Source organism: Planotetraspora sp. GP83, assembly GCF_041262585.1.
Lineage (GTDB): Bacteria > Actinomycetota > Actinomycetes > Streptosporangiales > Streptosporangiaceae > JAOEGB01.
The window spans coordinates 1-55893 of sequence record NZ_JBGCBZ010000011.1; the positions used below are offsets into that span (position 1 = coordinate 1).

The following is a 55893-nucleotide window of genomic DNA, read 5'->3' on the forward strand; positions in this document are numbered from 1 at the left end:
GCCAACCAAAGGAATCCGTCAAAAAGACGGGGTTGTGCATCATGCACTGGCTTTTAACACACTGTTGAGTTCTCAAGAAACGGACGCGAACACCAACACCCGAAACCCAACCAAAGGCCTCGAACATCGGGGCGATTCACCGTACATTTCCCAGCACTTCGATTCGCGTTCCCCGCTTCACTCCGCGCCGTTACGTCTTTATTCTTGCGCCCCGCCAGATTCGTGTCAAACCAGCCCGTTTCCGAACCCTTGACACCAACCCCGCGAACCAGCAGGAATTCCGACCACCCCGTTTCCGGGGCAACCCCTCTAACTTACCCGACCAGACACCACGACGCAAACCACGCCCAGCGACCAACCAGAACAAGAACAAGGAGAACGCCGACAACCACCAGCGCCCACCCACAACACAACCACCACAGTGATCAGAAAGGGATGCGCCGAACCGCGCCGACACCAAAAGATTAGCAGCACGATCGACTGCCTTGACCCGGAAAGTCGTAACACCAGGCTGTCCGGATTGGTGGCGACGGCCCCGGCGACAGCCCCAGCGACGGCTCCGGCAGCGGCTCCTGCAGCGGCCGTGGCGGCGTGGCGGGCCTCGATGAGGCCTCGCCGTACCGCGACCACGGCGAACATAGACTTTGGCGGGTGAGCGACATGCCGCCTGTGGCGAAGAAGGTCCCGGCCGAGCGCACTCACCACGGCGACACCGTGGTCGACGAGTACGCCTGGCTGTTCAAGAAGGACGATCCCGACACCATCTCCCACCTGGAGGCGGAGAACGCCTACACCGAGGAGATGACCGGCCACCTGAAGAAGCTCCAGGAGACCATCTTCCAGGAGATCAAGGGGCGCACGCTGGAGACCGACCTGTCGGTGCCGACCCGCAAGGGCGCCTGGTGGTACTACTCCCGCACCGAGGAAGGCAAGCAGTACGGCATTCAGTGCCGGGTCGCGGCGGACGGCGACAGCCCGCCCGAGCTGACCCCGGGCGAGCCACTTCCCGGCGAGCAGGTCCTCCTTGACGGCAACGAACTGGCCGGCGACAGCCCGTTCTTCTCCATCGGCACGAGCGCGGTCAGCCCGGACGGCACCATGCTCGCGTACTCCACCGACTTCACCGGCGACGAGCGGTTCACGCTCAGGTTCAAAGACCTGCGCACCGGCGAGCTGCTCCCCGACGAGATCCCCGGCATCTTCTACGGCGGCGCCTGGTCGGCCGACGGCTCGACGTTCTTCTACACGACCATCGACGAGGCGTGGCGCCCGTACCGGATCTACCGCCACACGCTGGGGTCCGACGACGACGTTCTCGTCTACCAGGAGGACGACGAGCGGTTCTGGGTCGGCATCGCGCTGACGCGGAGCCAGCGCTACCTCGTCCTGAGCGCGGGCAGCAAGATCACCAGTGAGGTCCGCGTGCTGGACGCGAGCGACCCCACGGGCGAGTTCGCGATCGTCAGGCCGCGGCACACCGGCGTCGAGTACGGCTTGGACCACGCGGGCGACCGCTTCCTCATCCTCCACAACGACGGCATCCTCCACAACGACGGCGCGGTCAACTTCGAGCTGGCGACCGCTCCCCTCGACGATCCGGCGACGTGGACGACGCTCATCGAGCACCGGGACGACACCCGCCTGCTCGACGTCGACGCGTTCAAGGACCATGTCGTCGTCCACTTCCGCCGCGACGGCCTGACCGGCATCCGCATCCTGCCGGGCGACGGGCGGGAGCCGTACGAGATCTCCTTCCCCGAGCCGATCTACGACGTCGCGCCGTCGGGGAACGCGGAGTTCGAGACGAGCAGGCTCAGGCTCGGGTACACCTCCATGATCACCCCTGCCTCCGTCTACGACTACGACCTGCGGACAGACGAGCTGATCCTGCTGAAGCGGAAGGTCGTCCTGGGCGGTTACGACCCGGACGACTACGAGCAGTTCCGCGAGTGGGCCACGGCGGACGACGGGACGAAGGTGCCCATCTCGATCGTCGTCAAGAAGGGCGCCGACCGGCCCGCCCCGACCCTCCTGTACGGCTACGGCAGCTACGAGACCTCCATCGACCCGTACTTCTCGGTGGCCCGTCTCTCGCTGCTCGACCGAGGGTTCGTCTTCGCCGTCGCGCATGTCAGGGGCGGCGGTGAGATGGGCCGCCGGTGGTACGAGGACGGCAAGCTGACCAGGAAGAAGAACACCTTCACCGACTTCGTGGCGTGCGCGCGGCACCTCAAGGCCGAGGGCTGGGCCGGCGAGGTCATCGCGCGGGGCGGCTCCGCGGGCGGCCTGCTCATGGGGGCGGTCGCCAACATCGCGCCGCAGGAGTTCGCCGGGGTCGTGGCCGAGGTGCCCTTCGTGGACGCCCTCAACACGATCCTGGACCCGTCGCTGCCGCTGACCGTCATCGAATGGGACGAGTGGGGCGACCCGCTGCACGACCCCGAGGTCTACGCGTACATGAAGGCGTACTCGCCCTACGAGAACGTGGACGGCCGGCCGTACCCGCCGATTCTGGCGATCACCAGCCTCAACGACACCCGCGTGCTCTACCACGAGCCCGCCAAGTGGATCGCCCGCCTCCGCGACCGGGCCGTGGGCGGGCCGTTCCTGCTGAAGACCGAGATGGGCGCCGGGCACGGCGGCCGCAGTGGCCGGTACGACGCCTGGCGCGAGGAGGCGTTCGCGCTCTCCTGGATTCTGGACCGAGTTGGAGTGACCGAATGAGCTACGTCGCGGCCGACGGCCGGTACGGGCCCATGCCGTACAACCGGACCGGGAGAAGCGGGCTCAAGCTGCCTGCCGTCTCGCTCGGGCTCTGGCACAACTTCGGCGACGACAAGCCGATCGAGACCCAGCGGGCCATCCTGCGCAGGGCGTTCGACCGCGGGGTGACGCACTTCGACCTCGCCAACAACTACGGCCCGCCGTACGGCTCCGCCGAGATCAACTTTGGGCACATCTACCAGCAGGATTTCGCGCGATATCGCGATGAGCTGGTCATCTCGACCAAGGCCGGATACGACATGTGGCCGGGGCCGTACGGCGAGTGGGGGTCGCGGAAGTATCTGCTGTCCAGCCTCGACCAGTCGCTCAAGCGGATGGGCCTCGACTACGTCGACATCTTCTACAGCCACCGGTTCGACCCCGAGACGCCGTTGGAAGAGACCATGGGGGCGCTCGACCACGCGGTGCGGTCCGGAAAGGCCCTTTACGCCGGCATCTCGTCGTACTCGCCGGAACGCACCAGGGAGGCAGCCCGGATCCTGCGGGAGCTCGGCACTCCCCTGCTGATCCACCAGCCGTCCTACTCGATGCTGAACCGGTGGATCGAGGGCGGGCTGCTCGACGTCCTGGAGGAGGAGGGCGCGGGGTGCATCGCGTTCTCGCCGCTGGCCCAGGGCATGCTGACCGACCGCTACCTTGACGGCATCCCCCGCGACTCCCGCGCGGCGCAGGGCAAGTCGCTCGACCCGAGCCTGCTCACGGATGAGGCGCTGCGGCACGTCCGGACGCTGAACGAGATCGCGCGGGAGCGTGGCCAGTCCCTGGCGCAGATGGCGCTGGCCTGGGCGCTCCGCGACAAGCGGGTGACGTCGGTCCTGATCGGCGCGAGCAGCGTGCGGCAACTCGACGACAGCCTCGACTCGGTGAACCGGCTCGACTTCACCTCCCAGGAGCTGGACGCCATCGACAAGGACGCCGTCGATTCCGGCATCAACCTCTGGGCCGCCTCGAGCGCGCACTAAGCGCCCAGCTTCGACCGAGGACAACGCCGCGGGGCGTCGCTAGATGGCTTGGTGGCGTTGGAGGTAGGTGAAGGAGGCCCAGCCGGGGAGGACGGGGAGCCAGAAGGTCAGCAGGCGGAAGAGCAGGACCGCTGACGTGGCGACCGTTCCCGGCAGGCCGGCGACTGTGAGGCCCAGTGACAGCGATGCTTCGACCGCCCCCAGGCCGCCGGGTGTGGGGGCGGCCGAGCCGATCGCGTTGCCGGCGAGGAAGACCACAGCGACGGCGGTGAAGCTCAGGTCGCCGCCGAACGCGCGGACGCAGGCCACCAGGCAGACCACGAACGCGATCGTCAGCAGCAGCGTCCCGCTGACGCCCTCGATGATCTTGCGGGGCGACTGGACCACGTCGAGCAGCCTCGGGATGACGCCGGAGAACATCGCGCGCACGCGGGAGGTCAGCAGCCGCCGCAGGGGCCGTACGGCCAGCACGATCAGGAACAGCACGGCGACGCCCAGCAGCGCGACCAGCAGCCCGCGTGACGGGGTGAGGGACGGCGCCGCCTGGGTGCCGGTGACGTATCCGAAGAAGAGCAGCAGCAGGATGTGCGAGGCGAGGCCCACGAGCTGGGAGGCGCCGACGCTGGCGACGGCCGGGCCGGGTGGCACGCCGCGCTTCTGCAGGTAGCGCGTGTTGATCGCCACGCCGCCGACCGCCGCGGGGGCGACGAGCTTCACGAACGACCCGGCGAGCTGCGCCAGCACGGTCCGGCCCAGGGGCAGCGACTCGGGCACGAAGCCCCTGAGCATGATCGCGGCGGCCACGTAGCTCACGGCGGCGGCGACCAGCGCGATCCCGGTCCACATCCAGTTGGCGGTCGCCACGACGGAGACGACGTTGACCCGGCTGAGCTGGGTGAGCAGGAAGTACGCCGCGGCCGTGCTGGCGATGATCGTCAGGAGGGTCCGGGGGCTGAACCGTTCGAGCCGGACCTCCTCCACCTCGACCTGCGGCTTGAGCGTCACGATCTGCTCCCGGATGGCCGGGAGGAGGTCCTTGTTCTTCCGGGTGGCGGCCCGGGTGTCGCGGCTGAGGGCGATCCGCTGGAGCAGGGGCAGCGCCCCGGCGAGCGTGTCCGCGCCGAGCACCGCCGCCGCCGACCTGACCGAGCGCTCGGCTCCAACCCTGGTGCCGAGGTACGCGAGGAGCTGGGCGATGTCGAGCTTCAACAACAGGTCGCCGGCCGCGATCTCGCCGCTGCGGGCGTCGACCAGGAGCACCCGGCCGGTCGCGTCGACGTGGATGCTCTCGCCGGTCAGGTGCCGGTGGGCGAGCCGGTGGGCGTGGAGAAGACGCACCTGCTCCCACATCTGGCCGAGCAGCTCGTCGTCGACGTCCTCGTCGGGCAGCTCCTGCACCGGCCGGGTGTCGATGTGCTCGTAGGCGAGCAGCGCGGCCTCGGTGCCGATCTCGCTCGTGCCGAGCAGCCGGGGCAGGCTCGCGCCCGCCGCCTGCGCCGCGTAGGCCATCAGGGCCTCGCGCTCAAGCTCCGCGCGCAGTGATCGGATGGCCCGCCGCCGGGTCTCGGTGTTGAGCCGGAGCCGCCGCCACAGGCGGTAGATGATCCCGGCGACCTGCCGGTCCCTGTCGAGCACGGTGACGTCGAGATGGCGCTGGTTGGCCAGCCCGACGAGGTAGCGGCGGCTGCCGGAGCTGTCGTCCTCCACCCGCCGGGCGCTGATGGGCCCGAAGCCGAGCCGCCGCAGGGCGGCCAGCACGGCGCTGCCCGGCGGCCTGGTGTTCGCGCTGCCTATGCCGTACAGCGTGCCAAACCCGACGGCGAGGCCGACGAGGTAGGTGAGGATCACGCCGAGCGCGGTGACCTTGGTGGCGGTGAAGAGCGCGAGGACGTCGAGCGCGAGCGCCATCCACATGAGCGCGCGCCACTGCGTCCGCCGGGACATCCGTACGGCTGTCGCGTACGCGATGGCCGGGGTCAGCACGGTGTTGAGCGGCTCGACGTCCCGGCCCCCGGTGAGGAGCTGCTTGAGCTCGGCCGGGCCGGACATGACGAGCCACTCGTCGAGCGCGTAGGAGATCAGCAGAGCCAGGATGGCCGCGATGAGGCCCTGGGCGATCCGCATGCCGTCGCGGTGGAAGACCCGCTCGACCGCGAACCCCACGGGGACGATGAGGACCGCGACGCCGCCGAGCAGCCCGGAGACGGACGACAGCAGGTCGGGGGCCCGGCCGGTGCCGGCCTGCACGTCGGTCTCCAGGCCGTTGAGGGTGCGCTGGAGCGCCAGGGCCAGGAGCACGACGCAGGCGAGGGCCATGAGTGTGAGGAGGAACCGCAGCGCGTCGGATGGGCGGCGGATCCGCTGCGGCAGGAGCGGCTCGACAACGAGGACGACTCCCTGCTGAGGAGTGTCCAGCGTCAGGTCCTGCTCCTTGATACCTCTCACCACCAGCGATTCTGTGCGATCTTCGCACTTAGTGTCCACAATTGATGGCATGCGAGTTTCTCTTGCCTCGGACAGCCTCGACGGGATCGCGTCTCGGCTCGTGGCCGAGGTCGAGCGGCGCGGCCATTCAGTCACACTCTATGGAGCGTTTGCCCCGGGTGACCGTGCCGATTGGGCTTGGTGTTGTTCGAGTGCCGCGAGGGACGTCTCCGCGGGGCGGTCCGATCAGGCGATCGTGTGCTGCTGGACGGGCACGGGCGCCTCCATCGCGGCCAACAAGGTGGCGGGTGTACGGGCCGCGCTGTGCGCCGACGCCGCGACCGCCGAAGGCGCCCGGACGTGGAACGACGCCAACGTGCTGGCCCTCAGCCTCCGTCTGACCTCCGAGCGCTTGCTGGTGGAGATCCTCGACGCGTGGTTCGCCGGGACTCCCAGCACGGACGCGGAGGACCTTCTCAATATCGCCGAGCTGGAAAACATAGAATCACGGTCATGACTGGGGAATTGCGGGTCCTTGGGGCGTGTCCGCTTGACTGTCCGGATACCTGCTCGTGGGAGGTCACGGTCAGGGACGGCGAGGCCGTCGGCCTCAGGGGCAACAAGGATCATCCGTACACGCGCGGCGCGCTGTGCGTGAAGGTCAACCGCTACCTGGAGCACACACGGGCGGCCGACCGCATCCTCCACCCCATGAAGCGGGTCGGGCCGAAGGGCTCGGGCCGGTTCGAGCGGATCACCTGGGACGAGGCGCTCTCCACGATCTCCGACCGGCTGACCGAGATCGTCGGGGAGCACGGCGGCGAGGCGATCTGGCCGTACCAGGGCACGGGAACGCTCGGGTACATCCAGGGCGAGTCGGGTGAGGCCGGGCGACGGTTCTGGAACGTCCTGGGGGCCTCACGGCACGATCTCAACATCTGCGCGCGGGCGGGCAACGACGGCCTGCGGTACACCAACGGCACGCCCGGCGGCATGGATCCCGAGACGTTCGCGCTGTCCCGGCTGATCCTGCTGTGGGGCACCAACACGCTGACCAGCGGCCATCACCTGTGGAAGTTCATCCAGGACGCCAAGGCCGCCGGCGCGCACGTCGTGGCGATCGACCCGATCCGCACCCGGACGGCCGACCAGGCCGACGAGCATCTCCCCATCCGGCCGGGCACGGACGCCGCGCTCGCGCTCGGCCTGCTCCACGTCGTCCTGGAGGAGGGCGCCGAGGACCGGGACTACCTGGAGAACCACACCCACGGCTGGGACGAGTTCAAAGCCGAGATCCTGAAATATCCCCCGAGCCGGGTGGCGGACATCACCGGCCTGCCCGAGGCCGGCATCCGGGCCCTCGGCGTACGGCTCGCGCACACCCGGCCGACCGGGATCCGCGCCACGATGGGCATCCAGCGCCACGAGGGCGGCGGGTCGGCGATGCGGACGATCGCCTGCATCCCCGGTGTGACGGGCGACTGGCGGCATCCGGGCGGCGGCGTGGCGTACTCGACCTCCGCCCACGTGCGACTCGCGGTGAACCCGCGCTACGACCTGCTGCCCAAGCCGGTTCGCACGCTGACGATGACGCGGCTGGCCGACGGCCTCGACGAATCGGTCAAGTGCCTGTGGGTCTACGCCGCCAACCCACTCGGCTCGACGTCCGACCAGAACCGGATCCGCGAGGCCATGAGCCGGGACGACCTGTTCACGGTCGTGATGGAGCAGTTCCCGACCGACACCGTCGACTACGCCGACATCGTGCTGCCTGCCACCATGCAGACCGAGCACGCCGACCTGCACGCGGGCTACGGGCACATGTACCTCATGTGGAACGAACCGGCCGTCGAGCCCGCCGGGGAGTCCCTGTCGACGACCGAGACGTTCCGCCGCCTCGCCCGCCACATGGGTCTGACGGAGCCGTCCCTCTACGACTCCGATCTGGAGCTGGCCGAGCAGCTTCTCACCGGAACCCCCGGGATCACGCTGGACCGGCTCAGGAAGGAGGGCTGGGCCCGGCTCGACGTGCCGGACCCGTTCGTCCCCTTCACCGACGGCTTCCCCACGCCGTCCGGCAGGCTGGAGTTCGTCTCCGAGCGCGCCGAGGCCGCCGGTCTCCCCCGGGTCGCGGGCTACGTCCCGTCGTACACGGCGCGTACGGCCGGCGCCTCCCGCGAGTATCCGCTCACGATGATCACTCCGGCGTCGCACACGTTCCTCAACACGACCTTCGGCAACAACCCCGAGCTGCAGAGGCGCTCCAAGGGGCCCAAGGTCCTGGTGAACGCGGCGGACGCCGCCCCGCGCGGGCTCGCCGAGGGGCAACTCGCCCGGGTGTTCAACGGCAACGGCGAGTTCAGGGCGTACGTGGAGATCAGCGACCGGGTCCGGCCCGGCGTGGTCGCCGCCCCCAAGGGCCACTGGCCCAAGCTCAGCCCCGGCGGCGCCAACCCGAACGCGGCGGTGGACGAGCGCGACGCCGACATGGGCAGGGGCGCCGTCTACCACGACAACCTGGTGGAGATCGCCGCGATCTGAGCGGCACCGGGCGGAGTGGTGCCGCTGGATGATCGATCAGCTCAGCCGGAGCTTGAACCCCTCGTGAGAGGCGGTGAACCCGAGGCCGGTGTAGAAGCGGTGGGCGTCCGAGCGCGCCTTGTCCGAAGTGAGCTGGACGAGCGCGCAGCCGCGGTCTCCGGCCCGCTCGACCGCCCACTCCATCATCGTCCGGCCGATCCCCCGGTTCCGGTACGGCGCGGCGACCCTGACCGCCTCGATCTGGAGGCGCTCGGCACCGCGGCGCGACAGGCCGGGAATGAAGGTGAGCTGCATCGTCCCGGCGACCTCGCCGTCCACCTCCACGAGGATCAGCTCGTTGCGCGGGTCGGCATCGATCGCCGCGAAGGCCGCTTCGTAGTCCCGGTAGTCCTCACCGCCGAGGCTTTCGCGGGCCGCCGCGATCGGGTCGTCGATCAGCATCGCCACGATCGCCGGGATGTCCGCGCGCCGGGCCGTACGGAATGAAGGTCGGGACGGAAGGGAGTGGGGCGAAAGGGACATCCGGAGAGCCTAACCGGGACGCCTCAGGGGGCGGTCAGGGACTTCCCCGATGCCCCGGAAACGCTACGAAACGCAGCATGTAAGCATGAATGAACTGACCCGAAGCGATGAGATGTCCCTGGCCGGAGCCGCTCTGCGCGGCGCGCCCTGGAAGGCGGCGGCGATCTCCGGCGCCGTGGTGGCGGCCACCAGCCTGTTCATGGGCTGGATCCTCCCCGGTCCGGCCGATCTGACGTGGGCGCTGTGCGTGGGAATCAGCCTGTTCTCGCTGGTCGCGGGGATCGGCGCGATCTCCCGGCCGCAGGAGGGCGACCGGGTGACCCGGCAGGCGAGGCTCTGGTCCCTGCGCCACCCCTGGCGGTTCGCCCTCTATCCGGGCCTGGGGGCGGCCATCCTGATGTACCCGGTGCAACTCGTCGTCGACGGCGAGGGCGTCTTCGGCGCGGCCTGGGACGCGCTGTGGGGAGGCGCGCTCGTCTACCTCATCACGGGCGTCCTCACCCTGTCGATGCGAGGCCGCGCCAAGGGGTGATCGTGCACGACGACGCCCCCGCCGAACGAACAGCGCATGATCATGAAGCATAACGGCGCCGATCAGACTGCGTGCGGCGGAATCCATGCATGATCGCGATTTGCGAAACCCGACGTCCCCGAGCTTCCCGGGAGACCCTGCATGATCACGGCGACACGGGTGGCGAAGGCGGCCTAGGAAGATGACGCGGCTCGCTCGGCCTCGCCGCGGCAGACGCAGAACTCGTTGCCCTCGGGGTCGAGCAGCGTGAACCAGCCGGTCCCCTCGTCGGTCCGGTGGTCCTCGTGGGGCCGGGCCCCGAGAGCGAGCAGGCGGTCCACCTCCTCGTCGCGGGTGAGCCCCTCTGCGGGCCAGACGTCGAGGTGCACCCGGTTCTTGCCGCTCTTGCCCTCGGGGACCCGGATGAAAAGCAGGTGCGGGGGACCGTCGGGACGGTCCAGCATGACCTCGTCGTCCTCCGGCTCGGAGTCGACGAGGGGCCAGCCCAGGGCCGCGCTCCACCACTGGGCCAGCTCGTACGGCTGGGCGCTGTCGATGGTGATCGTGTGGATCTCAATCATGCGCCCAGCCAATCGCGACACCAGCAAAGGTGTCAAGCAGGTTACCGAGCCGCGCTCATCCGGCCGTGCGCCCCCTGCCGACGGACACCTTGACGAGAGCGGCGGCGGACACGCTCGCCCATACCCCTTCCAGAAGCACGAAGCCCCAGTCGCGGCCCGACAGGGCGATCCACGCGAGAACGGCCGAGCCGGCGAGGTTCAGGACCAGATAGAGCGGCGACTCGCCGTCGATGACCTTGAGCTGGGAGAGCAGGAACGCGCTGAGGATAAGGACAGCGCCGATGATCTGAACGAGTTCTTCCATGGCTTTCCGCGCGCCGTCTTAGCAGAGCCGGGTACGGCAGGCACCTCGTCCGGGACGCCCAGGGACGAGGGCGTCTAACATCCCGAACATCGCCATTGTGAGAACTATTTCCCTCCTTGCGGTGACGTGTCCCACCACATCGTCACGAGGCTACGTGGCGGCACCGGCATGGCGGCGCTCTCGTCCACGGCTATCAGCTCGGCCGGGTGGAGCGGCAGGCTCGCCGCGCCCGTGCCCGCGCCGACGTCGAGCACCGAGCCGCCCGGGGGCAGCGCCTCACGGGCGCGTTCGTAGGTGGGCCCTCCCGGCGCCGCCAGGAGCGCCTCGGTCCTGCGGCGGAAGCGCTCGACCTGATGTGTCCAGGGGTTGGCCGGAGCGCTCGCGAGGATCGTTTCGGGGATGGCCCACGACTCCAGGTCAGCCCGCCAGCGTTCCGCCTTCATGGGCCGATCGTACGCGGGCCGCCGTACCCGCGGTGTGGCATAAAACATGCATATAGGGGGTTACTGGCGGGTAGCATTCAGATAGAGTTACTGACCAGTACGTCATCCCCGGGTCTGGTTTCTAGGAGCGCACACCATGGGTCACTACAAGAGCAACCTCCGCGACCTGGAGTTCAATCTCTTTGAGGTCTTCGGGCGGACGGAAGTCCTCGGCAGCGGCCCGTTCGCCGACGTCGACGAGGAGACCGCGCGGAGCATCCTCGACGAGGTGAACCGCCTCGCCACCGGGCCGATCGCCGAGTCCTTCGAGGACTCCGACCGGCATCCGCCCGTGTTCGACCCGGCGGCCCACACCGTGACGATGCCGGAGAGTTTCAAGAAGTCCTACCAGGCCTGGGTGGACGCCGAGTGGTGGCGCCTGGAGCTTCAGCCTGAGCTCGGCGGCACGCCCGCCCCGCGCAGTGTGGTCTGGGCCATGGCCGAGATGGTGCTGGGCGCCAACCCCGCCGTGTGGATGTTCGGCTGCGGCCCCGCCTTCGCCCGTCTGCTCTTCGACCTGGGCACCGACGAGCAGAAGCGGTTCGCCGAGTTGGCCGTCGAGCGGCACTGGGGCGCCACCATGGTCCTCACCGAGCCGGACGCCGGGTCGGACGTCGGCGCGGGCCGGACCAAGGCCGTCGAGCAGCCGGACGGCACCTGGCACATCGAGGGCGTCAAGCGCTTCATCACCAGCGCCGAGCACGACATGGCCGAGAACATCTTCCACCTCGTGCTGGCCCGCCCCGAGGGCGCCGGCCCGGGCACCAAGGGCCTGTCGATGTTCCTCGTCCCCAAATATCTCGTGAACCTGGAGACCGGTGAGCTGGGCGAGCGCAACGGCGCCTACGTCACCAACGTCGAGAAGAAGATGGGCCTGAAGGTCTCCACGACCTGCGAGCTCACGTTCGGCGAGAAGCACCCGGCCATCGGCTACCTGGTCGGCGGCGTGCACGAGGGCATCAAGCAGATGTTCATGGTCATCGAGCACGCCCGCATGATGGTCGGCGCGAAGGCCATCGCCACGCTGTCCACCGGCTACCTCAACGCGCTCGACTACGCCAAGAACCGCGTCCAGGGCGCCGACCTCACCCGCTCGGCCGACAAGACCGCCCCGCGCGTCACCACGACCCACCACCCCGACGTGCGCCGCGAGCTCATGTTGCAGAAGTCGTACGCCGAGGCGATGCGCGCGCTGGTCATCTACACGGCCACGATCCAGGACACCATCCAGATCGCGGAGTTCGAGGGCCGCCGGGACCACGCCGCCGAGGCGCTGAACGACCTGCTGCTCCCGCTCGTCAAGGGCGTCGGCTCCGAGCGGTCCTACGAGCTGCTCGCCCGCTCGCTCCAGACGCTGGGCGGCTCGGGCTTCCTGCAGGACTATCCGATCGAGCAGTACATCCGCGACGCGAAGATCGACTCCCTCTACGAGGGCACCACCGCGATTCAGGGTCTCGACCTGTTCTTCCGCAAGGTCCTCAGGAACCAGGGCGCGGCGCTGGGCTCGCTGCTCGGCGACATCAAGGCGTTCGCCGGCTCCGAGGCGGGCAACGGCCGCCTGAAGGAGGAGCGCAAGCTGCTCGGCGAGGCCGCCGACGAGGTCAAGACCATGGCGGACACGATGGCCGGCTGGGCCATCACGTCCATGGAGACCCCCGAGGAGGTCTACAAGGTGGGCCTCAACACCACCCGCTTCCTGATGTCGCTCGGCGACCTGGTGCTGGGGTGGCTGCTGCTGCGCCAGGCAGAGATCGCCCTCAGGGCCCTCGGCGAGTCCGACACCGACAAGGCGTTCTACACCGGCAAGGTCGGGGCCGCCACCTTCTTCGCCCAGACCGTGCTGCCCCGGATCGCCGCCGAGCGGCGCGTGCTCGCCGCCACCGGCCAGGACCTCATGCAGCTCCCGGAGGAGTCCTTCTAGGAAAGGCCCTTCCCCCGACGCGCCGTACGGCTGCCGCTCGCGTGAGCGGCAGCCGTACGGCTTTCGCGGGAACCTTCGTCTGAACCGCCGGCGTCAGCCGATGGCGTCGAGCTGCTCGACCGCAGGGCGGAGCAGCCAGAGGTCACCGCCGGGCGGCGCCTCCAGGCCGCGGACGGCCTTGCGGGCGGCGTGGTCGCCCTCGTCGGCTGCGGCGTGCACGATGTCGCTCGCCGCGAAGCGGTAGAACTCCAGCTCCGGGTGCGGCCAGGGCGCCGCGGCCGTGGCGGCGGGCAGCAGGTAGTCGATCGCCTTGAACAGGCTGCCGCCCTGCGGAGTGGTGTAGTGCCACAGGTCGACGCCGACGTGCTCCCCGATGGCGGCGAGCCGCGTCAGCGCGACCAGGTTGAAGGTCGAGTAGTGCCAGCTCCGGGTGCGGGTGATCTCCGTCGGCTGGGTGCCGTCGGCCGCGAGCTGCACGTCGAGCCGCTTGGCCCTGGCCTCCTCCACGATCTGCCGGGCCAGGTCGGGCTGGCCGATCGCCAGCGCGATCCCGGCGTTCTGCATGTCGTAGAAGGAGCCGTGGTTGTTCGTCTGGGCGGCCTCCTCGATGCCGTTCTTGCTCGTCCGCAGCCAGGTCAGGAAGTCGGCGTTCCACGACCGCATCGCGTCGTGGTCGGCCTTGGTCCACGATGGCGCGCCGAGATCGAGGATCGCCGTGGCGTCCAGGATGTCGGTGAACTGCTGCGAGAAGTCGATGATGCCGATGCCGCGCCCGGTCACCCGGCACGGGATGAACTGGGTGTAGTTGAGGCTCGGGTTCATCCGGGTCGCCGGGTCGATGAACCAGGTCCGCAGGTCGAGCGCCGCCCGCTCGGCATAGGCCGCCTTGCCCGTGTAGTACCAGGCCAGCGTGAGCGTGTAGACGGCGTTGAACATCTCGCCGCGCTCTTCGTGGTCGGTGATCTCGTCGATCGCCGGGTTGCGGACGCCGTCCTTCTGGATGTACGGGCAGCCCCAGGGGTTGTCGGGTGTCTTGGGCTGGCTGGGCCACCAGTACGGCGCCTCGCTCAGGTAGTCGTGCTTGTCACCGCTCGGAGGGAGCTGCGGCTTGTGCGTGACCGACCACGGCCCCTTGGTGAGCCAGCCGTCCGCCTGCGCGGTCAGCGTCTTGAGCTGACGGCGCAGGTCGGGGATGACACGGACGCCGAGGCGGGTGAGGGCGAGCCGTCGGCCGTCGAGCACCACCGTCTGCGGCCGCCTGGACCAGACGGCCGAATGCTCGGCCGCCGACGACGACGCGTCCGCCGACTCGGCGGACACCGCTGACTCGGCGGATGTCCCGGCGGACGCGTCCGGCTCCGGGTCGGCGAACGCTGGACTGGGCGGGACGGCGAGTGCGGCGGCTGTCGCCACGGCGGCGATCAGCGCTCCGACGCGCGGAAGGAAAGGCATTCCGGCTCTCCATTCATGAGGGGATCCCGGACCTTGCTAACCGCCTGGCCTCGTTACGATGCGCACGGCTCCTCGCCGCCGTCAATGGGCCCGATCGCAGGTCAGCGCCTTAAGAAGGGTGATTAACAAACTCTTCGCAGGTCAGTCGGCGTTCACGTATCTGAACCGCTTTCGCGTATCTGAATCGTTACCTGGCTCGCTCTTGATCCCGCACATGACTGCGAGCGAAAGTGTGCGGCAAGTGAAACACCCGGAAGCGGCACAACCCTGACCCCATCACCGCCTGGCATCGGTGATCGGCCCCGACCGCTTCTAGACATTGGGAGGCGAATGAGCCCAACGGAGATCCGTCGTTCTTTCCAGTAGTGTGATCACGCGCGGCCGGGTATGACCGATTGCGTACGGCCCGTTTACCTCGCCACTACCAGCGTCCCGGAGGTCGCACGATGGGCATCGGGGTCAGCATCTTCTTCATCACTCTCGGTGCGATCCTGAAGTTCGCCATCAAGTCCAACGTCCTGGGCCCCTGGGTACGCATCGACGTGATCGGCGTGATCTTCATGTGCGCCGGGGGCGTCGGCCTGCTGCTGAGCATCCTGTTCGCCGTGCGCCAGGGGCCGGCCACCGACCCGCACAACCTCCTGGAGCACGAGCACAACCCGGACCTGTGACGGGTCAGATGACGTACTGCGCAGCCACCCGGTTCGTCAGGATGGGCGCGATGAACTCCGCGATCACAGCGCGGTGCACCGGATGGTCACGGTAGACGAGGTAGTCCTCGACCGAGTCGAAGTCGGCCACCACGGCGAAGCCGAAGTTGCCCTCGTTGATCCCCGCGTCGGGGCCGACCGCGTAGTTCCGCAGCTCCGGGATCGCGGCGGGCAGCTCGCGCAGCCGCTTGGCCACCTCCGCCTTCTGAGCCTCCGTGGCGTCCTCGGTCCACTGCAACAGGACGATGTGCCGGAACATGGCCTCCCCCTCGTGGTGGTTTATCCCCGACACCTTCTCACAACCAGTGCCACTCGATCGACGCCCGCTTCCGGCGCGCGGCGAGCCACTCGCGGAAGGCCGCCGCTCCGGCCGCCGCGAGCGTCTCCGGGTCGTCCCGCGAGGCCCGGCGCTCCAGGACCATCCCGGTGAGGTAGCCCCCCGCGTGCTCCACCGGCCCCACCATCGACTCGCGGGCCGCGTGGCGCAGCGGCGCGGGCAGCTCCCCGGCCCACCGCTCACCGATCGTGATCTCGGCCTCGCGGCAGCCGAGCAGGCCGCCGAGGCCCCGCAGCAGCTCGCCGTTCACGGGCTGGCAGGCGGTCACCCAGAGCGCCCGGACGCGGTCGAAGTCGGCCTGGTGATCGGCCAGATAGGCGGGGGCGAGCTCCGCCTCCTTGCGCCGCCGGAAGCGCCGCCGCCGCGCGATCCCGGCGATGAACGCCTCGAACTGCTCGCCCGACATGGACATCTCGGCCAGCCACGCGAGGGTGGAGGCCCGGTCGTGGAGCCCCCGCGACCGCCGGAACTCGTCGGCGGCGGCCCGCACATCCTCCTCGTCCAGCGGCTCGTCATCGGTCATGATCTCGTTCAGCAGGAGGCTCTGCTCGACGATCTCGTCATGCACGGCCCGGTCCCCGCGCGGGAGCCGCCGCAGCATCGTCAGCGCCTCGGCCACGTGCACGTGGACCTTGTCCACGCTCACCAGGTAGCCCGCCGCCCAGTGCGTCGAGTGGTCGGCCAGCCACGGCACGCCGTCGTCGGCCGGGGCCGACAGCGCCACCGTGCCGCCCTCGGGGTGGCAGACCAGCAGGTCGTAGTCCACCACCGGGCTGCCCGGCCGTACGTCGACGACGAGCTGCGGCCGCGCGGCCGGGTGCCTCGCGGACCACTCGGCGACCGCGTGCCGGGCCTCGGTGACAGCCGTACGGCGGCGGCGGAACCCGCGCAGCAGCTCGACGCCCTCCGTGAGGACCTGGGCGAAGCCGGGAGCCGTCATGCCCACTCCCCCACGAGCCAGCCGGCGATGGCCTCACTGATCGGGAGACCGGTGCGCTCCTCGATCGGGTCCCAGGAGCCGTTCGGGTCGATCTCCAGGAAGACGTGATCCCCCTCGGGCGTGACGACGAGGTGGATCACGCCGTAGCCCAGCCCCAGCGAGGCGGCCAGCTCGGCGCACCGCCGCTCGACGTCCCGGGGCAGGCGGTGTACGGCACAGCCGGGCGGGTTCGGCCCGACCCGCGCGGCGAAGACCCGGCGCCCGACGACGACGGCGCGGAGCTCGACGGCCTTGGGGAGGAAGGGCTGCAGGATGACGGGCTCGTGCTGGAGCCGATGACGGGACGTGAGATGCCGCCGGCTCACGACGGTCGTGTGGACGCGGTGGTCCTGCCCGTCGATCCGCAGGTCCTCCGGATCGAGCAGCTTGACCACCAGCCTGCCTCTGGCCCGCTCGTACGCCGGGACCAGCTCACCGGGATCGTTGGTGTAGACGGTCTCCGGCACCGTGAACCCCAGCTCGACCGCCCGGGCCATGTGGATCAGCTTGTTGTGGGCCTGCCGGGTCACCGGATGCCGGCACGGCAGCCAGCGGGCCCGCACGAGCTCCCACACCCCGTCGAGATGGAAGCGGGACTGCCACTCGACGTGGGCGCGATGAGTCGGGTCGGACACGTTGGCGGCGGCCACCGACCGGTTGGGCCGCCGGTTCCAGACCGCCGTCACCGTGGCGAGATCGACGACCTGCGACCCGGTGTCCAGCGTCAGCCGGTGGGTCCCACCGGCGAAGGTGGCGGTCACCCGGGACCTGCCGGGAAACTCGCCGCTGTCCCACCAGGTGACCGGGACCCCCCGGCGTTCGACCTTCGGGAGGACCCGGCTCACGGTCATGTCCCGCCGGTCGCTCAGTATGAGGATCACACCGGCAACGGTAGGAATCGGGTCTTGAGGCTCACTGGTAGGTTACTTGCGCAGGTGATCTTCCGGTTCTCAGCTCCAGGCGAGCATCCTAAGCGGGTCCTCCAGCATGGCGCCCACGTCGCGGAGCAGGTAGGAGCCCTCCTCGCCGTCGATCACCCGGTGGTCGAACGACAGCGCCAGCGTGGTCACCTTGCGGACGGCGAGCTGCCCGCCGACCACCCAGGGCATGTCCCTGATCTGGCCGAGGGCGAGGATCGCGGCCTCTCCCGGGTTGAGGATCGGGGTCCCCGCGTCGACCCCGAACACGCCGATGTTCGTGATCGTGATCGTCCCGCCGGTCAGCTCGGCGGGCCCGCACTTCCCGGCACGGGCGCGTTCGGTCAGCTCGGCGAGCGCCCGGGCGAGCTCCGGGAGCGCCATCGCGTCCGCGTCCTTGATGTTCGGCACGATCAGGCCGCGTTCGGTGGCGGCGGCGATGCCGAGGTTGACGTAGCGCCTCACGACGATCGCCTCGTCCGTCCACGTGGCGTTGGCCATCGGATAGCGCTTCACCGCCGTCAGCAGCGCCCTGGCGACCAGCAGCAGCGGGGTGACCTTCACACCGGCGAAGTCGGGCAGCGGGCGCAGCCGCTTGACGGCTTCCATCGTCTCGGTCACGTCCACCTGGAGGAACTCGGTCACGTGCGGCGCCGAGAACGCGCTCGCGACCATCGCCTGGGCCGTCGCCTTCCGGACGCCCCTGACCGGGATCCGCTCCTCCCGCCCCTGTACGGCCGGCGCCGGCCTCTCCCGGGACGGGACGACCTCCTGGTACGCGGCCCCCTGGTACGGGGGGGCCACGGCGGCCTGGACGTCCTCGCGGGTGATCGAGCCCTGAGGGCCGGTGCCCGCCACGGTCGCCAGGTCCACGCCGAGGTCCTTGGCCAGCTTCCGCACCGGCGGCTTGGCCAGGACCTTGGCCAGGACGCCGTTGCCGCCGGAACCGGCCGGGACCGGCTCGCCGACGGCCGCTGGGGCTTCCGGAGCCGCTGGGGCTTCCGGAGCCGCCGGGGTTCCGGGAGTCGTCTTTCGGGGGCGGCGCTTGGTGGAGCTGACCTTGACGCCGTAGCCGACCAGCACGGGCTGCCGCTGATCCTTGCCGGCGGTCCCGTCCGCGCTGTCCTCGGCGCCCTCGCCCCCACTGGCCGGCGTGCTCTCCGCTGTGCTCTCCGCGGTGCTGTCCGCTGGGGGGTTCGGCACGAGGTCGGCCGCGAGAGCCGTACGGTCCTCAATCTCGACCGCGATGATCGGCGAGCCGACGTCGACCGTCTCGCCCTCGGTGGCCATCAGGGCCGACACCGTGCCGTCGAACGGGCACGGCAGCTCGACGACGGCCTTGGCCGTCTCGATCTCGACGATCGTCTGGTTCAGCGTGACCGTGTCACCCGCGGCGACGTGCCACCTGACGATCTCGGCCTCGGTCAGGCCCTCGCCCACGTCAGGGAGTTTGAACTCACGAAGCATGAGGATCCCTCCCTCTCAGTAGGTGAAAGCGCGGTCGACGGCGTCCAGGACCCGGTCGAGGTCCGGCAGGTAGTGGTCCTCCAGCCGGGACGGCGGGTAGGGCGTGGAGAAGCCACCGACCCGCAGCACCGGGGACTCCAGGTGGTAGAAGCAGCGCTCGCTGATCCGGGCGGCCAGCTCCGCGCCCAAGCCCGTGAAGACCGGCGCCTCGTGGACGACCACGCAGCGGCCGGTCCGCTCGACCGATCCGGCGACCACGTCCATGTCGAGCGGGCTGAGCGAGCGCAGGTCGATCACCTCCAGGCTCCGCCCCTCCTGCTCGGCCGCTCCCGCGGCCTCCAGGCAGGTCTTCACCATCGGGCCGTAGGCGAGCAGGGTCACGTCGGAGCCCTGCCGTACGGTCCTGGCCCGGTCGAGCGGAACGCCGGCCGCCATGAGGTCGACCTCGGCCTTGTCCCAGTAGCGCCGCTTCGGCTCGAAGAAGATGATCGGGTCGTCGCAGCGGACCGCGTCCTGGATCATGGTGTACGCGTCGGCCGGGTTGGAGCAGGCCACCACGCGCAGCCCGGCGGTGTGCGTGAAGTACACCTCGGGGGACTCGGAGTGATGCTCCACGGCGCCGATGCCGCCCCCGAACGGGATGCGGACGACGACGGGCAGCCTCACCTTGCCGAGCGACCGGAGGGGCATCTTCGCGAGCTGGGTGATGAGCTGGTCGGCCGCGGGGAAGACGAACCCGTCGAACTGGATCTCGCACACGGGCCGGTAACCGCGCAGCGCCAGCCCGATCGCGGTGCCGATGATGCCCGACTCGGCGAGCGGCGTGTCGATCACGCGATCCTCGCCGAAGTCCTTCTGCAGCCCGTCGGTGACCCGGAACACGCCGCCGAGCTTGCCGACGTCCTCACCCATCACGAGGACCTTGGAGTCGTCCTCCATGGAGCGGCGCAGGCCCTCGTTGAGCGCCTTACCGAGAGTGAGTGTGGTCATCGCTCGAACCCCGCCAGGTAGGTCAGGTACTGCTCGCGCTCCTCGTCGACGATGGAGTGCGGGCCGGTGTAAACGTGCCGGAACAGCGCCTCCGGCTCCGGGTCCGGGAGCTCCAGGCAGCGCCTTCTGATTTCCCTGCCGAGCGTGTCGGCCTCCGCCTCGACCTTGTCGAAGAACTCCTGGTCGGCGAGCTCGTTCTTGAAGAGGTAGGCCTTCACGCGCTCGATCGGGTCCTTGAGCTTCCACGCCTCCAGCTCGTCGGCCACGCGGTAGCGGGTCGGGTCGTCGGAGGTGGTGTGCGCGCCCATCCGGTAGGTGAACGCCTCGATCAGCGTCGGGCCCTGCCCCTCGCGGGCGTCGCGGAGGGCCTTCCGCGTCACGGCCAGGCAGGCGAACACGTCGTTGCCGTCCACCCGCACGCCGGGGAAGCCGAAGCCGGACGCCCGCTTGTACAGCGGGATCTTCGACTGCTTCTCCAGCGGCTCGGAGATGGCCCACTGGTTGTTCTGGCAGAAGAACACGACGGGGGCGTTGCAGACCGACGCCCAGATGAATGCCTCGTTCACGTCGCCCTGTGAGGTCGCGCCATCGCCGAAGTACACGATCGTGGCCGCCTCCGCACCGTCGCGCTGGATGCCCATCGCGTAGCCGACCGCGTGCAGCGTCTGAGAGCCGATGACGATCGAGTACAGGTGGAAGTTGTGCTCCGCCGGGTCCCATCCGCCGTGGTTCACGCCGCGGAAGAGGCCGAGCAGCTTCACCGGGTCGACGTCGCGGCACCAGGCCACGCCGTGCTCCCGGTAGGTCGGGAACGCCATGTCGGCGTCGGTGAGCGCGCGGCCCGAGCCGATCTGCGCCGCCTCCTGCCCGAGAAGGGAGGCCCAGAGTCCCAGCTCCCCCTGCCGCTGGAGCGCGACCGCCTCCAGGTCGATCCGGCGGACGAGGACCAGGTCCCGGTAGAGGGAGCGGACCTCTTCGGCGGTCAGCTCGATGTCGTAGTCAGGGTGCTCCACCAGCTCACCTTCCGGGGTGAGCAGTTGGACGAACTCCGGGGGTGCGTCAACACCGCGAGGGGCGTCGGCTGTCACATGCCACTCCTGTGCTCTCAGGGCATCCATGGGTGGGATCGCCACCGCTGTCTGGCCGGATCTTCACGCGTCCATCCTCGGGGGTTTGAGGCCATACGCGTATGCGGACATCGTGGCAGAGTTCGCACTTGGTTGTGCATCCGACATTGCCGTCCACATCTTGCCGATTCCCGCCCCGCCGGAGCCCACACTCGGCGGAGCCCTCGGGCCGCTCCGCCGCACTCTGCCGCCGGGGACCGCGCGTGGCCGTGGCCGTTGCGGCTGTCGATAGGCTGGGGGAAAGCTACCCCACCCACCTGGAGGAACATCGTGGCGCGCGTCATCGTCGACGTCATGCTCAAGCCGGAGATCCTCGACCCGCAGGGCCAGGCCATCGCGCGGGCGCTGCCCCGGCTCGGTTTCTCGGGCGTCTCCGGCGTACGGCAGGGCAAGCGATTCGAGCTGGAGCTGGACGGGCCGGCCGACGAGGCCGCGCTTGCGGACGTCCGAAAGATGGCCGAGACCCTTCTCGCCAACACGGTGATCGAGGACTTCGTGATCCGCGTGGAGGGGTAAAACCGCATATTTCCCAGCATGAGGACCAGGACAAGGTCCGCCAAAGTGGACATCGGTTGAGCAAAAACCGTCTCTTGGCCGAACCCTAAATAACAGACGCGTGATTTTGCGGTTAGCCCTGATTCATCGGGGAAGCCTACCTTGGTGACCTTCGACACCGGGGAGGGGTCCGGTGGATATTGAGTTTTCGCTCGCCATGCCGCGGGATGCGATCGGCATCCCGATGGTTCGCCGTGTGCTGGGGGACGCTCTGCGGTCACTCGGCGTGACCGAGGGCTGCGTGTCCGACATTCTCCTGGCGACGTCCGAGGCCTGTGCCAACGCGGTGCGCCACGGCGGCCCGGCCAACCGTTACGAGGTCATGGCCACGATCGGCGACGGACGCTGCGAACTGCGCGTCATAGATCGCGGCCACGGCCTGCACACGATCCCCAAGCAGTACCCCCCGAGCGACGCCGAGAACGGCCGGGGCATCCTCATCATGCGGGCCGTCGTGGACGAGATCTCCTTCGACATCACGCCCGGCCGCGGCACCACCGTCCGGCTGAGCAAGGAGCTCGACTGGGACGAGGACGCCATCGCCCACCATCTCACCCTCGACAGGCAACTAGCCGCCGTCTAACCCCTTCCGCGTGATCATGCACGGGTCCCGGCCACCGCGCCGTAGCCGCGCAAACGCTGGCCGTGATCATACAAGCAAGCACACGCCACCCGCATGATCACAAAGATGCTTTGCGCAGCTCATTATGGGCGCGCGTGAATGCACGCATGATCACGCACGGCTGCGGCGCAGGTGAACGGGGCGGCCGGGGAACATGTGCATGATCACCCCAACGTGATCACCCCAACATGATCACCCCAGCGTCCCAATGGGGGTGGTTGATTTGGCGACTTCGATAACCTGAGGTGTACCGCCACAGACCGCCGTCCGCCAGGAGACGGTGGCGTGCGCTGCCCGCTTGGAGGGAACACTGTCATGAGCGCTGCCCGGGTGGGCGTCGTCACCTTCCCCGGAACACTCGACGACCAGGACGCCGCGCGAGCCGTACGGCTGGCGGGAGCGGAGGCCGTGCCGCTGTGGCACGCCGAGCACGACCTCAAGGGAGTTGACGCGGTCTTCCTCCCCGGCGGGTTCTCCTATGGCGACTACCTGCGCTGCGGGGCCATCTCGCGGTTCTCCCCGCTGATGGACGAGCTGATCCCGGCCGCGCGAAGCGGGCTGCCGGTGCTCGGCACGTGCAACGGCTTCCAGATCCTCTGCGAGGCGCACCTGCTGCCCGGCGCCCTCACCCGCAACGAGGGCCTCCACTACGTCTGCCGCGACCAGCGCGTACGGGTGGAGAGCACGGACACGGCGTGGACGGCCGACTTCGAGAGCGGTCAGGAGATCGTCCTGCCGGTCAAGCACGGCGAGGGACGCTACGTGGCCGACGCGGAGACGCTGGCGGGCCTGGAGAGCGAGGGCCGGGTGGTCTTCCGGTACGCCGGAGGCAACCCGAACGGGTCGCTCAACGACATCGCCGGCATCACGAACGAGGCGGGGAACATCGTGGGCCTCATGCCCCACCCCGAGCACGCCGTCGAGGACCTCACCGGAGCCCCGAGCGTCGACGGCAGGGGCTTCTTCACCTCCATTCTCAAGAAGCTGGTGAACGCATGACCCTCGACAGCGTGAAGCGCGCCCAGGAGACCCCTGAGGAGCGCCAGCCGTTCGCCGAGCTCGGCATGAAGGACGAGGAGTACGAGCGGGTCCGCGAGATCCTCGGGCGGCGTCCGACCAGTTCCGAGCTGGCGATCTACTCGGTCATGTGGAGCGAGCACTGCTCCTACAAGTCGTCGAAGGTCCACCTGCGGCAGTTCGGCACGAAGGCGCCCAAGTCCGAGGCGCTGCTGGTCGGCATGGGCGAGAACGCCGGCGTGGTGGACATCGGCGACGGCTGGGCCGCCACCTTCAAGATCGAGTCGCACAACCACCCGTCGTACGTCGAGCCGCACCAGGGGGCGGCGACCGGCGTCGGCGGCATCGTCCGCGACATCATGTCCATGGGCGCCCGGCCGATCGCGGTCATGGACGCGCTGCGCTTCGGCGGAGCCACCCAGCCCGACACGCGGCGGGTGCTCCCCGGAGTGGTCGAGGGCATCAGCCACTACGGCAACTGCCTGGGCCTGCCCAACATCGGCGGCGAGGTCGTCTTCGACCCCTGCTACATCGGCAACCCGCTCGTCAACGCGCTCTGCGTGGGCCTGCTGCGCAAGGACCAGATCAAGCTGGCCACCGCGCCCGGCCCCGGCAACAAGGTCGTGCTGTTCGGCGCCCGGACCGGCGCCGACGGCATCGGCGGGGCCTCGGTGCTCGCGTCGGCGACCTTCGAGGACGAGTCGCACGCCAAGCGGCCCGCCGTACAGGTCGGCGACCCGTTCATGGAGAAGCTGCTGATCGAGTGCTGCCTGGAGCTCTACCAGGCCGACGTGGTGGTCGGCATCCAGGACCTCGGCGCGGCCGGCGTCTCGTGCGCGACGACGGAGCTCGCCGCCAAGGGCACCGGCGGGATGCAGGTCAACCTCAACCTCGTCCCGCTGCGCGACCCCACGCTGCGGCCCGAGGAGATCCTGATGAGCGAGTCGCAGGAGCGCATGATGGCGGTCGTCGCCCCCGGCGACATCCCCGCCTTCATGGCGATCTGCGAGAAGTGGGACGTCCCCGCGACGGTCATCGGCGAGGTCACCGACACCGGCAGGCTCGTGATGACGTGGGACGGCGAGACGATCGTCGACATCCCGCCGGGCACGGCCGCCGACGAGGGCCCGGTCTACGAGCGTCCCTTCCACGAGCCCGAGGGCCAGGCGGCGCTCAACGCCGACAGCCCGGCGCGGCTCCCACGCCCCGAGGACCTCCGCGCGACCCTGCTGACCCTGCTCGGCTCGCCGAACCTCGGGTCCAAGGAGTGGGTGACGTCGCAGTACGACAGGTACGTCCGGGGCAACACCGTCCTCGCCCAGCCCGCCGACGCCGGGATGCTGCGGATCTCCGAGGTCATGCCGGGGGCCGAGGAGACCACCCGGGGCATCGCGCTCGCGACCGACGGTAACGGGCGATACGCCAAGCTCGACCCCTACGCCGGGGCCCAGCTCGCGCTCGCCGAGGCGTACCGGAACGTGGCCGTGACCGGGGCGAAGCCCCTGGCCGTGACCAACTGCCTCAACTTCGGCTCGCCGGAGGACCCGGAGGTCATGTGGCAGTTCGCGGAGGCCGTGCGCGGCCTGGCGGACGCCTGCAAGACGCTGGGCGTGCCGGTGACCGGCGGCAACGTGTCGTTCTACAACCAGACCGGCGCCGTCGCGATCCACCCCACGCCGGTCGTCGGCGTGCTCGGCGTGATCGACGACGTCGCCAAGCGGGTCAGGCCGGGCTTCACCGCTCCGGAGCTGCGCGTGGTCCTCCTGGGGGACACCAAGGACGAGCTCGGCGGCTCGGAGTGGGCACATGTCGTCCACGACCACCTGGGCGGCCTACCTCCCGAGGCGGACCTGGAGGCCGAGCGCGGCCTGGCCTCCGTGCTGGTCACGGCGGCGGCGGACGGCCTGCTCGAAGGGTCGCACGACCTGTCCGACGGCGGTCTGGCGATCGCCCTGACCGAGTCGTGCCTCGCCCAGGGCGTCGGGGCGACGGTGTCCCTGCCGGGCGAGGACGCGTTCGTCGAGCTGTTCAGCGAGTCGGCCGCCCGCGCGCTGGTCTGCGTGCGTCCCGAGGCGTTCGACGCGCTGGCCGAGCTCTGCGCCCGCCACGATGTGCCGTGCTACGGCCTCGGCACCACCGGCGGCACATCGCTCACGGTCGAAGGCGTCTTCGAGATCCCCGTGGACGATCTCCGTGAGACCCACTCGGGGGCCCTGCCCGCCATCTTCGGCTGACCCCCTTCACGTCGAAGGCCCTTCCGGCACTCATCCGGAAGGGCCTTCGCGTTGCCGGGAATCAGCCCTGAAGACTTGAACCATTCCAGAAAATACCTCAAGGCACTTTCACTGCGCCTGGCCGGAAACTCCGGTCCTCGCGAAGCCCGCTTCGCTCCGCCCGCAGGGCAAGACGCCAGCCGTTCGACCAACGATCCCGGTCGGCATCAGCGGTCACAAGCGGCGGGCCGGTCTTGCCGTCGTCGCCCTTCGGGCCCTGCGGGCCGGTGGCGCCGTCCTCCCCAGTCAATGCGTGGCCGGAGGGTCGGATCGCCGGGATAATCGGCCCCCGGGGGGATGGGGCCGCGTCGGTCGACGACGCGGCGCGACACACGACTGCCCTACCCGGAGGACCCGTGCCCGACCCGAGCCCGGCGGAGCATGCTCCGAGCCGCGAGCCGTACCTCCCTCCCGCGACACAGCCGGTCCGGGCCGTCGTGTGGACCATCCACCTCGTCGTGCCGCTGCTGGGCCTGTGGCTGCTCCTGGCCCGGCCCCATCTCGACATCGAGTGGCACGACAATCTCAGCCACTTCTGGCTGATCCTCGTCGTGGCGGGGGTCAACGTCGTCCTCGGCTGGCTGATCAGCCAGGCGTCGGCCCGGCGCGGCGACGCCCGGCTGCTGCTGGTGTCCCTGGTCTTCCTCAGCAGCGCCGGGTTCTTCCTGCTCCACGGGCTGGCCACACCGGGTCTCCTCCACCCGAAGGGCACCGTCGGCTTCGACCTGTCCCAGCCGGTGGGCCTCATGATCGCGTCGGTGTTCGCCTTCATCTCGGCTCTCCCCCTGGGCAACCGGGCGGCGACAGCCGTTCTCCGATCGCAGGCCGCGCTGCGGACCGGGCTGGGCGTGGTGCTGGTCGCGTGGGGCGTCGCGTCACTCATTCCGGGGCTCACGCCGCTCAGTGAGACGACGCCGCCCGGCGGCGTGGGGCTGGGGGGCCTCTCCCTCATCGGCGTGGCGCTCTACGCGGCGTCCGCGGCGATGATGTTCCGGCTGCATCGCAGGCGTCCCGCGGCGGTGCTGATCAGCCTCATCACGGCCTACGCGCTGCTGGCCGAGGCGATGATCGCCGGGATGTCCCATTACAACTGGCATCTGTCGTGGTGGGAGTGGCATCTCCTGCTGACGCTCGCCTTCCTCTTCGTGGCGTACAGCGCCTATCTCCAGTTCCGCCGGGAAGGGGCGACCGCCGGGCTTTTCGACGGGGTGGCGCTGGCGGCGACCGTCCGCCGCATTCGGGAGGAGTACGAGGAGGCGTTGGAGGAGCTGGTCGGCCACCTGCGCCGCAGGACCGAGTCGGGCGTTCCCGTGGCCACCCGGCTGGCGGGCCGGTTCCGGCTCACCGAGGGCCAGGCGGCGGTGCTCGACCGGGCCGGGGCCGCGCTGGCCGCCGAGCGCGACCTGTCCGAACGGCTCGGCGCGCTCGTCGACGTCGGCCGCCGGACCCGCGTCGGGCTCCCCGAGCCCGACCTGCTGGCCACCGCCCTCGACCGCGTACGGCAGGCCTACGGCGACGTGCGGCTCAGCCTCATGCGCGACGGCCACCTGATCCCCTACGGCCCGCATGACCCCCAGCCGGGCCACGACGTCCGGGCGCTGGCGGAGGGGGCCGTGATCGCCGAGGACGGCCGCGTCGTCCACCCCCTGACCGTGAAGGGACGGCTCGCCGGAGCCCTGTCCGTCCCGGTGGGCGTGACGGCGCAGGACGAGGCGCTGGCGGCCACTCTGGCGGGCCAGATGTCGATCTCCCTGGAGAACGCCCGCCTCTACCAGGAGCTCGACACGCTGTTCCGGCAGTACATGTCTCCCGCCGTGGCCCGCTCCCTGCTGGCCGACCCCGGTCAGGCGGCCCTGGGCGGCAAGCTCGTCGAGGTGACGGCGCTCTTCGCCGATCTCCGGGGCTTCACCACGTTCTCGGAGCGGGTCTCCCCCGGCGAGATCGTCGAGATGCTGAACCGCTACCACACGGCGGCCGTGCCCTGCATCCTCGGCAACGACGGCACGATCGTCCAGTTCGTCGGCGACGCGCTGCTCGCGCTCTTCAACGCGCCCGTACGGCAGGGCGACCACGCCGCGAAAGCCGTACAGGCCGCGTTGGAGATGCAGGAGGCGTCCGCCGAGGTGTCGCGTCAGGTGGTGGCGGAGCAAGCCGCGGGGCTGCTCGCGGACGTGGAGTGGCCGACGTTCCGCGTCGGGGTGAATACGGGGATGGCCCTCGTCGGCAACATCGGCAGCCCGGAGTTCCGCGGGTTCAACGCGATGGGCGACGCGGTCAACGTGGCGGCCCGGCTCCAGGCGCTGGCCGAGCCCGGCACCGTGGTCATCGGCCAGGCGACCCGCGACCAGATCGGGCCGGCGAAGGTGGTGTCGCTGGGCGACCTCTCGCTGAAGGGCAAGGAGCAGACCGTCCACGCCTACCGGCTGATCACCCTCGGATGAGGCCGGCCCACCGGTAAAACTGCCTTTACCGGCGGCCCGTGGAGGGCCAACACTGGGGCACGGCATGACGGACGGCATACGCCGCTACTGGGGAGGTGCCGGGTGACCGGTTCGGAACCGGGCGAGTTCCTCGCCCTGCTGACCGCGGACGAGATCGCGGACCTGCGGGCGGCCGGGCGCACCCGCCGTTGGGATCGCGGGTCGACGGTGATGAACGAGGGCGAGACCGCCGACTGGGTGCTCGTGCTGACCTCCGGCAGGGTCAAGGTGTCCTCGCACACGGCCAGCGGGACCGAGGTCGTGCTCGCCGTACGAGGCCCGGGGGCGCTCGTCGGAGACATGTCCGCGCTTGACGGCCATCCCCGGTCGGGCACGGTGACGGCCCTGGAGCCGATCGAGGGGTTCGTCGTCCACGACTTCCCCGGCTTCCTGAAGGACCACGGCCGGGTCGCCGTGCTGCTCATGCGGCTCGTCATCGGCCGCCTGCGGGACGCGGACCGCAAACGCGTCGAGTACGGCGCGTTCGACACAGCCGGGCGGGTGGCGACCCGGCTCGTCGAGCTGGCCGAGCGGTACGGCGAGCCGGCCGAGGGCGGGGTCAAGGTGGCCCTGCCGCTCTCCCAGGACGAGCTGGCCGGCTGGACCGGCGCGTCCCGCGAGGCGGTCAGCAAGGCGCTGCGCAGCTTGAGGGATCGCGGGCTGATCGAGACCGGCCGCCGCCGGGTGATCGTTTATGACCTCGAAGGGCTCCGCAAGCGGGCCCGCTGATCCCCTCGGCCAGGAAAAATCGGGATAAAGCACAATCGACGGCATGACCGTCGCCGTCCCCCTGCGCCCCGGGTCGCCGGAATACGCCCACGCCATGAGGTACGCCTGGCGGGTCTGCTCGGTCACCGGGCTCGGCCTCGTGCTGATCGGCATCAGCTCCAGCACGCTCAACGTCGCGCTTCCCGAGGTCGTGCGGCACTTCCACGCCGGGCCGCTCGCGTCGAGCTGGATCCTGCTGTCGAACCTGCTGGTCAGCACGGCGACGCTGGTCTTCTTCGGCAGGGTCGCCGACCTGCTGGGCAGGCGGGAGATCTATCTCCTCGGGTTCGCCATCTTCACGGCGGCGTCGCTGCTCGCCGGGATCGCGCCCAACGTGGGTCTCCTCATCGTGATGCGGGCGGTCCAGGGCCTGGGAGCGGCGATGATCCTCGCCAACGGCACCGTCATCATCACCGCCGCGTTCCCGCCCGACCGGCTGAGCCAGGGGATGGGCGTCTACATGGCGACGCTGTCGGTGGCCCAGCTCGCGGGACCGACCCTCGGCGGCCTGATCGCGGGCGCGCTCGGCTGGCGCTGGATCTTCTGGATCAACGTGCCCGCCGGGCTGGTCGCGCTGGTCTGGGGCGCCTTTACGCTCCGGAAGGTGCCCAAGGGCCCCCGCGAGCCCGTGGACGCGCTCGGCAACCTCATCGTCTTCGTCGTGCTCTCGGCGGCGCTGATCGCGATCAGCCAGAGCGATCCGCTTCCCGGGCTGCTCGCCGTCGCGCTCGTTCCCGTGCTGGTGCTCGTGGAGCGGAGGGCCCGCCATCCCGTGTTGAACCTCACGCTGTTCGGCGGCCGGATGCTGATCTTCGCCAACCTCGCGTCGTTCTGCAACGCCCTGGCCCGGTCGTCGCTGATCCTGCTCGTGGGGCTCTACTTCCAGGCCGCCCGCGGGGTGGACGCCCTGACCGCCGGACTCGGCGTCCTGCCCGTCCCGATCGGGATGACGCTCGCCTCCCCGATCGCCGGCGCCCTGGGCCGCCGCGTCAGCCCCTACGCGCTGTCGGTCGGCGGGTGCGTGGCCACCGCCACGGGGCTGCTGGTGCTCGGGCTCTCGCCCGGCGCCGCCACGCCGTACTGGGTGATCGGGCTGGGGCTGTTCGTCGCCGGATGCGGCAGCGGAGCCTTCCTCACGGGCAACACCACCCAGGTCATGAGCGCGCTGCCGCCCGGGAGCCTCGGAGTCGTGAACGGCTTCCGCATCATGATCATGAATATCGGGATCGTGCTGAGCGTGGCGACGACGCTGACCGTGCTGACCAGCTCCGTGACGCCCGAGCTGCGCGGCCAGGTCTACGCCGGCACGCTCTCGCGGGTGTCCCCCGTGGCTCTTCAGGAGCTGATGAGCGGATTCCAGCGCACCTACGTGGCGCTGTTCGGCGTCGCGGTGCTCGGGGCCCTCTGCGCGGCCATGGCCTCGACACCGGACATCAGCAGGTCGAGTCCGAAGGCGTAGTAGCGCTCGACGTCGGGCTCGGGCTCGAAGGTCTTGGCGAAATCCACCATGCGCGGGAACCGGTCGGCGGGCAGCGACTCCAGCGCCAGCCGCTTCTGGCGCCGCCACTCGGCCGCCTCGCTCTCGCTCATGCGCACCGGACAGCCGGGCTGGCCGTCCACAAGCGCGATGGCCCCCTGGAGCAGGTGGGACGAGATGAAATAGCCCTCCTCCAGGGTGAATCCCGCCTGGGAAAGCAGGTCGAGGGCCACCTCGGTGGCACGGGTGAAGCTCTCCACCCCCTGTTTCTCGATCATGGGGAAGATCGAGGTCAGGCTGGGATGCCGCCGCAGCACGCGGACCAGCGCCTCGACCATCGCCCGGAGCCGGGCGTTCCAGGGTGCGGCGGGGTCGAACTCCGGCGTGACCACCTCGGCCAGCACCTGGTCGGCGACGCCCTGGAGCAGCAGGTCCTTGTTCTTGAAATGCCAGTAGAGGGCCATCGGCGTCACGCCCAGCTCCTGAGCCAGCCGCCTGATGGTGACCGCCTCGACCCCATCCGCGTCGGCCAGCCCGACGGCCTTGTCCACCACGGCCTGGCGGGTCAGCTTCTCCGCGGCTCCCATGGCCATCTCCCTCGTTTCCGTGCGGCGCTTGACAACTATACGCCGTACAAGGTCTCCTATGCATTGTACATGTACGCCGTACATGTACTCCGTACAAGAAGGAGGACCCATGACCGGAAGATGGTGGGCGCTCGTCGCGGTGGCGCTCGCGACCTTCATGACCTATCTGGACAACAACGTGGTCAACGTGGCGCTGCCGACGATCCAGCGGGACCTCGGGCTCACGATCTCGGGCCTGGAATGGATCGTGAGCGCCTACATCCTGGTGTTCGCCGGGCTGCTGCTCGTGGGCGGGCGGCTGGCCGACGTCTTCGGCCTGCGGACGGTGTTCTTCACCGGGCTCGGGATCTTCACCCTGGCGTCGGTCGCCGCCGGACTGGCCGGCGGTCAGGAGATGCTGATCGCCGCGCGGGCCGTACAGGGAGTGGGGGCCGCGCTGCTCACGCCCACGTCACTGGCCCTGCTGACGAAGATCTTTCCCGACCCGCGCGAGCGGGGGACGGCGGTCGGCATCTGGAGCGCCGTGGGAGCGCTCGCCCTCGCCATCGGCCCCCTCACTGGCGGCGTCCTCAGCGAGAACGCCGACTGGGGCTGGATCTTCCTGATCAACGCGCCCATCGGCGCCGTCACGGCGGTGATCGGGTTCCGGTCGATCCGCGCCCAGGGCGCACATGCGGCAAAGGCCGCGCGCGCCCGTCTCGACCTGCCCGGCCTCGTGACCTCGGCGCTGGCGCTGCTCGCGCTGACCTACGCCCTGATCGAGGGCGAGTCGCGCGGCTGGTCGTCGGCCCCCATCCTGGGCTCGTTCGCGCTCGCGGCCGTCGCCGCCGTCGCCTTCCTGATCATCGAGTCCCGTACGGCACAGCCGATGATCGACCTCACCCTCTTCAGGGAGCGGATCTTCAGCGGGGGCCTGCTCTCCATGGGGCTGTGGGCGTTCGGCGTGTTCGGCATCTATTTCTTCACCGCGCTCTTCCTGCAGAGCGCGCTCGGCTTCACCCCCACCCAGGCCGGCGCCGGGTTCGTACCGATGGCCCTGCTCATGGCCATGATCGCCATCGTGTCGCCACGTATCGCCGCGCGGTTCGGCAGCGCCCGGACGGTCGCGGCCGGGCTCGGCCTGATGGCCATCGCCGTCGGCGGCCTGTCGAGCGTGGGCGAGGGCGACGGCTACACCGATCTGCTTCCGTGGTTCCTGCTGTACGGCGCGGGCGCCGGGCTGCTGGTCCCCCTCACCAACCTCGTGCTCAGCGCGATGCCGTCGGCCAGAGCCGGTGTGGCGTCCGGTGTGCTCAACGTCTCGCGGGAGGTCTTCGGGCTGCTCGGCATCACGATCCTCGGCGCGATCCTCAACTCCCGCGAGAGCGTCGTCACGGGGGCTCCGCTGCACAGGTTCCTGGAGGCCTACCAGTTCACGCTCCTCGTGGCGGCCGCGATCGTCCTGGTCGGCGTCCCGGTCAGCCTCTACGCACTCCGGCAGGCCCGTACGGCGGCACCCTCAGTGGAAGGCCAAGCGGAGGCTCCGATGGCCCCGGCCGTCTCGGAGTCCCTCGCCTGACGGGCGGACGACGGCGGGCGGACGACGAGGCATCAGGCGGGCTCGGCCAGAATGAACACGTGCCGCCACGCAGACTCGACCCGGGGAAGGTCCGGGAGGCGCTCGACGCCCAGCTTCTCGACCTGGGGCAGCCGCCCTTCGAAGGCCCCGACGGCGCCGTCGGCGACGCGGGCGCGCGGGCGGTGCTCGGGGCCTACGACGCCGGCCTGACCCCGGTCAGGGACGCCGCACGCTTCGCCGTACGGCACCTGCTCGAAGAACTGGCCGCGCGGGCGCCCGGGCGGACGGTGGAGGTCCGGGTCCCGCCCTATGCGGCGGTGCAGTGCGTGGAGGGCCCCCGGCACACCCGGGGAACCCCTCCCAACGTCATCGAAACGGACCCGCGCACCTGGCTGGAGCTGGCCACCGGGCGGCTCGAGTGGTCGGATGCCATGGCGGCGGGCAGGATCTCCGCCAGCGGCGCGCGGGCCGACCTGTCCGGCTACCTGCCCCTGCTGTAAGCGGATCAGCCGTCAGGGTGCGCCGCCGAGCTTGTTCTCGACGCACCGCTGCGCCGCCTCCTGGCTGGGATAGAGCGCGGGGTCGAAGCACTCCCCGAGGTTCTTGCTCTGGTACCAGTAGTAGAGCAACACCCCGAAGATCACGGCGAGGACCAGCGTGACCACGCTCAGGACCAGGCCGATGACCGCCCGTCTCTTGTTGGAGTTCTTGGCGATCGCGACGATCCCCACGATCACGCCGGCGACCGCGACCAGCGTTCCGACGCCGCAGACGAGCAGCAGGACGAGGCTCGCGATTCCGAGCACCAGCGCCGCCGTGCCGAGCCCGCCGGCGCCCGGCGGAGGCCCCTGAGGCTGCCACGGCCCGCCCCACGGCGGCCCGGGAGGCCCGCCGGGCCCGGGCGGGGGCGGAGGCAGCGGCCCGCCGTACGGCCCTTGGCCCCCGTAGGGCCCCTGACCGCCATAAGGGCCCTGACCACCGGGACCCTGGCCGCCGTAAGGGCCTTCAGCGGGACCCTGGCCCGGCTCCTCACCCCGGCTCGGCTCCTGACCGGGTTCCCGCCCCCGGCCCCCTGGAGGCTGGTTCCCGCGGTCCTCGCCGGGCTCCTCCCGGGAGGTCATCGGGAAGATCGACCTCTGCTCGGGGTCGTCAGATGTCGCCACGGTCGTACTCCCCATCTGAAACTGGGCCCGTACCTGAATTTGGGCATGCCGGAAGGCCCAGACTCTCCCGGAAACCGGGGGCGGACCAGGCGTGACACGGCAAAGCACGGTCGATCGTTTGCCGCGACTTCTCCACCCACGGGTGCGAGCAGCATGAATGCCGAAATAGACTCAAGTACGTGTTGAAGGGCGACGGCCGTCTGGGCCATGACCTCGACCCCCAGGACCGCGCACCGCAAGACGCCTGTGGCGTCTTCGGTGTATGGGCGCCCGGGGAGGACGTTTCCAAACTCACCTACTACGGTCTGTACGCGCTGCAGCATCGCGGGCAGGAGTCCGCGGGCATCGCCGTCAGCGAGGGCAGCCGGATTCTGGTCTACAAGGACATGGGCCTGGTGGCCCAGGTGTTCGATGAGTCCATCCTCGGAACCCTGCGCGGCCACCTAGCCATCGGGCACTGCCGCTACTCCACCACCGGCTCGAGTGTGTGGGAGAACGCGCAGCCCACGCTGAGCTCCACCGAGGTCGGCGGTCTCGCGCTGGCCCACAACGGCAACCTGATCAACACCACCGAGCTGTCCGAACGGCTCGCACCGGGCACGATCAAGGCGACCACCGACACCGAGGTGCTGACGGCCCTGCTCGCGCAGGACGGCTCCCGCCCGGTCGAGGACGCGGCGGCCGAGCTGCTCCCCGAGGTCAAGGGCGCCTACTCCCTGGTGTGGATGAACGAGACCACGCTGTTCGCCGCCCGCGACCCGCAGGGAATCCGTCCCCTGGTGCTCGGCCGGCTGGAGCGCGGCTGGGTCGTCGCGTCGGAGACTGCGGCGCTCGACATCGTCGGCGCGTCCTTCATCCGCGAGATCGAGCCCGGCGAGCTCCTGACCATTGACGAGCGCGGGCTGCGGTCCCGCCGGTTCGCGGTCCCCGAGCCCAAGGGCTGTCTGTTCGAGTACGTCTACCTGGCCCGCCCGGACACCACGATCGCCGGGCGCGGTGTGCAGTCCACGCGCGTCGAGGTCGGCCGCGTGCTGGCCCGCGAGCACCCGGTGGACGCGGACCTCGTCATCCCCACGCCCGAGTCCGGCACGCCGGCCGCCATCGGCTACGCCGAGCAGAGCGGCATCCCGTACGGCCAGGGCCTGGTGAAGAACTCCTACGTCGGCCGCACGTTCATCCAGCCGTCGCAGACCATCCGGCAGCTCGGCATCCGGCTGAAGCTGAACCCGCTCCGCGAGGTCATCGAGGGCAAGCGCCTCGTCGTCGTGGACGACTCGATCGTGCGCGGCAACACCCAGCGCGCGATCGTGAAGATGCTCCGCGAGGCGGGCGCCACCGAGGTGCACGTCCGGATCTCGTCGCCGCCGGTCGCCTGGCCGTGCTTCTACGGCATCGACTTCGCGACCAGGGCCGAGCTGATCGCCGGATCCCTGTCGGTGGAGGAGATCCGCGGCTCGCTCGGCGCCGACTCCCTCGGCTACATCTCCCTCGATGGGCTGACCCGGGCCACGACGATCCAGGCCGACCGGCTCTGCCGGGCCTGCTTCGACGGCCAGTACCCGATCGCGATCGACCAGGACAGGGTCGGCAAGTACGTCCTGGAGGCCCAGCGATGACGAGTTACGCGGCCGCCGGCGTCGACATCGAGGCCGGTGATCGCGCCGTCGAGCTGATGAAGTCGCGCGTGGCGCGCTCGCGGCGGCCCGAGGTCGTCGACGACGCCAGCGGCTTCGCCGGGCTCTTCGACGCGTCGGCGTTCCTCCGCTACCGCCGCCCGCTGCTCGCCACCTCGACCGACGGCGTCGGCACCAAGGTCATGCTGGCCCAGCGGCTCGGGAAGCACGACACGATCGGCATCGACCTCGTCGGCATGGTCGTCGACGACCTCGTGGTCTGCGGGGCCGAGCCGCTGTTCATGACCGACTACATCGCCTGCGGCAAGGTGGTGCCCGAGCGCATCGCCGACATCGTGGGCGGCGTGGCCGAGGGCTGCCGTCTGGCGGGCTGCGCGCTCGTCGGCGGCGAGACCGCCGAGCACCCCGGCGCGATGGGCCCCGACGAGTACGACCTGGCCGGCGCCGGCACGGGCGTCGTCGAGGCCGACGAACTGCTGGGCCCCGACCGGGTGAGGCCGGGCGACGTCGTGCTCGGACTGGCGTCGAGCGGCATCCACTCGAACGGATACTCCCTGGTCAGGCACATCCTCAAGACCGCCGGGCTGGATCTCGGCCAGAAGCTGCCCGAGCTGTCCGGGACCCTGGGCGAGGAGCTGCTGGAGCCCACCCGCGTCTACTCCCTCGACTGTCTCGCGCTCATCCGCGAGACGGAGGTGCACGCGCTGGCCCACATCACCGGCGGCGGCCTGGCCGCCAACCTGGCGCGATCCCTTCCCGGCACGGTCGACGCCGTGCTGGACCGGGGCTCGTGGACGCCTCATCCGATCTTCGAGGTCCTGGCCGGCCACGGCCGCGTGCCGCAGGCCGAAATGGACAGGACCTTCAACCTGGGCGTGGGCATGTGCGCCATCGTCCCCTCCGAGCAGGCCGACCGGGCGACGGAGCTGCTCGCCGGGCGTGGCGTGCCCTCGTGGGTCCTCGGCGAGATCGTGCCGGGCGCGGGAGAGGCCCGGTTCCGCTGATCGGGAAAGCGGCCGATCTCAACGCGGCTTACCCGAGAGCGACGGATCGGCGACCGGCCTGTCACGGAACCGGCCCGCGGGCGGGCCACGGAGCGGGAATGCCGAAAAACGCCCCGGTGCTCGGGACGCTGAATACGACTCCGGCCACGATGACGGCACCCGGCGGGAACGGCTACCCCGCCGGGTGTCTCACCTGGCACTCAGGAACAGTTCAACGGCGCCCGGAGCGACCGTTGTCGTCATCGTCCTCGTCGTCGACGGCCGCGTAATCGGCATAGCGATCAGCCAGCTCGTCGTAAGGGTCATGCTCGTCACTGTGGCCGGAATCGTCCTCGTCCACGACTCCGAGCTCCGCGCGCAGGCGCTCAAGATCCGTTCCGCCGCTGTTGTACTTCAGCTGGCGGGCGACCTTGACCTGCTTGGCCTTGGCTCGGCCGCGCCCCATTGGCTCGACCCCCTCATGCGGGGTCGTGCCCGACCCCTCGTCGCTAACGCACCGCGCACTGACGCCACCTGACTTCAGACGTCAGTCTCTCGTTCGCCTATAACCGTACCTGTTTTGCGCGCTGCTCGGTACGTCGTACGAGCGTCGGCGGTCAGCGCCCGAGCCAAATGCCCCTCAGCCGCCCGACTTCCGACATTCTGCGCTCCGCCAGCCTATCCGCTGCGGCGCCCGGTGGGACGCCTTCCTCCTCGGCCATGTCGAAGATCTTCATGGTCGTGTCGAAGATCCGTGCCGCCCTCGCCCTGGCCCTGGCCATGTTGAAGCCCTCGATCTCGTCCGCGACCTGGATGACTCCACCCGAGTTGACCGCGTAGTCCGGGGCGTAGAGGATGCCACGCTCGGTGAGCTGCTTCTCGACGCCCGGATGCGCGAGCTGGTTGTTCGCCCCGCCGCAGACGATTTTGGCGGTCAGCCGGGCGACGGTCGCGTCGTCCAGCGCCCCGCCGAGCGCGCAGGGGGCGTAGACGTCGATGTCGGCGGCCGTCAGCGCGGCGGCGTCGGCCACGACCTGGGCCGCCGGGTGGCGCCGCCGTACGCGATCGACGGCCTGCTCGTTCACGTCGCATATCACGACTTCCGCGCCGTCCTCGATCAGGTGATCGACGAGGCGGTGGCCGACCTTGCCGACCCCCTCGACCCCGACGCGCCTGCCCTTGAGGGACGGCGTGCCGTAGACGTGCTGGGCGGCGGCCCGCATACCCTGGAACACGCCGAAGGCGGTGAGGATGGAGGAGTCGCCCGCGCCGCCGTGCGCCTCGGTGCGCCCGGTCACGTAGGAGCACTCCCGGGCGACGACGTCCATGTCCTCGCTGTAGGTGCCCACGTCACAGGCCGTGTAGTAGCGGCCGCCCAGCGACTGGACGAACCGGCCGTAGGCGCGCAGCAGGGCCTCGCTCTTGGCGGTCGCCGGATCGCCGATGATGACCGCCTTGGCGCCGCCGTGGTCGAGCCCCGCCAGGGCGTTCTTGTACGCCATGGCGCGGGAGAGGTTCAGCACGTCGGCGAGGGCGGCCTGCTCGCTCTCGTAGGGGTAGAACCGGGTGCCGCCGAGCCCCGGCCCGAGTGCCGTGCTGTAGATCGCGATGATCGCGTACAGGCCGCTGCGCTCGTCGCAGCAGAACGCGACCTGCTCGTGCCTGACGGGATGAACGGGGTTCGCGTCCTTGACTGGGCTGGGATCCTTGTGGGACAGCCCGAAGACGTCGGTCACGGTGGTGACTCCTGATCGCCTCTCACCGCCGCCTTGTTGCGGCGGTTCTCCTCCACCTTACCGACGATCCAAACAAATGATCATGAAAAATCAGGACAGCGCTGCACATGTCCCCGGAGGCATGGCACGATTCTGATGTGCTGCCTTACACCGCCTATCTCCGCGTGTACGAGCCGCTGACCGCGTTCACTCCCCGGGATCGGGCGGTGTGGGCCGGCTACGCCGAGTCGCGCGATCGGCCGCGCCGGGCCGGCGCGCTGGAGGTGGAGCACGACGAGTCCGTCCGCAGGCTGCTCTGCGTCCCTCCGGCGCCCGCCCCGGACAAGGAGAGTCACAACGCCTACCTGCGGCGGGTCGAGGACATGCTGTATGTCTGCCCGTGGCAGAGCAGGCTGCGGTCCTGGCTGGCCTTCGCCTCCTTCCGCGGGAGCATGCCGGTCAAGCTGGCCGACCGGTTCGTGCCGAAGGCGATCGCGGAGCAGACGGCCGACGACTTCGACCGCTTCAAGCGCGGCGAGCCGTCGCTGCGCACCAACATCCACACCAGCACATGGCACGTCCCGACGCCGTGGTTCGTACCGTTCGACTCCGCGGAGCGGTGGCTCGTCCTGGGCGCGGAGGGGAATGAGACCACCGAGCCGGCCGTACCCACCACGACCGCGCCGCCCAGGAACATGCTGTACGTGACGTCGATGGCCCAGGCTCGCCGCCGCGTCGCCCGCGCGCTGGTCGTCATCCGGCGGCATGTCGGCCATGTCACCATCCTGACCGAGGTCGAGGAAGTGGGCCGCTGGCTAGAGGAGTTCCACCCCCACTCGCTGGTGGAGCTGGACTACGGCGGCCTGGTGCATCTCATGAACGACGAGACCCTGCAGGGCGACCAGTCCGTCGCCGAGGTGTCCGCCGCTCTCGCGGGTTTGGACAACGGTCAGGAAGAACTTGCCTTCGCGATGTATCAGCGGGTCATCCTCCGCTGGAGATCAATACAGGCTCTGGAATTCGCAAACTGAGCGTAATCAAGACGCCCTGACCTGCAGAATTGGGTCACGGGATGTTCGATCTCACATCTACGAACTGAGTAGTTTGCCGTTTTCACTGCGATACCACGAAACGTGTCGCTAGAATCACCGAGCGTGACAACAACGCGTGGTCGAGACGTTGCGCCCAGAGGGCTCGCCAATCGCACTACGTGGCTGTATGGTCACATCGGGTGATACCGCAAATGGTCCTAGAAACCGCACGTTATGGATCATTGGGGGACATCCGTGACAAGCGCCAGACAAGTCGCAGGATCGCTGTCGCCGGTCCACACGGAGGAGAGGCCGCACAAATGTCAGCTCGTACACCCGAGGCCGAGCCACTGCTCACCCCGGCGGAGGTCGCAACCATGTTCCGCGTCGACCCCAAGACCGTTACTCGGTGGGCGAAGGCGGGCAAGTTGACGTCCATCCGCACGCTCGGCGGACACCGGCGCTACCGGGAGACCGAGGTCCGGGCGCTGCTCGCGGGGATTCCGCAGCAGCGGTCCGAGTAGGTACGGGGCGCGTCGCCGGAACTAGGGGGGAAGAACGGCGCGCTCGCGTCCGAGATGTGAGCGCGTCCACCACACACCCGTGACCGCCATGGGTCACGGGACGGTGTGGGCCGGCGCCGCCCGCCCGGCGCCTCCCCGCTACTGGTCACGCCGGTCCCGAAGCAAGGTCCCGAAGCAGGGTCCCGAGCAGGCACTCCACCTCGCGGTCATGGTCGGCCGCCACCCTCAGCAGGGCGACCATGTGATCCACCAGCAGCCGCTCCAGCTCTGCCCGGCCGATGTCGCGGTGCGCCAGCCAGTCGAGGCCCGCCGTCTCCACCGACGCGACCCACGACGTGAGCGTGATCCGGAGCACCGGCCCCGGCGCGCCGACCCGCAGCTGGTTCATGATCAGCCGGAGCAGGCGCTGCCGTACCCCGTCAACGATCTCGCCGATCTCCCCCGCCCGGTTGGCGGGGCCGCCCCTGAGCAGCGCGGCGAACCCGGCCGCGTGCTCCTCCACGAAGTCGAAGTAGCGCGCCAGCCCACGCGACAGCTTGTCGATGGGCTCGCCGCCGCCCTGAAAGCGCAGCCGGGCCTCCAGCTCCTCCGCGGCGCTGCGCAGCGCCGCCACGTAGAGCTCCTGCTTGCCACCGAAGTAGTGGTAGACGAGCGCCCTCGACGCCCCGGCGGCGGCGGCCACGTCGTCGATCGAGACATCCTCGGCGTCCTGCCTGCTGAACAGCTCCAGCGCGGCCGCGATGAGCTCCTCGCGCCGCCGGTCGACGCTGAGCCTGCGCCGCACCGGCCGCACGGTGGCCTGGTCAGGGGTCTCCTGATTGTTCTCCGCCTGGGATGTGCCACCCACACTTCGCACACTAGCGGGTCCATCCCCATGACCCCACATAGTGGTGATCATGCATGGGTTCCCGCTTGGCCCGTTGGCCTGCGTCAACTTGAATGGTGATCATGCACAGGCTCCCACACGGCTCGGCGGCCTGCGAGAACGAAAGTCGTGATCATGCATTCCCCGGGACGCCGGCGGCTCCGCTGGAGCGGCATTCGTTGCAAGATCACTCCCGAGGATCGCGCTGGCCACTGCCCAGAGAAGGGAATCCGTGCATGATCACGAATGGCGCGGGCGCAGCTCGGCGCAACCAGCGAGACTCTGTGCATGATCACGCCGGGGTGGTGGCTCGCAGCTATTGGGCATCCCCAACGCCCGAAGGAACTGGAACGAATTAGCCTTACGGCGCGCAACCCGTACCCTACGGGCGACTCGATCGTTTGGTGTGTCAGGTGCACGTCCACGCATCGTGGGGAGAACCATGTCAGGACCGTCCATGCAGACCACTGCCCGGAACGACGTCGCGCTTTCGCTGCCCGACGGCGGACTGTCCGATGGGTTCAGCCCACGGCCACGGCCGACCATCCGGAATGTGGCCGAGCGCGCCGGCGTCTCGAAGTCGCTCGTTTCCCTCGTGCTCAGGGGCTCGCCCCATGTCAGCGAGCATCGCCGGGAGGCGGTGCTGCAGGCGGCGAGGGAGCTGGGCTACCGCCCGAACGCGGTGGCGCGCAGCCTGGTCGAGGGTCGCACCCACCTGGTGGGCGCCCTCGTCGCGGACCTGCACAACCCGTTCTACGCCGAGTTCCTGGACGGCCTGCAGGAAAGCCTGCACGGCGACGGGCTGCGGTTGCTGATCGGCAGCGGACGGTGGGACCCGGCGTTCGAGGACGAGGCGGTGGAGGCGTTCCTCGAGCTACGCGTGGACGGGCTGGTGCTGCTCGGGGTCGCGCCGTCCAGTGACACCCTGGCCGAGGCGGCCGCGTACACGCCCACGGTAGTGGTCGGCGAGCGCGACGTGGAGCTGGAGGGTGTGGACATCGTCGTGGACGACGACCAGCTCGGCGCCCGCCTCGCGGTCGACCATCTGGTCCAGCTCGGCCACCGGCGGATCGCGCACATCGAGGGCACGCCGTCCTCGGCCGCGCGCTGCCGCTGCGAGGGCTATCTGGTGGCCATGCGCCGCCACGCGCTCGCGCCGTACATCATGGTGGAGCACGGCGACTTCACCGAGGAGGGCGGCCGGCGCGCGGCGCTGGCGCTGCTGGAGCGGAACCCCCGGCCGACCGCGATCTTCGCGGCGAACGACATCGTGGCCATGGGCGTCCTCACGGCGGCGAGCGAGCTGGGCCTGCGGGTGCCCGAGGACCTTTCCGTGGTCGGCTACGACAACACACACCTCGCCGCGGTCAACCACATCTCGCTGACCAGCGTGGACCAGCCCCGCCGTGCGATGGGGCGCTCGGCCGCCGCCCTGCTGAGCGACCGCATCACCGAGCCGGGCAAGGTGGCACGCCTGCGCCAGGTGACTCCCACCCTTGTCCCGCGACGGAGCACCGGCCCCGTTCCAAGTGGGTCCCAAAGCGCCAAGTGAGTCCCAAAGCTAGGTCAACCGCCGACGTGTCACGTCGCGGAGGGTGTTGACTCGGGCCGTGACGCCGACCCCCGGCGGGTCGCGACATCGGGGGGACTCACCGGGCCGGCGACCACTTTCGCGAGAATCGGGGGATTCCATGCGTGATCCTGAGTTGGTGTCCTGCGCCCAGCGGGCGGCGGGAGAGCTTGAGCGGGCCTGGGCGCACTGGAGAGAGGCCCGCGGCCTGAGCGGCGAGGACATCGCCGAGTCCGTGGCGAGCTACGTCGCCCACTCGATCGACCATCCCTGGGGGCGTCCCCGGGTGGTGCTCGGTCTCGACGCGGAGGACGCCCGCGAGTTGGCCGCCCTCTTGCACAAGCAGGAAGTCGCCGAGCCGGCTTGGTGACCCCTTTCGCGGCATAACGGTCTGATTACGCTCCACCTACACGTAGGTTGGTTGCCGACAGACCTCGCGAAGGGACCCGCCGTGATCAGTCGACCACTTGCCGCCGCAGTCCTGGGCCTGTGCGGGCTCGGAGCCGTCGCCTGCGGCGGCACGGCGAGCTCGGACGCGGACGCGACCGCCCCCAAGGCCGCACAGAACACCGGGCCGGAGGCCGCCGGCACGGTGAGTCAGGTCTCGGCGCGTACGGCCGGCACACCCGCCGCGAAGGCGAAGCCCCCGGCGGCCGCGAAGCCCCTGGCGGGCAAGGTAATCGTGATCGACCCGGGCCACAACGGCGGCAACTACCGCCATCCGGAGATCATCAACAAGCAGGTCAACGTGCTGACCCAGTGGAAGGCGTGCGACACCACCGGCACGTCGACCAACGACGGCTACAGCGAGGCCGCCTTCACCTGGGACGTCTCCAACCGGCTCGCCAAGGACCTGCGGGCCGCGGGCGCCACGGTGAAGCTCACGCGCAAGGACAACACGAGCGTCGGGCCGTGCATCACCGAGCGGGCGGCGATCGGCAACCACGCCAAGGCAGACGCCGCGATCTCCATCCACGGGGACGGTGCTCCGGCCGGCGGGCACGGCTTCCACGTCATCATCCCCAAGAAGATCAACGGCCCGGTCGACCCGGTGGTGGACGACTCCAGGAGACTCGGCCTGCTGATCCGGAACGCCTACCACACCGGGACCGGCGTGCCGTACTCGACGTATATCGGCAAGAACGCCCTCGACGTCCGTGACGACCTCGGCGGGCTGAACCTCTCGAAGGTCCCGAAGGTGTTCATCGAGTGCGGGAACATGCGCAACGCGGGCGACGCGGCCAAGATGAAGGACCCGCGATTCCGCCAGCACGTCGCCGACTCCCTCGCCAAGGCCTTCCAGGCCTACCTCACCTAACCCCCATTTGGGGTGATCAAGCACAGACCTCCCGGCGTGATCATGCACAGGTTCCCGCGCAGCGGATCCGACCTGCCCCTTCCTCGTGGTGATCATGCACAGGTTCCCACTCACGCCCTCCCGCCTGCCCCTTTCCCATGCGTGATCATGCATCCAGGGCCTGCTGTGCGCATCGAGGACATTTGGCATGATCTGAGGCATGGATGACCTGCTTCCCCGTCCCCGCATGGTTGCCCCTGCGCCGGGATCGTTCGAGTTCGTTCCCGGCGCCGCCATCTCCGGCCCCGCCGAGCTGGTCGACGCCGTACGGCTCCCGCTTGCCGTACTCGACCTGAGACCGGCGGAGGCCGCGGCGGCGCTGAGCGTGGAGCACGACGCCGGCCTGGGAGCCGAGGCGTACACCATCGCGATCACGCCGGAAGCGGTGCGGATCACGGCCGGGGACCGGGCGGGCGCCTTCTACGCGGGGCAGACGCTGAGGCAACTCCTGCCCGCGGGGGCGTTCCGCTCAACGGCGTTGCCGGGAACGTCCTGGACCGTCCCTTGCGGCCGTGTGGAGGACGCTCCCGGGTTCTCCTGGCGCGGAGCACATATGGACATAGCCCGAAATTTCCTGCCGAAGCGGGAAGTGCTGCGGCTTATCGACCTGCTTGCCCTCCACAAGCTCAACCGGCTGCACCTGCACCTCGTCGACGACCAGGGGTGGCGGGTGGAGAGCCGGGCCTTCCCGCGCCTGCACGAAGTGGGCTCCCACCGCGCCCAGACGACGACGAGCTTCTTCGGCGAGGAGCCGACGTTCGACGGCGTGCCGCACGGCGGCTACTACACGCTGACCGATCTGGCGGAGATCGCCGCGTACGCCCGGGCGCGAGCGGTCACGGTCGTCCCGGAGATCGACGTGCCGGGGCACGCCTCGGCGATCCTGGCGGCCTACCCGTCCCTCGGCGCGAAGCCGGACGAGACCTATCACGTGCTGGACCGGTGGGGCATCTCCCCCGCGATCCTCTCCCCGCTGCCGCCCACCGTCGAGTTCCTGACCACGGTGTTCGACGAGATCATCGAGGCGCTGGGCGACGTGCCGTACTTCCACCTCGGCGGCGACGAGTGCGTGCTCGACGACTGGGCCGCCTCGGCGGAGATCTCGGCGTACCAGGCCGAGCTGGGCCTGGAGGCTCCGGCCGACCTGCACGCCTGGTTCCTGCGGCGGCTGGCGGACGTGCTGGCGGAGCGAGCGATCCGGGCCGTGGTCTGGGATGAGGCGTTCGTCAGCGGCATGCTGCGGCAGGACACGGTCGTCATGCCGTGGCGCGGCCAGGCGGTGGGCCGCCGGGCGGCCGCCGCGGGTCACGACGTGGTGGCGACGCCCGTGTTCCCGATGTACTTCGACTACGCCGAGGCGTCGTCGGCGGAGGAGCCGGTCGGCATCGGAGACGCCGTCACGGTCGCCGACGTCGCCGCCTTCGCTCCCGCACCCGCGGAGTGGACGCCGGAGGAGCGCGCCCGGATGCTGGGGGCACAGTTCCAGCTTTGGAGCGAGCGTATCCCGGACGCCCGGACGCTCGACTACCGCGCCTGGCCACGGGGCTGCGCGGCGGCCGAAATCACCTGGACGGGCGAGCCCGCCGAGCCTGGGTTCCTCCCGCGCCTGGACGCCCATCTCGTACGGCTGGACGCTTTCGGGGTGGAGTATCGCCCGCCGGCGGGGCCCCGGCCGTGGCAGCGCGGCGGCACGGGGTGGCGGCGGCACCGGCCAGGAGTCGTCGCGGTGCATGACGTGATGAAGCACCTCGACGAGATGACCCACTCGGCCGACTCGACGCGGCCGAGCATGTGACGCGTGCATGATCACGACGTGGATTCGCGCAGGTCGCGGACCCGCGGGGGAATCCGTGCATGATCACGGCGGGGGTTTGTGCAGGTCGTGAGGCTCGCGCGGGAATCCATGCATGATCACGGCGAAAGGTGGGGGGCTCAGGCGGCGATCTCGTATCCGGCTTCTTTAACGGCCAGCCGGACGGCCTCGTCGGGCACGGCCTCGCCGATGACGTCCAGCCTGCCGGTGGCCAGGTCGACCTCGACCGCGGTCACCCCGGCGATCTCGCCGACCTCCTCCTTGACCGAGCTCGCGCAGTGGCCACAGGTCATCCCGTGGACGGTGTAGGTCTTCACGCTCATGTCATCCTCCAAGGCACGCCAAGATACCCCAGGAGGGTATTGCACTCAGGCGGTCTTGCCGATGACCTCGCGGATCGTCGTGTATCCGTGGCGACGGACGCGGCGGGCAAGCCGGCGGTGGATCCGGGACGCCCACAGAGGCCCCTCGTAAATCAGGCCGGTGTAGCCCTGCACGAGCGTCGCGCCCGCGAGCAGCCGCTCCCACACGTCGTCGACGTCCTCCACGCCCCCGACGGAGACGAGCGTGAGCCGATCCCCCGTCTTCTTGCGCAGCCGGCGCAGCACCTCCAGCGACCGCTGCTTGAGGGGACGCCCCGAGAGCCCTCCCGTCTCGGTGCTCGACACGCCCGCGCGGGCGATCGTGGTGTTGGTGGCGATGATCCCGGCCAGGCCGAGATCGACCGCCAGCTCCGCCACGGCGTCGATGTCCTCGTCGGCCAGGTCTGGGGCGATCTTCACCAGCAGCGGCGTACGCCCGGCGACCTCCTTGACGGCGGCCAGCAGCGGACGCAGCAGCTCGACCGCCTGGAGGTTCCGCAGCCCCGGCGTGTTGGGCGAGCTGACGTTGACCACCAGGTAGTCCGCGAAGGGCGCGAGTTGCCGGGCACTGGCCACATAGTCCTGTACGGCTTCCGCCTCCGGCACGACCTTGGTCTTGCCGATGTTGACGCCGACGACGACCGGAACGCCGCGTGGCTTGCGCAACCGCCTGGCGGCGGCCGCCGCTCCGGCGTTGTTGAAGCCCATCCGGTTGATGATCGCCCGGCTCTCCAGCAGGCGGAACAGACGAGGCCGGGGGTTGCCGGGCTGCGCCTGCGCGGTGACCGTGCCCACCTCGACGTGGCTGAAGCCGAAGGCGGCGAGCGACTCGAAGCAGCCGGCGTCCTTGTCGAAACCGGCGGCGAGCCCCAGAGGCCCGGGGAAGTGGACGCCGAAGGCCTGGATCCGGAGCGCCTCGTCATGCGGGGCGAACAGATCGTGCAGCACCCGTTTCACGAACGGGAGCACCGCCAGCAGGCGGAGCAGCCTGAGCGTGAGATGGTGGACGGCCTCCGCGTCGAAGCGGCGGAGGACCTGCGTGAACACGAATCGATACATCGCCGCAAGACTATCGCCTGGGTCAGTTCGGTCCGGGATTCACCTCGCGCCGGGGCGTGGTCAGGTCCATGTCCTGCGAGGTCCGGATCGACAGCTCCCGATCGAATTCCAGGAGCCGTAGGAGGCGCAGGACGAGCGTGGACGGGCGGACGACGGCCATCGTCCCGCCACGCCCTCGCACCCGCGTGTCGGCCCAGAGCAGCGTCCGGCAGCCGGAGCAGTCGATGAAGTCGACCCCGGACAGGTCGATGTCGACCTGTCCGGGGCGGTACGTCCGGAGGATGTCGCAGATGCAGCTACGAAGCTCCCCGGCGCCGATCACATCGAGGTCGCCGTGGACCGCCATCTGAATCCGGCCTTCAGACGGCATGATCTGTGTTCGCAACATTCGGCGGTCCTTGCTCTCCCAGCAGCTCGGCCGCGAGGTCGGAAACTCTCCGCCGGCTGTCCCTGGCCTGCTTCCGCAAACCCGTGAACGCCTGCGAAGCCGTCAGGTCGTGCTTTCCCATGAGGTATCCGATGGCTCGCTCGATCACCACTCGGTAGTCGAGCGCGTACTGCAACTGGTCGGCGAGCTCGGCCTTCTCGTCCGCCTCCATCGACGCGACGAGAACCTGCTCGATCACATGGGCGTACGCATGGAGCGCCTGAGTGTCCGACTCCTCCCAATCATGTGCGGTGTCCTGATAAACGTTCAGCGTTCCCACCGGCACACCGCCAAGCCGGATCGGCACCCCAGCGACGGCTCTGACCTCGGGGTGGAGCAACTCGGGCAGGCTGGGCCATCGGGGATCGCTTCGCACGTCAACGGTCGTCACGGCGGCATCGTCCGCGTACGCGGCGACGCAGGGCCCCTGGCCCGTCACCGCCTGGGCACGCTCCAAACTGCGGCCACGCTCGTCCGTAGCGAAGAGATAACGGAGCGTGCGATCCTCCTCGGCGAACATCAGTCCCGCCCCGGAGTATCCAAAGATCCGATCGACCACCTGAACGATGCGCTCAAGGTGGTGCACGATCCCCGTCGCCGTCGTGTTCTTCTGCAAACGCCGTAGGCTGGCGACGAGCGCCTCCGGATCGATATGGGTCATTCCATGTCCTCTCGTGAACCTCACCCTGCGCCGGCGCGGTCGTGGAGAGTTAGCGACTTGGCCATCACACCTGCCCAAACGGGAAGGAATCAGTCCTGCTCTCCGCCAGGACCTGAAGGACGATGACCATGAGCTCGCCGAGACGGGAACCCGTCTCCACCTCGGCGCAGTCCCAATCGCGCCCGATCCGGGCGTAGAAGTCCAGGACGCCGATGAGCTCCGAGCCCTCGATGAGCGGCACGGACAGCACGGCGCGAACCGGCATGGCGTGGGCGGCCACATGAGGGAACCCCAACGGGGTCGCCGCATGCAGGTCGTTGATCGCGACGGAGTCGCCGCGGGCCGCGCTGGCTATCGCCGGGCCGTCGCCGACGGACTCCTGCGCGGACTCCAGCAGGATGCCGTCGTCGTCGGAGGCGCCGATCGCGCGCAGGCGGTCCTGCCCGTCGAACAGCATGAGCGCGGCTCCGTCGACCCCGAAGAGGTCGGCCATGCCTACGAGAACGTTTTCAAGAACTAGCGGCGCATCTGGTCCCATCGCATGCCATCTCCATGTTGAAGCGGCCGCGGACACAGGGCGGAATTCACTGCTAAGCCTAGTGGGCTCTCAGGAGCCCCCGGCCATGCGAACCCCACTTTGTTACTTCAGGGCTTGGCTGAGCCGTACGCAGAGGCGGGCCGGGAGAGAGAAAAAGTCTCAAAAGGCGGCATGGGGGGCTTGAACGGAGGGATCAGGGTTTGCAATGGAGACGGCCCCGGAGCGGGCGGCGCTCCGGGGCTGTCGTGGTACGGCGGGCGGGGCCTGAGCGGTCCCGCCGTCGCCTACTTCTTCGCTTTCTTCCCCTCAGGGGTCACCGCGTACCATTCCCCGCCGAAGTCCTTGACACCCTGGCCCTTGGTGTCGCCGGCCTTCTCGTCCTTGGCGTAGTAGTACAGCGGGTGGTGGTTGTAGGTCACCTGCGTCATGCCGTCTTCGCGCTTGAACCCCCCGATCAGGTCCGCCCGCACGCCGGTCCCGGCCTGGGGCCTGCCGAGAGTGAGAACCGGGGGCCACGCCGTTGCGCAGGCGCCCACGCACGTCGACTTGCCGTTCGTGTCCTTGGTGAAGAGGTAGAGCGTACGGCCCTCCAGCCCGACCAGGACCTTGCCGAGCTTGGTCTCGGCCACGTCGATCCTCGCCGGGCCCGTCGGGGACAGCAGCAGGGGCGAGGTCGGCGACGCCGGGTAACCCGGCGACGTCATTGCGGTCTCCGACGGGGACATCATCGGCTCCGTCGGCGACGCGTTGTACTCGTCCGCGGCGACAGGGCTGGCGGCGTTCTTTTCGTCGGCACCGCCGCAGCCGGACGCCAGCAAGCCAATCGTGACCGCGCCGGCACACAGCAGTTTCTTCATCTTCGGCCTCCAGGGAAGTTGGCGAGCACGGGTCCCAGGACACACGCGGGCCGAGGAGTTCGCCGCCACGACACGAACCGGCGCGACATGCCTTTGCCGTCTCTTGAGCCCTCGCTGGAACGGCCGGCGTCCGGGGCGGGTACCGGCGCTCCCATCGAGCGCACGCCCCGCCCGGCGACCAGCAGAAGGGAAAGGTAGATTATTGTTGGACGAAATATTTAATACAGGCCTATCGACGCATCTGATCTCAAACTTCGCCGCAGCGGGCTTCGCGTCCGGCCTCGGCGATCGGCCGACACGCAACCCAATCAGCCGGTCCTGCTCCCGGTCGAGGGATCGGCGGTGCGATGCTGACCCCTAGACGCCCGTCTATCGTGATCGGCTGACCTGCGGGGATGCGGTGGCTTTCACCCAAGATCGCCCGCTTTGCCGTGACGACCGTGGCCGGGCTGCGACAGACAAGGAGCACCTGGATGGCCGATCGTCCCATCCCACAGCGCGTGGACCCGTCCGCCCTGAAGCAGCGCCTCGGCGGCACGGGCGTGTGGCTGGCGTCGCTGTCGGCGGCCCCGGTCGACGAGGCGCGGCGGGCCGCCGTGGAGATCGAACGGCTCGGCTACACGACGCTGTGGATCGGCGAGACCCCGGCCGGCCGAGAGGCCCTCACCCACGCCGCCCTCCTGCTGGCGGCGACCGAGCGGCTCCAGGTCGCCACCGGCATCGCCAACATCTACGCGCGTGACGCGGTCGCGGCGGCCAACGGGGCGAGAACGCTCGCGGACGCCTGGGGGAACCGGTTCGTCCTGGGTCTCGGGGTCAGCCACGCTCCCCTGGTGACCACCCGCGGTCACGACTACGGCAAGCCGGTCGCTGCCATGCGCGACTACCTCGACGCCATGGACGCGGCCTCGTTCCAGGCTCCGCTGTCCGAGGAGCCGCCCCGGGTCCTCGCGGCGCTGCGCCGCAGGATGCTGGAGCTGGCGGCCACGCGGGCCCAGGGCGCGCATCCCTACTTCGTCACCCCGGAGCACACCGCCCAGGCCAGGGAGATCCTCGGCCCCGGGCCTGTGCTCGCTCCCGAGCAGGCCGTCGTGGCCGGCACCGATCCCGCGACGGCGCGGGCGACCGCCCGGAAGTACGCCGCGACCTATCTGGCCCTGCCGAACTACGTGAACAACCTGCGTGAGCTGGGCTTCTCCGATCGGGACTTCGAGGGCGGCGGCAGCGACGCGCTCATCGACGCGGTGGTCCCGTGGGGCGACCCGGAGGCTATCACCGGGCGCGTCCGGGCCCACCGCGACGCCGGCGCCGACCATGTCTGCGTCCAGCCCATCGCGCCCACGCTCGCCGAGCAGCTGGAGCATCTCCGGCTGCTGGCCCCGGCACTTCTGGAGCTGAGCCGGTGAGTACGGCAGGGCCCGGCGAGACGGCCTTCACGCCACCGGATCCGACGGGCCTGGAAGCCTGGATCCGGCAGGTCCTCCGGCTGGCGGGGCCGAGGGCGTCGTCATTGAGCCCGCCGCTCCCCGAGCCGTCCACGGCTCCGGCCGAACCGCCGCCCGCGGAGGACGGTAAGCAGTAGATCCCCCTGCCGCCGGGCACGGGCCGCTCAACCGGAGAACTCCCGCACGCCGCCCGGCACGGGCCGCTCAACCGGAGGGCGCCCGCACGGCCGCCGCGACCGCGGCCGCGATCGTCCGGCGGTTCGCCGGAACCGGGACGCCCTCGACGAGGACCGTCGGCGTGCCGCTCACCCCGCGCTCGATCGCCCTCTCGGTCACGTACGCCACCCAGTCGTGGTAGACCCGGTCGCGCACGCACTGGGCGAAGGCCGGCGTATTCAGGCCTACCGACCGGCCGATCTCGACCAGCTCGTCATCCAGGAGGCCGGGCCCGCCCTCCGGCGGCTGGTTGGCGAACAGCGCGTCGGCGTACTCCACGAACCGCCCGCCGTCCGAGGCGCAGCCCGAGGCGTTGGCCGCCCGGAATGAGTAGTGGTTGGTCGACAGCTGGTCGAGGAAGGCCATCGGGTGGTAGACGATCGTGGCGAGCCCGTCGTCCACCGTGCTCCGCAGCGTCGGCCCCGCCGCCTCCTCGAACGCCCTGCAGAACGGGCACTGGAAGTCGATGTAGACGTCGACGGTGACCCTTCCCTCGCCCACGGCGATGCCGTCGCCGATCGTGGAGGCGCCCGCCGGCACGTGGCGCGGCACCGGTGCCCTGCGTACATGTGTGCTCATGCGCTTCTCCTCGCCACACATTCGCTTTCCGGACCGAACGGGTGATTTCAGCCGGCGCCCTGAGCCTGGCGCACCTGCTCCTCGAGCCGCTCGAGGCTCTCGTCGAGCGCCTTGTTGAGCACCTCGGCGGGAGGCACGTGCTTCTCCTCGAAGAACGACAGGTGAACCGTCACATCGCTGCTCTCGTCGTGGATGCCCGCCACCTGGAGCCACCCGGAGTACCGGTTGTCGTCACGGGTCCCCCACTCCATGCGGAGCTGGTCGCGCTCCTCGTTCAGGAGCCCGCGGGCGTCCCTCCCCGTGTCGTCCTCGTGAACGGTCACCGCCGGGAGGTCGTCCGGCCGCACGTGGATGTCGCGCGGCAGCCACAGATCAAGCCGATCCACATCGCACGCGACGTCGAACACACGCTCCGCCGAGGCCGGCATCCTGCGGGAACGCTCGAATTCGGTCATATGGCGTCACTCCTCATCCTTGCGACTCATCAACCGCCCCCTACCCCCTTAGCGAGGGCTCCATCCAAGCCAGGCGGGCGCCCGAGGACGTCGAGCCGTACGACCTGGCGAAGTACGTCTCCGTCCTCGCCCAGGGAATCGCCGTCGAAGCGGCGTCCGGAACCCCTCAGGACGAGCTCGACGCGATGATCCAGGTCGCCCTCAAGCGACTCCCCTGGGAGTAGGAGACCTCCACCAGAACGATGCAGCTCGACATGGCCGATCTCGCCGCAGCCATCTCTCAACGCGCGTCGAGGCCGTCGTGGCCCGATGCCCGCGAAAGGGCGTCTTCGCCGGCTGCTTCCGCCTGAAACTCGTGTACGGCCGCGCCGACGCTGGACCGGACAGGCACACCCGGCAGTGTGACGGGGACATGCACGCCGGCGAGCCACAGGCGGACGTCGCCCAACTCCGTCCTCAGCGTGTCCAGGCCGGTCACCACCGGCTGTTCCAGGTGATAACTGGCGCCGAGGTCCAGCAGCACGACCTTTACCGGACCGTGCACTGCCCGCTCGATGGCCGTCTTCGTCCGGCGGATGTTGCCGTAGAAGAGCGCGCCCTGCGGGCGCACGATGATCAGGCCCGGGATGCGCTCGGCCTCCGGGTGACGGCCCACGTCCCCGAATCCACCGGCGGGCAGCCGCCCCAACTCCACGACCCGCACCCGGGTCGCCTCCGCGACGAACAGCAGCAGCGACAGCGCCGCCGCCAGCAACAGCCCCTCCAGCAGCCCGAACACGAGCACCCCGGCAAGGGATGTCAGCGCGACGGCGGCCGGCTGTCCCCGCCTGGGGAGGGCCTTGGGCGACAGGAACCCCCGCACGGCGGCGATGACGACGGCGGCCAGGACCGGCTCGGGCAGCGGCGCCAGCAGCGGGGTGAGGAATGCGCCGACCAGCAGCACGATCACGGCGGCCAACAGCGAAGTGAGCCGGGTCCGCGCGCCGGCCCGTGACACGGCCGCGCTGACCGACGGGTTGGCGGAGACCGCGAATCCACCCGCCAGCCCCGCTCCGAGGTTGGCCACGCCCAGGGCGCGCATCTCCTTGGCAGGGTCGGGCCCGTCACCGAGCCGTTCCGCGACGCTGTAGCTGACCGCGAAGACGATCAGCGCCATCCCGGCCGCGCTGCCGCCGAGCGACGCCCAGTCCCCCAGAGGCAGGTCGGGTGGCCGCAGGCCCGGCAGCGCCGTGGGGAGCCGGCCGACCACCTCGACGCCGTGCTGGTCGAGGTGCAGGACCACCGAGACGACGATGCTCACGACCAGAACGAGCAGCACGCCGGGAATCCGCTCCAGGAACCGCTCCAGCACCAGGAGCAGAACGAGAGCGGCCGCGCCGGCCGCGGTGCTCACGCCGCTCCACTCGGATACGTTCGTGAGCAGACGCCAGGCCTGCGGCAGGAACCCGCCGTGCGCGGGCTCCAGTCCGGTGAACTTGGCCCCCTGCCTGACGACGATCACCAGGGCGAGGCCGCACAGGAACCCGCTGAGCGCCGCGGGTTCCAGGAAGTCGGCGATGAAGGCGGCCCGGACCAGCCCCGTGACGAGCAGGATCGCTCCGGCGAGCACGGCGAGTGCCGCCGTCAGAGCGATCACCGTGCCGGGATCGGTCGAGATCTGGCTCACCGTCGCGGCCGAGAACACCGAGGCGGCGGCGGCCGCCCCGACGATCAGCCGGGGCGAGCTGCCCAGCAACGCGTAGACGGCCAGCACCACCGGGGCGGCGTACAGGGCGTACTGGGGTGGCACCCCCGCCGAGCCCGCGTAGGCGACGCCTTCCGGGATGAGGATGGCGCACCCGGTGAGCGCGGCGACCAGATCGGCCCTGATGGCAGCGCCCGCCATGTCGTCAGCGCCAGTAGTTGTTGGCCGCCGCGATCGTCGCGAACTCCATCGTCACGATTTGAGTGGCGGCCATGAGGCGGGCGGCGTCGGTCGCGTACTGGGGACGGCCGGCCTGCAGCGCCTCCAGTTCCGGCTGGATGTTGTGGACGGTGTTGCGGACGATCGCGATCGCGAGGGCCCGGCCCTCAGCAGGTGTGGCCGTGATGAGCGTGCCGCCGGGGATGAGCTCGAGGGCCTCTTCGGGTACGCGGGTCATGCTGGTCCGCCTTTCGGGCGCAAGATGAAACGCGCTCTACGATTTCTGGGCCGCTGGAGCCACCGTCGCCGGCGCGTTCTGGTCTGTCCCAGGGTCTTTCTCATGGGCGCGCCACCGCTTGAGTCATTCGACTGCACCACGACTGAGGTCACGCCTGGTGCCACTCGGCGGCATGCCCGCCGACGTGTCCCGCTGCGTATCGAAGGCGCGGCGGCGGGGGAAACGGTCGTGACGTGAACGGCCTCGCCGGGCCCGGCTCCGGGCTCTGCGAGGCCGCTGTATCCGACGGTCAGCCGTGGGTCACCGTAGTGTGCGACACGACAGCCGGCGTCCGGTGGGCGGGCCGCTCAGAGCGCGGGCCCGCCCACCGCCGTGGTGGTTAGGAGATGTGGTACGGGTCGCCGTAGACGTGCCAGTCCAGCGGCGTGTTGAGGTTGAAGTTGCCCGCCTGCAGGAAGACCCGCTGCTCGGTGTCGACGCGGCTGGTGTCGCTGTGGGCCTCTTCAGTCAGCATGGCGGCCTTGCGGGCGTCCAGGAAGGCGTTGAGGTAGGTCGTCTCGTTGCCGCCCTGCGCCGGGGTCTTGGCCTTCTTCAGCGCGGTGGCGCGGATCCCGCCGAAGCTCACGCTGTCGGTGCCCGGCCCGTGCATGACGATCGCGTCGTAGTAGATGAACTGGCCGAGCGTGCGCAGCCCGTCGGCCTTGGCCTGCGAGACGGCCGGGTTGAAGTAGACCCGGTCACGCTCGTCGTCCTGCGCCTTCTGGAACGCCGGGTCCTGCGCGGCGCGAGCCCAGTCGGTCGTGAAGTTGGGGTCCAGGCCGGTGTGCGAGGAGGTGCCGTTGACGTTGCGCAGCGCGGGCAGATACTTGGCGAGCACGTTGCCGGGCACCCGGCTGGTGTAGAGCTCGACGAGGTCGAGCATGTCACCGGTGCCCGAGCAGAAGCCGATGATGCCGGCGGTGTAGCCGCGGCCATCCTTGATGTCCTCGATGTACTTGTACTGAGCCTTCCAGTTCAGCGAGGAGTTCTCCGCGCTGGAGACCAACTCCATCGCGATTTCCTTCTTGCGCGGGTCGTTCAGGTCGACGCCGTTGGTGGGCGTCGGTGTCGGGGTCGGCGTGACCGTGGGGGTCGGCGTAGGAGTCGGCGTGACCGTGGGGGTCGGCGTGGGCGTCGGGCCGGTGCCGCCGGTTCCGTACACCTGGAACTCGTACAGCGAGTAGCCGTAGGAGGTGCCCCGGGCGGTGCCGTACAGGCGGACGTAACGGCCGGTGCCGGTGACGGTCAGGTCGTCGGTGGCGCCGTTGCCGGTCGTCGTGGAGAAGATGTCGGTCCACGCGCTGCCGTCGGCCGACGTCTGAATCTTGTACGCCTTGCCGTAGGCCGCCTCCCAGTTCAGCACGACCCGGGTGATGCTGCTGGACGCGCCCAGGTCGACGCGGATCCATTCGGGGTCATGGCCCTCGACGGACGCCCACCGGGTGGTGGTCTTCCCGTCGACGGCGTAACTCGCGGAGTACGCGCTGGCCTCGGTCGAGGACGCGGTCGCCGCCTTGCCCTGCGAGAGCAGGGTGACCGCGGCATTCGACGGAGAGGCCAGGACGGGCTGGAGGGCCACGGCGACGGTGACGGCCGCCAGCGCTGACAGGCGGTGGCGCCGCCAGCGGTTGGGAGCAGGTGTGGGATTCGTTGCGGAGGACATTCGGGGGTCCTTTGGTTGGGGGGTGCACGGCTCTGGCCGTGCGGTCGGCCGGGGGTGATCGGTGTACGGCCGGTTCTGCCCACTTGGCCGGGTGGGCGGAGCCAGGGTGGCGCTGACGGCCCGCGGCAGCCGGCCGAATGTGACGATCGGTAATCGCAAGGCGGATGTCTTACGATCACCATAGTTAGGAAACGTTCCTAACTTGTACGGGATGCTAGGAAGCGTGTCGCGCTCGCGCAAGACCCAATCTCGCCGCGACCTTGGATGTTGAGGGGACAGGTAAGCAAACCTTACCTTTTGGCCAGGGGTCAAGGGACGTGAGTGTTCGCCGCTTGATTGTTGTAAGTGCTTCTTACTATCGTGACTGAATGGCCTACAACCACGCGACGTGGACCACCGTTCGCGAGACCAACGCCGCCGTGGTGCTGGAGGCCATCCGCCGAGATCC

54 protein-coding genes and 1 riboswitch are annotated in these 55893 nt (G+C 69.8%); of the genes, 26 read left to right on the plus strand and 28 right to left on the minus strand.

The window, feature by feature from the left end; genetic code table 11:
- The first annotated feature begins 660 nt into the window (after positions 1–660).
- Entirely contained in the window at positions 661–2724 is a 2064-nt protein-coding gene (locus ABH927_RS16880; protein ID WP_370022949.1) for a S9 family peptidase, read from the plus strand.
- Complete coding sequence (gene mgrA, locus ABH927_RS16885) at positions 2721–3746, plus strand: L-glyceraldehyde 3-phosphate reductase (RefSeq protein ID WP_370022541.1); 1026 nt, start codon at positions 2721–2723, stop codon at positions 3744–3746. Before ABH927_RS16880 ends, mgrA begins: the two co-directional genes overlap by 4 nt.
- Positions 3747–3785: 39 nt before the next feature.
- Here mgrA and ABH927_RS16890 read toward each other — a convergent pair whose 3' ends face one another.
- Positions 3786–6191: a flippase-like domain-containing protein gene (locus ABH927_RS16890; protein ID WP_370022543.1), complete on the minus strand. Its 2406-nt coding sequence runs from the start codon at positions 6189–6191 to the stop codon at positions 3786–3788.
- Positions 6192–6240: 49 nt separating this feature from the next.
- Here ABH927_RS16890 and ABH927_RS16895 point away from each other — a divergent pair, with 49 nt between their 5' ends.
- Together ABH927_RS16895 and ABH927_RS16900 are read left to right on the plus strand one after the other, a co-directional pair.
- Entirely contained in the window at positions 6241–6687 is a 447-nt protein-coding gene (locus ABH927_RS16895; RefSeq protein ID WP_370022545.1) for an RpiB/LacA/LacB family sugar-phosphate isomerase, read from the plus strand.
- Complete coding sequence (locus ABH927_RS16900; RefSeq protein ID WP_370022547.1) at positions 6684–8711, plus strand: molybdopterin-dependent oxidoreductase; 2028 nt, start codon at positions 6684–6686, stop codon at positions 8709–8711. Before ABH927_RS16895 ends, ABH927_RS16900 begins: the two co-directional genes overlap by 4 nt.
- Positions 8712–8747: 36 nt before the next feature.
- Here the strand turns inward: ABH927_RS16900 and ABH927_RS16905 are convergent, their stop codons facing one another.
- Positions 8748–9233: a GNAT family N-acetyltransferase gene (locus ABH927_RS16905; RefSeq protein ID WP_370022549.1), complete on the minus strand. Its 486-nt coding sequence runs from the start codon at positions 9231–9233 to the stop codon at positions 8748–8750.
- A gap of 85 nt (positions 9234–9318) precedes the next feature.
- On the opposite strand from ABH927_RS16905, the gene ABH927_RS16910 reads away from it, so the two are divergent.
- Positions 9319–9765 (plus strand): hypothetical protein, encoded by a 447-nt coding sequence (locus ABH927_RS16910; protein WP_370022551.1) that lies wholly within the window; start codon positions 9319–9321, stop codon positions 9763–9765.
- 173 nt (positions 9766–9938) lie between these two features.
- Here the strand turns inward: ABH927_RS16910 and ABH927_RS16915 are convergent, their stop codons facing one another.
- The 3 genes from ABH927_RS16915 to ABH927_RS16925 all read right to left on the minus strand — a co-directional run bounded on the left by ABH927_RS16915 (position 9939) and on the right by ABH927_RS16925 (position 11072).
- A complete protein-coding gene (locus ABH927_RS16915) occupies positions 9939–10325 on the minus strand; it encodes a VOC family protein (RefSeq protein WP_370022553.1) in 387 nt (128 codons plus the stop codon).
- Positions 10326–10380: 55 nt separating this feature from the next.
- On the minus strand, positions 10381–10629 hold the full coding sequence (locus ABH927_RS16920; protein WP_370022555.1) for a hypothetical protein: 249 nt from the start codon (positions 10627–10629) through the stop codon (positions 10381–10383).
- A 7-nt stretch (positions 10630–10636) separates the two neighbouring features.
- Positions 10637–10707: riboswitch (guanidine-III (ykkC-III) riboswitch) on the minus strand.
- A gap of 26 nt (positions 10708–10733) precedes the next feature.
- Complete coding sequence (locus ABH927_RS16925; protein ID WP_370022557.1) at positions 10734–11072, minus strand: class I SAM-dependent methyltransferase; 339 nt, start codon at positions 11070–11072, stop codon at positions 10734–10736.
- A 136-nt stretch (positions 11073–11208) separates the two neighbouring features.
- Between ABH927_RS16925 and ABH927_RS16930 the strand changes: the two genes are divergently transcribed.
- The gene (locus ABH927_RS16930) at positions 11209–13032 is read left to right on the plus strand and encodes an acyl-CoA dehydrogenase (RefSeq protein WP_370022559.1); all 1824 of its coding nucleotides are present in this window, start codon (positions 11209–11211) and stop codon (positions 13030–13032) included.
- Positions 13033–13125: 93 nt separating this feature from the next.
- On the opposite strand, the gene ABH927_RS16935 is transcribed toward ABH927_RS16930, so the two are convergent.
- Positions 13126–14484: an alginate lyase family protein gene (locus ABH927_RS16935; RefSeq protein WP_370022561.1), complete on the minus strand. Its 1359-nt coding sequence runs from the start codon at positions 14482–14484 to the stop codon at positions 13126–13128.
- A 446-nt stretch (positions 14485–14930) separates the two neighbouring features.
- Between ABH927_RS16935 and ABH927_RS16940 the strand changes: the two genes are divergently transcribed.
- Positions 14931–15155 carry a hypothetical protein gene (locus ABH927_RS16940; protein WP_370022562.1) on the plus strand — a complete coding sequence of 75 codons (225 nt, stop codon included), beginning with the start codon at positions 14931–14933 and terminating at the stop codon, positions 15153–15155.
- Between the two features lie 4 nt (positions 15156–15159).
- On the opposite strand, the gene ABH927_RS16945 is transcribed toward ABH927_RS16940, so the two are convergent.
- The 6 genes from ABH927_RS16945 to pdhA form a co-directional block, all read right to left on the minus strand.
- A complete protein-coding gene (locus tag ABH927_RS16945) occupies positions 15160–15453 on the minus strand; it encodes a Dabb family protein (protein ID WP_370022564.1) in 294 nt (97 codons plus the stop codon).
- Between the two features lie 37 nt (positions 15454–15490).
- Complete coding sequence (locus tag ABH927_RS16950; protein ID WP_370022566.1) at positions 15491–16471, minus strand: TIGR04500 family putative peptide maturation system protein; 981 nt, start codon at positions 16469–16471, stop codon at positions 15491–15493.
- Positions 16468–17391, minus strand: a complete 924-nt coding sequence (locus ABH927_RS16955; protein ID WP_370022568.1) for an MvdC/MvdD family ATP grasp protein — start codon at positions 17389–17391, stop codon at positions 16468–16470. Before ABH927_RS16955 ends, ABH927_RS16950 begins: the two co-directional genes overlap by 4 nt.
- Positions 17392–17460: 69 nt before the next feature.
- A complete protein-coding gene (locus ABH927_RS16960; RefSeq protein ID WP_370022569.1) occupies positions 17461–18894 on the minus strand; it encodes a dihydrolipoamide acetyltransferase family protein in 1434 nt (477 codons plus the stop codon).
- Between the two features lie 15 nt (positions 18895–18909).
- Positions 18910–19884, minus strand: coding sequence for an alpha-ketoacid dehydrogenase subunit beta (locus tag ABH927_RS16965; RefSeq protein ID WP_370022571.1), 975 nt, complete (start codon positions 19882–19884; stop codon positions 18910–18912).
- Positions 19881–20972 carry a pyruvate dehydrogenase (acetyl-transferring) E1 component subunit alpha gene (pdhA, locus tag ABH927_RS16970; protein WP_370022573.1) on the minus strand — a complete coding sequence of 364 codons (1092 nt, stop codon included), beginning with the start codon at positions 20970–20972 and terminating at the stop codon, positions 19881–19883. Before pdhA ends, ABH927_RS16965 begins: the two co-directional genes overlap by 4 nt.
- Before the next feature lie 309 nt (positions 20973–21281).
- On the opposite strand from pdhA, the gene purS reads away from it, so the two are divergent.
- From purS to ABH927_RS17005, 7 genes are all read left to right on the plus strand, one after another.
- The gene (purS, locus tag ABH927_RS16975; RefSeq protein WP_261587162.1) at positions 21282–21527 is read left to right on the plus strand and encodes a phosphoribosylformylglycinamidine synthase subunit PurS; all 246 of its coding nucleotides are present in this window, start codon (positions 21282–21284) and stop codon (positions 21525–21527) included.
- A gap of 172 nt (positions 21528–21699) precedes the next feature.
- Positions 21700–22149, plus strand: a complete 450-nt coding sequence (locus ABH927_RS16980) for an ATP-binding protein (RefSeq protein ID WP_370022576.1) — start codon at positions 21700–21702, stop codon at positions 22147–22149.
- A 354-nt stretch (positions 22150–22503) separates the two neighbouring features.
- A complete protein-coding gene (gene purQ / locus ABH927_RS16985) occupies positions 22504–23187 on the plus strand; it encodes a phosphoribosylformylglycinamidine synthase subunit PurQ (protein WP_370022578.1) in 684 nt (227 codons plus the stop codon).
- Positions 23184–25439 (plus strand): phosphoribosylformylglycinamidine synthase subunit PurL, encoded by a 2256-nt coding sequence (gene purL, locus ABH927_RS16990; RefSeq protein ID WP_370022580.1) that lies wholly within the window; start codon positions 23184–23186, stop codon positions 25437–25439. Before purQ ends, purL begins: the two co-directional genes overlap by 4 nt.
- Positions 25440–25834: 395 nt before the next feature.
- Entirely contained in the window at positions 25835–27919 is a 2085-nt protein-coding gene (locus ABH927_RS16995; RefSeq protein WP_370022582.1) for an adenylate/guanylate cyclase domain-containing protein, read from the plus strand.
- Between the two features lie 102 nt (positions 27920–28021).
- Complete coding sequence (locus tag ABH927_RS17000; RefSeq protein ID WP_370022584.1) at positions 28022–28687, plus strand: Crp/Fnr family transcriptional regulator; 666 nt, start codon at positions 28022–28024, stop codon at positions 28685–28687.
- A 43-nt stretch (positions 28688–28730) separates the two neighbouring features.
- The gene (locus ABH927_RS17005; protein WP_370022585.1) at positions 28731–30185 is read left to right on the plus strand and encodes an MFS transporter; all 1455 of its coding nucleotides are present in this window, start codon (positions 28731–28733) and stop codon (positions 30183–30185) included.
- Here ABH927_RS17005 and ABH927_RS17010 read toward each other — a convergent pair.
- Positions 30092–30790 carry a TetR family transcriptional regulator gene (locus ABH927_RS17010; RefSeq protein WP_370022587.1) on the minus strand — a complete coding sequence of 233 codons (699 nt, stop codon included), beginning with the start codon at positions 30788–30790 and terminating at the stop codon, positions 30092–30094. The genes ABH927_RS17005 and ABH927_RS17010 overlap by 94 nt on opposite strands.
- 109 nt (positions 30791–30899) lie before the next feature.
- Here ABH927_RS17010 and ABH927_RS17015 point away from each other — a divergent pair, with 109 nt between their 5' ends.
- Both ABH927_RS17015 and ABH927_RS17020 read left to right on the plus strand, forming a co-directional pair.
- Positions 30900–32348: an MFS transporter gene (locus ABH927_RS17015; protein ID WP_370022589.1), complete on the plus strand. Its 1449-nt coding sequence runs from the start codon at positions 30900–30902 to the stop codon at positions 32346–32348.
- A gap of 59 nt (positions 32349–32407) precedes the next feature.
- Entirely contained in the window at positions 32408–32848 is a 441-nt protein-coding gene (locus ABH927_RS17020; RefSeq protein ID WP_370022591.1) for a sterol carrier family protein, read from the plus strand.
- 12 nt (positions 32849–32860) lie between these two features.
- On the opposite strand, the gene ABH927_RS17025 is transcribed toward ABH927_RS17020, so the two are convergent.
- Positions 32861–33511, minus strand: coding sequence for a hypothetical protein (locus ABH927_RS17025; protein ID WP_370022592.1), 651 nt, complete (start codon positions 33509–33511; stop codon positions 32861–32863).
- Positions 33512–33690: 179 nt separating this feature from the next.
- On the opposite strand from ABH927_RS17025, the gene purF reads away from it, so the two are divergent.
- Both purF and purM read left to right on the plus strand, forming a co-directional pair.
- On the plus strand, positions 33691–35127 hold the full coding sequence (gene purF, locus ABH927_RS17030; protein ID WP_370022593.1) for an amidophosphoribosyltransferase: 1437 nt from the start codon (positions 33691–33693) through the stop codon (positions 35125–35127).
- A complete protein-coding gene (gene purM / locus ABH927_RS17035; protein WP_370022595.1) occupies positions 35124–36149 on the plus strand; it encodes a phosphoribosylformylglycinamidine cyclo-ligase in 1026 nt (341 codons plus the stop codon). The genes purF and purM overlap by 4 nt, the downstream gene beginning before the upstream one ends.
- 211 nt (positions 36150–36360) lie before the next feature.
- Here purM and ABH927_RS17040 read toward each other — a convergent pair whose 3' ends face one another.
- Together ABH927_RS17040 and ABH927_RS17045 are read right to left on the minus strand one after the other, a co-directional pair.
- Complete coding sequence (locus ABH927_RS17040) at positions 36361–36594, minus strand: DUF3073 domain-containing protein (protein ID WP_370022597.1); 234 nt, start codon at positions 36592–36594, stop codon at positions 36361–36363.
- A 151-nt stretch (positions 36595–36745) separates the two neighbouring features.
- Complete coding sequence (locus tag ABH927_RS17045) at positions 36746–37864, minus strand: Leu/Phe/Val dehydrogenase (RefSeq protein ID WP_370022599.1); 1119 nt, start codon at positions 37862–37864, stop codon at positions 36746–36748.
- Positions 37865–38001: 137 nt separating this feature from the next.
- On the opposite strand from ABH927_RS17045, the gene ABH927_RS17050 reads away from it, so the two are divergent.
- Both ABH927_RS17050 and bldC read left to right on the plus strand, forming a co-directional pair.
- Positions 38002–38874, plus strand: coding sequence for a hypothetical protein (locus ABH927_RS17050; RefSeq protein WP_370022601.1), 873 nt, complete (start codon positions 38002–38004; stop codon positions 38872–38874).
- Positions 38875–39194: 320 nt separating this feature from the next.
- Positions 39195–39398, plus strand: a complete 204-nt coding sequence (gene bldC, locus ABH927_RS17055) for a developmental transcriptional regulator BldC (RefSeq protein ID WP_013133571.1) — start codon at positions 39195–39197, stop codon at positions 39396–39398.
- A gap of 145 nt (positions 39399–39543) precedes the next feature.
- Here the strand turns inward: bldC and ABH927_RS17060 are convergent, their stop codons facing one another.
- A complete protein-coding gene (locus ABH927_RS17060; protein ID WP_370022603.1) occupies positions 39544–40245 on the minus strand; it encodes a TetR/AcrR family transcriptional regulator in 702 nt (233 codons plus the stop codon).
- Positions 40246–40705: 460 nt separating this feature from the next.
- Between ABH927_RS17060 and ABH927_RS17065 the strand changes: the two genes are divergently transcribed.
- From ABH927_RS17065 to ABH927_RS17080, 4 genes are all read left to right on the plus strand, one after another.
- A complete protein-coding gene (locus ABH927_RS17065) occupies positions 40706–41815 on the plus strand; it encodes a LacI family DNA-binding transcriptional regulator (RefSeq protein ID WP_370022605.1) in 1110 nt (369 codons plus the stop codon).
- A 139-nt stretch (positions 41816–41954) separates the two neighbouring features.
- Positions 41955–42203 (plus strand): hypothetical protein, encoded by a 249-nt coding sequence (locus ABH927_RS17070; RefSeq protein WP_370022607.1) that lies wholly within the window; start codon positions 41955–41957, stop codon positions 42201–42203.
- Positions 42204–42284: 81 nt separating this feature from the next.
- Positions 42285–43151, plus strand: coding sequence for an N-acetylmuramoyl-L-alanine amidase (locus ABH927_RS17075; protein ID WP_370022609.1), 867 nt, complete (start codon positions 42285–42287; stop codon positions 43149–43151).
- A gap of 199 nt (positions 43152–43350) precedes the next feature.
- Positions 43351–44985, plus strand: coding sequence for a beta-N-acetylhexosaminidase (locus tag ABH927_RS17080; protein ID WP_370022611.1), 1635 nt, complete (start codon positions 43351–43353; stop codon positions 44983–44985).
- Between the two features lie 137 nt (positions 44986–45122).
- On the opposite strand, the gene ABH927_RS17085 is transcribed toward ABH927_RS17080, so the two are convergent.
- From ABH927_RS17085 to ABH927_RS17110, 6 genes are all read right to left on the minus strand, one after another.
- Positions 45123–45326 (minus strand): heavy-metal-associated domain-containing protein, encoded by a 204-nt coding sequence (locus ABH927_RS17085; protein ID WP_370022613.1) that lies wholly within the window; start codon positions 45324–45326, stop codon positions 45123–45125.
- A gap of 45 nt (positions 45327–45371) precedes the next feature.
- Positions 45372–46424 carry a quinone-dependent dihydroorotate dehydrogenase gene (locus ABH927_RS17090; protein WP_370022615.1) on the minus strand — a complete coding sequence of 351 codons (1053 nt, stop codon included), beginning with the start codon at positions 46422–46424 and terminating at the stop codon, positions 45372–45374.
- A gap of 22 nt (positions 46425–46446) precedes the next feature.
- A complete protein-coding gene (locus ABH927_RS17095) occupies positions 46447–46812 on the minus strand; it encodes an STAS domain-containing protein (protein ID WP_370022617.1) in 366 nt (121 codons plus the stop codon).
- The gene (locus tag ABH927_RS17100) at positions 46784–47512 is read right to left on the minus strand and encodes an ANTAR domain-containing protein (RefSeq protein ID WP_370022619.1); all 729 of its coding nucleotides are present in this window, start codon (positions 47510–47512) and stop codon (positions 46784–46786) included. The genes ABH927_RS17095 and ABH927_RS17100 overlap by 29 nt, the downstream gene beginning before the upstream one ends.
- Before the next feature lie 64 nt (positions 47513–47576).
- Positions 47577–48050, minus strand: a complete 474-nt coding sequence (locus tag ABH927_RS17105; protein ID WP_370022621.1) for a GAF domain-containing protein — start codon at positions 48048–48050, stop codon at positions 47577–47579.
- Positions 48051–48334: 284 nt separating this feature from the next.
- Entirely contained in the window at positions 48335–48907 is a 573-nt protein-coding gene (locus ABH927_RS17110; protein ID WP_370022623.1) for a hypothetical protein, read from the minus strand.
- A 473-nt stretch (positions 48908–49380) separates the two neighbouring features.
- Between ABH927_RS17110 and ABH927_RS17115 the strand changes: the two genes are divergently transcribed.
- Together ABH927_RS17115 and ABH927_RS17120 are read left to right on the plus strand one after the other, a co-directional pair.
- The gene (locus ABH927_RS17115; RefSeq protein WP_370022625.1) at positions 49381–50313 is read left to right on the plus strand and encodes a TIGR03620 family F420-dependent LLM class oxidoreductase; all 933 of its coding nucleotides are present in this window, start codon (positions 49381–49383) and stop codon (positions 50311–50313) included.
- The gene (locus tag ABH927_RS17120) at positions 50310–50489 is read left to right on the plus strand and encodes a hypothetical protein (protein WP_370022627.1); all 180 of its coding nucleotides are present in this window, start codon (positions 50310–50312) and stop codon (positions 50487–50489) included. The genes ABH927_RS17115 and ABH927_RS17120 overlap by 4 nt, the downstream gene beginning before the upstream one ends.
- A 67-nt stretch (positions 50490–50556) precedes the next feature.
- Here the strand turns inward: ABH927_RS17120 and ABH927_RS17125 are convergent, their stop codons facing one another.
- The 5 genes from ABH927_RS17125 to ABH927_RS17145 all read right to left on the minus strand — a co-directional run bounded on the left by ABH927_RS17125 (position 50557) and on the right by ABH927_RS17145 (position 55445).
- Entirely contained in the window at positions 50557–51147 is a 591-nt protein-coding gene (locus ABH927_RS17125) for a DsbA family protein (RefSeq protein WP_370022629.1), read from the minus strand.
- 47 nt (positions 51148–51194) lie between these two features.
- The gene (locus ABH927_RS17130; RefSeq protein WP_370022631.1) at positions 51195–51602 is read right to left on the minus strand and encodes an SRPBCC family protein; all 408 of its coding nucleotides are present in this window, start codon (positions 51600–51602) and stop codon (positions 51195–51197) included.
- Between the two features lie 280 nt (positions 51603–51882).
- The gene (locus tag ABH927_RS17135; protein WP_370022633.1) at positions 51883–53487 is read right to left on the minus strand and encodes a SulP family inorganic anion transporter; all 1605 of its coding nucleotides are present in this window, start codon (positions 53485–53487) and stop codon (positions 51883–51885) included.
- Between the two features lie 4 nt (positions 53488–53491).
- Positions 53492–53743 (minus strand): hexameric tyrosine-coordinated heme protein, encoded by a 252-nt coding sequence (locus tag ABH927_RS17140; RefSeq protein ID WP_370022635.1) that lies wholly within the window; start codon positions 53741–53743, stop codon positions 53492–53494.
- 379 nt (positions 53744–54122) lie between these two features.
- Positions 54123–55445: a chitosanase gene (locus tag ABH927_RS17145; RefSeq protein WP_370022637.1), complete on the minus strand. Its 1323-nt coding sequence runs from the start codon at positions 55443–55445 to the stop codon at positions 54123–54125.
- Positions 55446–55893 lie beyond the last annotated feature (448 nt).

Excerpts from the sequence above, each read along its gene's own strand:
- ABH927_RS16930 (WP_370022559.1), top strand. The coding sequence starts at position 11,209 with ATGGGTCACTACAAGAGCAACCTCCGCGACCTGGAGTTCAATCTCTTT.
- ABH927_RS17145 (WP_370022637.1), bottom strand. The coding sequence starts at position 55,445 with ATGTCCTCCGCAACGAATCCCACACCTGCTCCCAACCGCTGGCGGCGC.
- ABH927_RS16940 (WP_370022562.1), top strand. The coding sequence starts at position 14,931 with ATGGGCATCGGGGTCAGCATCTTCTTCATCACTCTCGGTGCGATCCTG.
- ABH927_RS17105 (WP_370022621.1), bottom strand. The coding sequence starts at position 48,050 with ATGGGACCAGATGCGCCGCTAGTTCTTGAAAACGTTCTCGTAGGCATG.
- ABH927_RS17015 (WP_370022589.1), top strand. The coding sequence starts at position 30,900 with ATGACCGGAAGATGGTGGGCGCTCGTCGCGGTGGCGCTCGCGACCTTC.
- ABH927_RS16900 (WP_370022547.1), top strand. The coding sequence starts at position 6,684 with ATGACTGGGGAATTGCGGGTCCTTGGGGCGTGTCCGCTTGACTGTCCG.
- ABH927_RS17090 (WP_370022615.1), bottom strand. The coding sequence starts at position 46,424 with ATGTATCGATTCGTGTTCACGCAGGTCCTCCGCCGCTTCGACGCGGAG.
- ABH927_RS16945 (WP_370022564.1), bottom strand. The coding sequence starts at position 15,453 with ATGTTCCGGCACATCGTCCTGTTGCAGTGGACCGAGGACGCCACGGAG.
- ABH927_RS17115 (WP_370022625.1), top strand. The coding sequence starts at position 49,381 with ATGGCCGATCGTCCCATCCCACAGCGCGTGGACCCGTCCGCCCTGAAG.
- ABH927_RS16935 (WP_370022561.1), bottom strand. The coding sequence starts at position 14,484 with ATGCCTTTCCTTCCGCGCGTCGGAGCGCTGATCGCCGCCGTGGCGACA.
- mgrA (WP_370022541.1), top strand. The coding sequence starts at position 2,721 with ATGAGCTACGTCGCGGCCGACGGCCGGTACGGGCCCATGCCGTACAAC.
- ABH927_RS17005 (WP_370022585.1), top strand. The coding sequence starts at position 28,731 with ATGACCGTCGCCGTCCCCCTGCGCCCCGGGTCGCCGGAATACGCCCAC.
- purM (WP_370022595.1), top strand. The coding sequence starts at position 35,124 with ATGACGAGTTACGCGGCCGCCGGCGTCGACATCGAGGCCGGTGATCGC.
- ABH927_RS17040 (WP_370022597.1), bottom strand. The coding sequence starts at position 36,594 with ATGGGGCGCGGCCGAGCCAAGGCCAAGCAGGTCAAGGTCGCCCGCCAG.
- ABH927_RS17130 (WP_370022631.1), bottom strand. The coding sequence starts at position 51,602 with ATGACCGAATTCGAGCGTTCCCGCAGGATGCCGGCCTCGGCGGAGCGT.
- ABH927_RS17135 (WP_370022633.1), bottom strand. The coding sequence starts at position 53,487 with ATGGCGGGCGCTGCCATCAGGGCCGATCTGGTCGCCGCGCTCACCGGG.
- ABH927_RS17110 (WP_370022623.1), bottom strand. The coding sequence starts at position 48,907 with ATGAAGAAACTGCTGTGTGCCGGCGCGGTCACGATTGGCTTGCTGGCG.
- ABH927_RS16880 (WP_370022949.1), top strand. The coding sequence starts at position 661 with ATGCCGCCTGTGGCGAAGAAGGTCCCGGCCGAGCGCACTCACCACGGC.
- ABH927_RS17140 (WP_370022635.1), bottom strand. The coding sequence starts at position 53,743 with ATGACCCGCGTACCCGAAGAGGCCCTCGAGCTCATCCCCGGCGGCACG.
- ABH927_RS17070 (WP_370022607.1), top strand. The coding sequence starts at position 41,955 with ATGCGTGATCCTGAGTTGGTGTCCTGCGCCCAGCGGGCGGCGGGAGAG.
- bldC (WP_013133571.1), top strand. The coding sequence starts at position 39,195 with ATGTCAGCTCGTACACCCGAGGCCGAGCCACTGCTCACCCCGGCGGAG.
- ABH927_RS16925 (WP_370022557.1), bottom strand. The coding sequence starts at position 11,072 with ATGAAGGCGGAACGCTGGCGGGCTGACCTGGAGTCGTGGGCCATCCCC.
- ABH927_RS17065 (WP_370022605.1), top strand. The coding sequence starts at position 40,706 with ATGTCAGGACCGTCCATGCAGACCACTGCCCGGAACGACGTCGCGCTT.
- ABH927_RS16920 (WP_370022555.1), bottom strand. The coding sequence starts at position 10,629 with ATGGAAGAACTCGTTCAGATCATCGGCGCTGTCCTTATCCTCAGCGCG.
- ABH927_RS16960 (WP_370022569.1), bottom strand. The coding sequence starts at position 18,894 with ATGCTTCGTGAGTTCAAACTCCCTGACGTGGGCGAGGGCCTGACCGAG.
- ABH927_RS16915 (WP_370022553.1), bottom strand. The coding sequence starts at position 10,325 with ATGATTGAGATCCACACGATCACCATCGACAGCGCCCAGCCGTACGAG.
- ABH927_RS17080 (WP_370022611.1), top strand. The coding sequence starts at position 43,351 with ATGGATGACCTGCTTCCCCGTCCCCGCATGGTTGCCCCTGCGCCGGGA.
- ABH927_RS17095 (WP_370022617.1), bottom strand. The coding sequence starts at position 46,812 with ATGTTGCGAACACAGATCATGCCGTCTGAAGGCCGGATTCAGATGGCG.
- ABH927_RS16965 (WP_370022571.1), bottom strand. The coding sequence starts at position 19,884 with ATGACCACACTCACTCTCGGTAAGGCGCTCAACGAGGGCCTGCGCCGC.
- ABH927_RS16910 (WP_370022551.1), top strand. The coding sequence starts at position 9,319 with ATGAATGAACTGACCCGAAGCGATGAGATGTCCCTGGCCGGAGCCGCT.
- ABH927_RS17125 (WP_370022629.1), bottom strand. The coding sequence starts at position 51,147 with ATGAGCACACATGTACGCAGGGCACCGGTGCCGCGCCACGTGCCGGCG.
- ABH927_RS17010 (WP_370022587.1), bottom strand. The coding sequence starts at position 30,790 with ATGGGAGCCGCGGAGAAGCTGACCCGCCAGGCCGTGGTGGACAAGGCC.
- ABH927_RS17085 (WP_370022613.1), bottom strand. The coding sequence starts at position 45,326 with ATGAGCGTGAAGACCTACACCGTCCACGGGATGACCTGTGGCCACTGC.
- purL (WP_370022580.1), top strand. The coding sequence starts at position 23,184 with ATGACCCTCGACAGCGTGAAGCGCGCCCAGGAGACCCCTGAGGAGCGC.
- purQ (WP_370022578.1), top strand. The coding sequence starts at position 22,504 with ATGAGCGCTGCCCGGGTGGGCGTCGTCACCTTCCCCGGAACACTCGAC.
- ABH927_RS16895 (WP_370022545.1), top strand. The coding sequence starts at position 6,241 with ATGCGAGTTTCTCTTGCCTCGGACAGCCTCGACGGGATCGCGTCTCGG.
- ABH927_RS16950 (WP_370022566.1), bottom strand. The coding sequence starts at position 16,471 with ATGACGGCTCCCGGCTTCGCCCAGGTCCTCACGGAGGGCGTCGAGCTG.
- ABH927_RS16905 (WP_370022549.1), bottom strand. The coding sequence starts at position 9,233 with ATGTCCCTTTCGCCCCACTCCCTTCCGTCCCGACCTTCATTCCGTACG.
- ABH927_RS17100 (WP_370022619.1), bottom strand. The coding sequence starts at position 47,512 with ATGACCCATATCGATCCGGAGGCGCTCGTCGCCAGCCTACGGCGTTTG.